This window comes from Amycolatopsis sp. NPDC049253, from assembly GCF_040678995.1.
Classification (GTDB): domain Bacteria; phylum Actinomycetota; class Actinomycetes; order Mycobacteriales; family Pseudonocardiaceae; genus Amycolatopsis.
The window spans coordinates 413,603-470,308 of record NZ_JBFAQX010000004.1 but is presented as its reverse complement, the minus strand read 5'-3'; the positions used below and the strand labels follow the sequence as shown (position 1 = coordinate 470,308).

The window sequence follows — 56,706 nt, the reverse complement described above, 5'->3', positions numbered from 1 at the left end:
ACCTGGCGCACGTCGGCGTCGACGGTGCTGCGCTCGAGGGCGGTCAGCGAGAACTCGGCGGCGACGGCGAGACCGGTGCCGATCGTGAGGAGGATGAAGACCAGCACGCCGGCCACGGAGAGCAGGACGTGGATCATGCCGCACCGTCCGGGACGGGGGACGGGGTGCGGGAGGCGGTGGAAGCTAGCGGGCAGCCGGGTTGTCGACCCGGCCCGGTACTGTCACCGGGCGATTGCGCGGCGCGCACGTATGGAGTCACTCCTAGCAAGGGAATCGGCTTGTACTGCGACGATGCCGACAATCTTAACGTGCTCCGGACGCCGGACGGGTGAGAGCCGGGTGAAGCGGCGCGGCTCAGCCCGGCTGCCGGCCCAGGAGCGCCACGAGCCGCGTCGCGTCGTCCGCCGAGCGCCCGACCGCGACCGGCGGCTCGAACAGGCCGATGCCCTGCCAGTCGTCGACCCACGGGCGCACGACCTCGAGCAGCCGGGCCGCCAGGTCCGCCGGGATGGGGTTCGGCTTGCCGAGCGCCATCGCGAGGTCCCAAGCGTGCACGGCGAAGTCGATGGACATCTGCCAGCCGTACTCCTCGGCCGGGATCAGCCCGAACGAGACGTGGACGGTGCGCTGCGGCACGCCGGGGACCAGCCACGCCTCGCGCGCCGTGGCGGCCGACGTCTCCCAGGCGGCGACGGGGTCGTCGCCGAGCCGGTCGCCGTCGAAGCGGTCGCCGACGTCGTCGAGGGTGGCGCCGTCGAGCAGCGGCGGAACCCACAGCTGTTCGACGACGAGGTGGTTCACGAGGTCGCGCACGGACCAGTCGGCACAGGGGGTGCCGCGCCCCCAGTCGCCGGGCCCGATTTCGTGCACGGCCCGGTCGAAGAGGGCGAGGGACTGTCCGTGCGCGTCGAGGATCTCCACGGCCACATTCAACACGAATGCGACCGCGGCGCAGTGTGAGCGGCTATCGGGTGGCCCCGGGCCGGTGGCGTCGCACGGTCTCCTCGACCAGGTCGAGCACGGGGCCCAGGTCGTCGCCGGGCAGGCCCATCGCGAGGTGGGAGACCAGGCCTTCGAGCACCAGCTCGAGGAACGCGGTGAGCACGTCCACGTCCACGTCGTCACGCAGGTTGCCGGCCTCGCGCTGGCGCATGAGCCGCTCGCGCGTCGCGGTGGTCAGCTGCTCGGAGCGCTCGGCCCAGCGGCCGCGGAACTCCGGGTCGGTGCGCAGCCGCCGCGACACCTCGAGCCGCGTGCCGAGCCAGTCGGCGGGGTGCTCGCTGTCGCCGGAGAGCAGCTCGCGCATGACCTGCACGAGGCCTTGTTCGGCGACGACGTCGGCCATCCGCACGGCGTCGTCTTCGGCCAGAGCGAGGAAAAGCGATTCCTTGTCGCGGAAGTGGTGGAAGATGGCTCCGCGGGACAGGCCTGTCGCCTCCTCGAGGCGGCGGACTGTGGCACCCTCGTAGCCGTACCGGGCGAAGCACACGCGCGAACCGTCGAGGATCTGGCGCCGGCGTGCGTCGAGGTGATCCTGGCTGACCCGTGGCATCCTGGAATCCTGACATCTGGGACGGGGTTCTCGCAATCCGTACGTACGTACTGTGACGTGGAGTCGCCGGAACCGCCACCCGCTTTTCTTCGTCTCACCTCGGCCGCGTTCTGCTGACACGGACGGGGCCGGTGACTACGCTGTGCGCCATCACGGTGAGTGAGACTGGGGAGAGGAACGGGCCTTGATCATCGGCGAAGCGGGCCGCGCGGCCCAAGCCGTCTTCGGCGACGTCTCCAGCCGCGGCCCGGTGTACGGCGGCGGGGGCGGGGGCGGTTCCTTCGAGATGGAGCCGGCCGAGCTCGACGCCGTGATCGGGCTGTGGGAAGACCAGTTGACGAAGATCACCGCGGACGGCGTGAAGATCCGGAGCATCGTCGACGCGCTCAAGGCGCCGGGCTCGGACGCGGCGAGCACCGGGTTCGTCTCCAGCGGCGTCGACTCGTTGTCGGCTCTGCAGGACCAGAACGCTTCGATGCGGCAGTACGTGCAGGGCTACGTCGAGAAGCTGAAGGCCGCCAAGGACGAGACAGTCGCCACCGATCAGGCGAACGCCGAGCTCGGTCAGGCGCGATGAGCCCGAAGCTCAGGGGCGCGGCGCTGCTGGCCGTGGCTGCTGTCGTGGTGACCGGGTGCTCGGCCACAACCGGTGGCCAGGCCCAGCCTGCCTCGAGTACCGCTTCCAACAGCGCGCCGGACGACACGGCCGGTGATCCGCGCGCGCCGAAGGTGGCCCAGCCGCTCGACCCGTCGGCCTACCTCGGCAAGCCGTGCTCGCTCGTGCCGCCGAGTGCGCTGGCGCCGTTGCACTACCAGGCCGCGGGCGAGGCGACGCCGGCCGGCTCCGGGCTCGACGCCGCCGGGCCCGGGTGCGCCTGGATGATCGGGGCCGAGGGGCTCAGCGTGCAGATCATCATCGGCACCGGCAACCGGGACCAGGGCATCGGCGGGCTCGCGGGCATCTACCGCGCGAAGGACTCGGGGCAGCTGCGCTTCGTGGCCCCGGCGCCTTCGGTCGACGGCTATCCGGCGGTGTTCGGTGACACGACGGACCGCCGTGCGAAGGGCGATTGCAACCTCTGGGTGGGTCTCGCGGACGACCTCGCCTTCGCCGCCGCGGCCCAGGGGTACCAGGGCGAGCAGGATTCGTGCCAGGTCGCGGAAACCGTGGCGGGCGCCGTCGTCGGCACACTCAAGGGGGCTTAGGTGGACGGCAAGCAGATCTACGAGAACTTCAGAAACGGCAACACCTCGGGGCTGCGGACCGCGGCCACACAGGTGCAGGAGCTGTCGTCGGCCTACCTGGAGCGGGCGCAGAGCATCAAGGACCTGCAGGACCGCATGGCGAAGTCGTGGACGGGCAACGGTGCCGACGCCGCCAACGCGGGTGCGGGGCCGCTGGAGAAGGCGTTCGCGGACACGGCGGACCCGCTCGACATGACCAACGCGTCGGTGGAGACGCAGGCGAGCAGTTTCGAGGACTCGAGCCACGCCGTGGTCGAGGTGCCGCCGAAGCCGGACAAGCCGAGCCCGTGGACGACGGGGCTGAAGGCGGCGATCCCGATCGCGGGGCCGTTCATGGCGGCCCACGACCAGAACTCGTACCAGGACAAGCTGAACAAGTACAACGCCGCCAACGACACCAACGTGCGCGTGATGGACCAGTACAACGGCGTCACCACGAGCACGAAGTCGGTGCTGCCGACGCAGTACGGCACGCTGCAGTCCGACGGCGCGGCGATCCGGCTGTCCACGCCGGCGCCGCCCGGGCACGTGCGCATCCCGGGGTCGCTCGGGAGCGCCCCGCCGGGCGGGACGACGGGGACCGGGTCCGCCGGGCACACCCCGGCCACCGGGTTCCACGGCACCGGCGAGCCGGTGACCACGGGCGGCCACACCGGCCCGGGGCACCCCGGCGGAAAGGGCGGCACCGGGGGAACGGGGGGAACCGGGGGAACGGGCGGCACCGGAGGTACGCACCACCCGACGGACACGACGACCACGCAGAGCAGCACCGGCGGGACGAACACCGTCGTCCCGCCGGCCACCTCGACCCTGCCGGACCCGGCCCCGGGCCGGGGCGGCCCGGCGTTCGTCCCGGACTATCCCGGCCCGGCCCCGACGTCCGGCCCGACGGGCCTGATCGGTGGCGACTCCGGAGGCACCCCGGGGCGGGGCGCGTCCGGCGGCCGGTTCGCGGGCGGCATCGGCGGCGAAGCCGGTGCGGCTGAAGGTCGCGCGGTGCGGTCCGGCGCCGGCGCGCGGTCCGGCGTCGGTGGTCTGAACGCCGTCGCGGCCGAAGAAGCCGCTGCCGCGCGAGGCGCCGCGGGGAACCGCGGGACGGCGACGGGACCCGCGGGTGCCGCCGGCCGCCGCGGGGAAGAGGAGGAGGACGCCGAGCACCGCCGTCCCGACTTCCTCGTCGAGCCCGACCCCGACGCCCTCTTCGGCACCGACCAGCGGACGATCCCGCCGGTCATCGGCGAGTGACGGCCGTGGCCGGACGGGTCGACGTGCCGCTGGAGGCACTCGCGGCGCTCGCCGAGCGCGAGCAGGTCGGCTCGTTGCACGTGACGCTGCGCCCCGAACCGGTGTGGCTGTCGGACCTCGAACGCGACGAGGCCGCCAAGCGGATCGACGACGCGCTCGCCGTGGCGGGCCTCGTCGACCGGCGCGGGCGCGCCACCGTCGACTTCCTCGACTGGCTGCCGCTGCTGGCGCGGCCGGTCGAGGAGTACTACGGCTGGGTCGCCACGGGCAGGCGCACCTACGGCGTGCTCGCCGCCGCGAGCGGCCTGCAGGCGGTGCTCGCCGTGTCCGACGGCGAGCACGTCGGCGTGCAGGAGATCGACCGCCGGCGATTGGTCGAGACCCTCGTGGAGCAGCTCCCCGCCGTCGGCGCCGGTGGCGGCGTCCCGCGTTCGGTCCGCGTGTCCGACCTCGCGGACGCCGCGCGCCGCGGCGAGGACGCGTACCCGCTCGAACCCGAGCTGGCCGACGTCGTCAGCCTCGTGCAGCGCCCGGTCCATGGCAGCGGTGAGCTGTACGTCGCGCGCCGCGACGAAGTCGGCCGCCGCCGGTGCGTGGACGAACCCCTGCACTACGCCGACACCGACTGGGGTCGCTACCTCAGCCACACCGCCGGCATCGGTGCCGACGCCGTGATCCACCTCGGCCCCGCCACGCCCGCCCAGCTGTGCCGCGCGCTGCGGGAGCTGGCCGCCGACCTGCTCTGACCCGCCGGAAGGCCCCGGCGGAAAGGACGTGCCGTGCCTGGACTGCACCCCGAGACCACCCCGTACCGCACCGGAACGCTCGACGTCGGCGACGGCCACGCCGTGTACTGGGAGGAGTGCGGCAACCCCGCCGGGAAGCCCGCCCTCGTCGTGCACGGCGGTCCCGGCGCCGGCTGCCGGCCGGCGCACCGGCGGTACTTCGATCCCGACCGCTACCGCGTGGTGCTGTTCGACCAGCGCGGCTGCGGGCGCAGCACGCCGCACGCGGGCGAGCCCGTCGCCGACCTGTCGGCCAACACCACGCCGCACCTGCTCGCGGACATGGAACTGCTGCGGACCACGCTCGGCATCGACACCTGGCTGCTGTTCGGCGGGTCCTGGGGATCGGCCCTTTCGCTGCTGTACGCCGAGCGCCACCCGGAATGCGTCAGCGAGCTCGTGCTCCTCGGCCTGGCCACCGACCGGCAGATCGAGCTGGACCTGCTCACGCGCGGGCTCGGCGCGGTGTTCCCGGCGGCGTTCGCGAGGTTCCGCGACGGCGTGCCGGAGGCCGAGCGAGACGGTGATCTCGCCCGGGCCTACCACCGGCTGCTGAGGGATCCCGACCCCGCCGTCCACGAGGCCGCCGCCCGGCGCTGGTGCGAGTGGGAAGACGCGATGCTCTCGATCGAACCGGCGTCCTCGCGGTTCACCGACCCGGTGTATCGGCTGGCGTTCGCACGGCTGGTCACGCACTACTTCGCCAACGGCTGCTTCAGCGAGGACGGCGCGATCCTGCGCGACGCCCACCGGCTCGCCGGGATCCCGGCGGCGCTGGTCCAGGGCGCGCTCGACCTCGGCAACCTGGTCGGCACGCCGTGGCTGCTGGAACGCGCGCTGCCGGGCGCGGAGCTCCTGCTCGTCGGCGACTCCGGGCACACGACGGCCACGGGCTCGATCAGCGAGGTCCTCGTCGGGGTGCTCGACCGGTTCGCCCGGTCCTGAACGCACGGAAGCTGTGAAGCGCCAGGAAGATCCGCGCGGTGCCCCACCCCGTCCCGGGGCACCGCGCGACCCCCGGTCTCGAGGGGCTGCGGCCGGCTACGGGATGAGAAGGGCAGGCGCACCCTCGTTCGCCTGCGCCTCCGCCGCCCGGGCGGCGCGGGTGGTCTCGGCCAGCCGCAGGCCGGTCACCCGCGGCGGCACGCGGTCGAGGTTCCACTCCGTGAGCAGCAGTGCCACCTTCGCCTGCATCTCCGTGCGCAGCCGCAGGAACGAGTCGGCCGGGTCGGCGCCCACCTCGCCGAGCAGCAGCCACCACGCCCACGCGGCGGCACCCGCGTTCGCGACGAAGTCCGGGATCACCGCGACACCCCGCGCGGACAGCGACGCCTCGGCCTCGGGTGTCGTCGCCGCGTTCGCGGCCTCCACCACGACCTTGGCCTTCACGAGATTCTCGTTGTCCACGCGCAGGGCGTAGGAGATCGCGGCCGGCACGAGGATGTCGGCGTCGGTCGCCACGACCGCCTCGCGCGGCAGCGTGCGCACGCCCTCGGGCAGGCGCGAGCGGTCCACCTCGCCGAAGCGGTCGCGCAGGTCGAGCAGCGCCGGCACGTCGAGACCCTCGGGGTCGTACAGCGTGCCCGCGGCGTCGGCCACGGCGACGACCTTCACGCCGGCTTCGTGCAGGTACCACGCGGCGCCCCCGCCCATGGTGCCGATGCCCTGGATCGCGACGGTCGTCTCGGCCGCCTCCCAGCCCCACGCCGAGGCGGCGCCCAGGCAGGCCTGCGCCACGCCGTAGCCGCCGATCACGTCGCCCAGCAGCAGCCCGCCGGGCACGGGCGCGTTGAGCCCGGCCTGCACGCGCCGCAGGGTGCGCTCGGGATCCGTCGAACGGTGGATCGCGGCGTGGTACGACTGCTCCAGCCCGAGCTTCTCGAACACGGAGTCGATGAGGTGCTGCGGCACGCCGAGGTCCTCGGCGGTCACCCAGCTGGCGTCGAGCCACGGCCGCAGGAACTCGCAGAACCGCGTGAGCACGCCGAAAGCCTGCGGGTCCTTGGGGTCGAAGTCGATGCCGCCCTTGGCACCGCCGACCGGGAGGTTGAACGTGGCCGTCTTGTTCGCCATCCCGCGGGCGAGGTCCTCGACCTCGCCCATGGTGCAGCCCGCCCGCATCCGCGTGCCGCCCGTGGCGACGCCGGACACCAGGCTGTGCACGACCAGGTAGCCGTGCGCGCCGGTGACGGGGTCGGTCCACGTCAGCCTCATCAACGGTTCGGCGTTCTGCGGAAGCATCGGGCCACTCACCTCCAGGAGTCGGGGGCGGCCCTCGCCGGCCGCCGCATTCGAGGGTGCGGTCGCGACCGCCTTCGCGTCCAGTTAACGAAGCTGCACGAAGTTGTTTAGGGTTCCTGTATGGAGCTTTCGTTGCACCGCCTGCGGATGCTCCGGGAGCTGCGGCGCCGGGGGACGGTGACCGCTGCCGCGGTGTCGCTGCACTACACGGCTTCGGCCGTGTCGCAGCAGCTCGCGCAGCTCGAACGGGACGTGGGCGCGAAGTTGTTCGAACGGCTGGGCCGGCGCGTGCAGCTGACCGAGCTGGGCGTGCTGCTGACCGAACACGCCGAGGAGATCCTCGGCTCGGTCGAGCGCGCGACCCTCGCCCTGGAGGAGGCGCAGGGCTCGATGTCGGCGCGCCTGGTCGCGGGCGTGTGGGCCTCGGTGGCCTCCGGGTTGCTGCCTTCGGCGCTGACCGCGCTCGCCGCCGAGTACCCGGGGATCCAGCTGAAGACGCGCGAGCTCGCACCCGAGGACACCGCCGATGCGGTGCGCGACGGCACGCTCGACCTGTCGTTCGTCATCGACTACTCCGACGCGCCGACGCAGTGGGACAACGGGCTGGAACGCGCGGTCGTGGCCGTCGAACGGCTGCACGCGGCGGTACCGGCCGGTGCGTTCCCCGCCGGTTCGGTGTCGCTCGACGAGCTGGCCGAGCACCCGTGGATCCTCGCGAGCCCGAAGTCGCACTTCGGCCGGGCGATGCGCATGGCGTGCCACCGGCACGGGTTCTCGCCGAAGATCAACCACGAGGTGGAGGAGCAGTCCACGGCCATGGCGATGGTGGGCGCCGGCCTCGGGGTCACGCTCGTGTCGGACCTCGGGCTGCGGCTGCTGCGGCCGCCGGGCATCGACGTGGTCACGCTGACGACGCCGCTGCTGCGCACGGTGTCGATCGCCTACCGGCGCACGGAGATCCGGCGCCCGGCGTTGCACCTCGTGATCGGGGCCGTGCAGTCGGCGGCCGCGGAGCTCGGTTTGGGCACCGAATCTGCCCTGCCGTGATCATCCGGACGGAGCAGCAAGGGGGAACTTCAGAACAAACACCCAGGTCAAGAGTCCTTACGAGAGTCTTGTGAATCTCGCGCGCGCTCGCGGGCACCTGATTTTGTCAGACCCTCCGTGTAGCGTCCGAAGGCGAGAGGTCCCACCCCGCGGACCTCCTTGACTCGGACGGCGAACGATGACTGCGGTGCACGATTTTCCGGAGAAGTCCGGAAGTGCGTCGAACCTCACCGCGCGGGTGCTTTCGGACCGCGCGGCCGGGGAGGCGTACGTCGCCTCGGTGTGTTTCAAGCACGGCCCACCGAGACTGCTGGGCGTGGAACTGGAGTTCACGGTGCACCACACCGAGGACCCGGCCCGCCCCCTCGATCCCGATGTCCTGGCCACGGCGCTCGGCCCGCACACCCCGCGGACACTGCGCCCCGACAGTCCGGCCACCCCGCTCCCGGCAGGCTCTCCCGTGAGTCTCGAACCCGGTTGCCAGGTGGAGATCTCCGCTCTTCCTCAGGCCTCGCTGCCCGATCTGCACGCAGCCGTCTCGGCCGACCTCTCCCATCTCGTCAGCCTGCTGGCCCGGCACGGACTCGTGCTCGGCGAGTCGGGCATCGACGCCCACCGCCCGCCCCGGCGCGCCCTGCGCACTCCTCGCTACGCCGCCATGGAGCGCCGGTTCGAGCCGATCGGCGAAGGCGGGATCACCATGATGTGCAGCACCGCCGGGCTGCAGATCTGCGTCGACACGGGAGAAGCCGACCAGGTCGCGGCGCGCTGGGAGGCGGCCCACGTGATGGGGCCGCCGCTGCTCGCCGCGTTCGCCAACTCCCGGGTGCACGCCGGTCGCGACACCGGCCTCGAGTCAGCGCGCTGGCTCGCGGTGCTCGAGACCGAACCGGTGCGGACCCGTTCGGCCGAACCTGGTCCGGACCCCGCCGCCGACTGGGGCCGGCGGATGATGGACACCCCGTTGATGGTGCTGCCCCGCGGCGAGCGGCCGTGGGACGCGCCGGACGGGCTCACGTTCGCCGACTGGATCGACGGCCGCGGCGCGGCCGGGGTGCTGCGCCGCCCGACGGCGGAGGACCTCGACTACCACCTCACCACGATGTTCACCCCGGTGCGGCCCCACGGGTACCTGGAGATCCGGTACCTCGACGCCCAGCCACCGGGCGAGTGGCTGGCCCCGGTCGCCCTCGTCTGGGCCCTGCTCGCCCGTCCGTCCACAGTGGACGAGGTGCGCCGCTTGTGCGCGCCGGTGGCGGGCCGCTGGGTCGAAGCCGCGACCCGGGGCCTCGCCGACGACGCCATCGCCGCCGTCGCGGGCAAGCTCGTGGAGCTCGGCGTCGCCGAGCTGCCCGCCACGGGCCTGCCGGCCGCAACCATCACGGAGATCACCGAGAGCGTGCGCACACGCGTGAACGGATCGAGGAGTCAGGAGCGATGACCGTTACCCCGGAGCACAACCCGCTGCTGGAGCTGAGCCCGCAGAACCTGCGGGCCCACGCGGCCGAGGCCCTCACCCGGGCCCGGGCGCGCAGCGTGGTCCTCACCGACGCCGTGGACGACGAGGACCTGGTCCGCCAGCACTCGAAGCTGATGTCGCCACTGGTCTGGGATCTCGCGCACATCGGCAGTCAGGAGGAGCTGTGGCTGGTCCGCGACGTCGGCGGGCGCGAGCCGCTGCGCCCGGACATCGACGACCTCTACGACGCGTTCCAGCACGCGCGCGCCGACCGGCCGGCCCTGCCGCTGCTCGGCCCGGCCGAGGCCCGCGCGTACGTGCGCGAGGTCCGCGAGAAGGCGTTCGACGTGCTGGAGACCGCGCCGCTGGAAGGCAGCCGGCTCACCGAGAGCGCGTTCGCGTTCGGCATGATCACCCAGCACGAGCAGCAGCACGACGAGACCATGCTGGCCACCCACCAGCTGCGCAAGGGCGAGCCGGTGCTGCACGCGCCGGAGCCGCCGCCCGCGCGGGCGGGCCGGCTGCCCGCCGAGGTCTTCGTGCCGGCCGGCCGCTTCACCATGGGCACCACGGCCGAGCCGTGGGCGCTGGACAACGAGCGTCCGGCCCACGAGATCGACGTGCCGGCGTACTTCCTCGACACCGGCGCGGTCACGTGCGGGGCCTACGTCGAGTTCCTCGAATCCGGCGGCTACGACGAGCGGCGGTTCTGGAGCGAGCCCGGCTGGGGGTATCGGCAGGAGCACGACATCACGGCGCCGCGCTTCTGGCACCGCGAGCCGAGCGGCTGGTGGCGCACGCGGTTCGGCGTCGAGGAGCCGGTGCCGGTGAACGAGCCCGTGGTGCACGTTTCGTACTACGAGGCCGAGGCGTACGCCGCGTGGGCGGGCAAGCGGCTGCCCACCGAGGCGGAGTGGGAGAAGGCCGCGCGGCACGACCCGGCGACGGGCCGTTCGCGCCGCTTTCCCTGGGGCGACGAGGAACCGACGGCCGAGCACGCCAACCTCGGGCAGCGCCACCTGCGCGCGGCCGAGGCCGGCGCGTACCCGGCCGGGGCGTCGCCGTTGGGCGTGCACCAGCTGATCGGCGACGTGTGGGAGTGGACCAGCACCGACTTCCACGGCTACCCGGGGTTCGCGTCCTTCCCGTACCGCGAGTACTCGGAGGTGTTCTTCGGCCCGGAGTACAAGGTGCTGCGCGGTGGTTCGTTCGGCACCGACTCGGCGGCGATCCGCGGCACCTTCCGCAACTGGGACTACCCGATCCGGCGGCAGATCTTCTCCGGCTTCCGCTGCGCCCGTGACCCCCGGCCCGGCGAGGTGAGCTGAACGGCATGTGCCGGCACCTCGCGTACCTCGGCGCGCCCGTCTCGCCCGCCGAGCTCGTCTTCGCGGCGCCCCACGCGCTGCTCGTGCAGTCCTACGCGCCGCAGGACATGCGCGGCGGCGGCTCGGTCAACGCCGACGGCTTCGGCCTCGGCTGGTACCCCGAGCCCGGTGGCGCGCCGCAGCGCTACCGGCGAGCCGCTCCACTGTGGACGGACCAGACGCTGCCCGCGCTGGCCGCCTCGGTCCGGGCGACGGCGTTCGTCGCCGCGGTCCGCAACGGCACCACCGGGATGCCGGTGACCGAGGCGGCCGCGGCGCCGTTCACCGACGGCCGGTGGCTGTTCAGCCACAACGGCGTGGTCCGCGGCTGGCCCGGTTCGATGGCGGGGCTGGCGAAGTCCCTCGACGTCACCGAGCTGCTCACGCTCGAGGCGCCGACCGATGCGGCGCTGCTGTGGGCGCTGCTGCGCGCCCGGCTTCGCGACGGAGCCGACCCGCTGGCCGCGGTCACCGACCTGATCACCGAGGTCGAGGCCGCCGCCCCGGGGTCACGGCTGAACTTCCTGCTGACCGACGGCACCACGCTGATCGGCACCACGTGGACGCACGCGCTGTCGGTGCGGTCCGTGGCCGGGGGAGTGGTGCTGGCGTCCGAGCCGTGCGACCCGGACCCGGCCTGGACCCCCGTTCCCGAGCACCACGCCGTGCGCGTCACCGAGGCCGGCGTCGAACTGCTTCCCCTGACCCTGGATCGGAGCACCACCTCATGACGGAAGTGGACCTCGAAAGCCATCGCCGCGACGTCGCGGGCGAGCTTCGCGCGGACGTGCGAACGGGCCTGACGGCGGAGCAGAAGTGGTTGCCGCCCAAGTGGTTCTACGACGCCGAGGGCAGCGAGCTGTTCGAGAAGATCACCGAGCTGCCCGAGTACTACCCGACCCGCAGCGAGCGGGAGGTGCTGGCCGCGCGAGCCGGTGACATCGCCCGGCTCACCGACGCGCACACGCTCGTCGAGCTGGGTTCCGGGTCGAGCGAGAAGACGCGGCTGCTGCTCGACGCGCTGACCGAGCACGGCACGCTCGAGGCGTTCGTGCCGCTGGACGTGTCGGAGTCGGCGCTGGCCGAAGCCGCCGAGGCGATCGCGGCGGACTACCCGAAGCTGGAGGTGCGCGGCGTCGTCGGCGACTTCACCCAGCACCTGAACCTGCTGCCGGGCACCTCGCCGCGTGTCGTGGCGTTCCTCGGCGGGACGATCGGCAACTTCCTGCCCGACGAGCGCGCCGTGTTCCTGCGCTCGGTGCGTGAGGTGCTCGACGAAGGCGAGTGGCTGCTGCTGGGCACCGACCTGGTCAAGGATCGCGAGACGCTGGAGCGCGCCTACGACGACGCGGCCGGGGTCACCGCCGCCTTCAACAGCAACGTGCTGCGGGTCATCAACTCCCGGCTGGGGGCGAACTTCGACCTCGACACCTTCGAGCACGTCTCGCACTGGAACGCCGAGGACGAGTGGATCGAGATGTGGCTGCGCGCCCGGCGCGAGGTCACCGTCGACATCCCGGGTGCCGATCTTCAGGTGCGCTTCGCGGCGGGCGAGCACATCCGCACGGAGATCTCCGCGAAGTTCCGCCGCACGGGCGTCGAAGCGGAACTGGCCGCCGCCGGGTTCGCCGTCGAGCGCTGGTGGACGGACTCCCAGGAGCGGTTCGGGGTGAGTTTGGCAAGATCTGTGCGTGCGTAACCCCCTCGAGCCCTTCGCTCGCAAGCTCGGCACCCGGCCCTTCGTGATGACGCTCTCGCGCGGCATCATCTGGACCGACCAGAAGCTGCACCGCTTCTTCGGCGGGCGGGTGAGCCTGGTCGGCATCGCGGGCCTGCCGTCGCTGCGGCTGACCACGACCGGGCGCAAGAGCGGGTTGCCGCGCAGCACGAACCTGCTGTACTTCCCGCACGGCGACGACTTCGTGCTCACGGGCTCGAACTGGGGCCGGCCGAACAACCCGGCCTGGACCTACAACCTGCGCGCGGATCCCAAAGCGACGGTCGGGATCCGCGCGCGGGTCGTCGAGGTCAAGGCCCGCGAGCTCGAAGGCGCGGAGTACGACCGGATGTGGTCCGAGCTGCTCGCGTTCTGGCCGGGCTACGAGATGGAACGCGTCGCGGCCGGACGTCCGTTGCCGGTGTTCGTGCTGTCGCGAAGGTGACGGCGTAGGACAGACCTCGCCCCAAAATCGGGCATAACGGGGCAGAGCTCTTGTCAGGTGTGTGCGGATACGTGAAAGTGTTCGCCAGAAGTTCACCTGAGGGGAGTTGCCGGTGCGGCGGTGGCGCTGGGCGGCGGTGGCCGGCCTGGTCGTGGTCGCCGCCGGCGTGGTCGTGGCCGTCGTCGACCGGGCCGGACCGGACGCCGAGGCCGGCCCGATCGTGGTGTCACGGTCCGGATGCGGCGCGGGCTGGGTGGCGCCGCCGCCGGGCCCGCAGACGCTGCAGGTGCGCAACACCGGCGTGGTGACGATGGAGGTCGAACTCGTCGACCCCGCCACCGGCACCGTGTTCGGCGAGCTGGAGGGCGTGGGGTCCGGCACCACGCGAGCTCTGCCGGTGAACTTGGCCGACGGCGCGTACGCGCTGCGGTGCGCGCCGGAAGACGGCACTCCGTTCGTCGGGCCGGCGGTCCGCGTCAGCGGCGGCGCGCAGCGGCCCGGGCCCGCGGTGGTGCCCGTGACCAACGCCGACCTGCTGGAACCGCTGAGGAAATACCACCAGTACGTGGCCGAAGGGCTGACCACGCTGGCCGGGCAGACGGCCGCGCTCGACGACGCCGTCCACAGTGGAGACCGCGAGGCGAGCGAGCGGGCCTGGCTCACCGCACACCTGACCTACGAACGTCTCGGCGGGGCCTACGACGCGTTCGGCGACGCCGACGGGGCCGTCAACGGCACCACGGCGGGCCTGGCCGGCGGCGCCGCGGATCCGGGGTTCACCGGGTTCCACCGGCTCGAGAACGGCTTGTGGCACAACGAGAACCCGGCCGAGCTGGAGCCGGTGGCCAGGCAGCTCGACACGGATGTCCGGCAGCTGCGCACGGCGTTCGGCGGTGCGCAGGTCGACCAGAACGACCTCGGCCTGCGCGCCCACGAGATCCTGGAGAACACCCTGCAGCTCGAGCTCACCGGCCGCACCGACTACGGCAGCGGGAGCACACTCGCGACGGCCCAGGCGAACATCGCCGGCACGCGCGCCGTGCTGGACGTGCTGCGGCCATTGCTCGTCACCCGCTTCCCGGGGCTCGCCGACCTCGACGCGTGGCTCGACCGCACCGAACGCGATCTGCGCGCGGCGCAGGGCACGTCCCTGGCGAACCTGGCTCAGGCCCGGCGGGAGAAGATCAACGCCGACGTCGCCGAGCTCACCGAGCGCCTCGCGCCGATCGCGGCGATCGCCGAACCGAGGAGGATCTCGTGACGCTCGGGCGGCGGGCGTTCCTGCGCGGGGCCGCGGCCGCCGGAGCCGGCGCGGGGCTCGCGGGCCTCGCCGGGAGTGCGTTGGCGACCGGGCCGGCGCCCGCGCCGTTCCACGGACCGCGCCAGGCCGCGGTGCTCGCCGAGCCGGCGCGGCATTCGATCGTCGCGGCGTTCGACGTGATGGCGGAGAACCGGCAGGAGCTGACCGGGCTGCTGCGCGAGCTGACCGATCGCGCCGCGTTCCTCACCGCGGGCGGCGCACCGGCCGCGCTCGGGATCACCGGCCCGCCCGCCGACTCCGGCGTGCTCGGGCCCGAGGTGCCGGCGGGGGAGCTGGCGGTGCTGGTGGGTGTGGGCTCGTCGCTGTTCGACGACCGCTACGGCCTCGCCGCCCGCAAGCCGGCGAAGCTCAAGCCGATGCCGGTGTTCCCCGACGACGCCCTCGACCCGCGGTGGTGCCACGGCGACCTGAGCCTGGTCCTCACCGCGGCCGAGCCCGACACCGTGCTGCACGCTCTGCGCGACCTCACCCGGGCCACGCGCGGCGGCATGCAGGTGCGCTGGAAGATCGACGGCTTCACCTCACCGCCGCGACCGTCCGGCACACCTCGTAACCTGCTGGGGTTCAAAGACGGCACCGCCAACCCGCAGCCGTCCGAACTGGACCGTCTGGTGTGGACCGACGAAGGCGGCAGTTACCAGGTCGTGCGGCTCATCCGGATGCTCGTGGAGTTCTGGGACCGGGTCTCGCTCTCGGAGCAGGAGAACATGATCGGCCGGCGCCGCGACACCGGTGCGCCGCTCGACGGCGCCGGCGAGCAGGACGTGCCGCGCTACGCGGAGGACCCGGTCGGCACCGTGATCCCGTTGACCAGCCACATCCGCCTCGCCAACCCGCGCACGCCGGGGACCGACGGCGAGCGGATCCTGCGGCGCGCGGTGAACTACGACCGCGGGGTGGACACCAACGGCAACCTGGACATGGGCCTGGTGTTCACCTGCTACCAGCGCGACCTCGAGAGCCAGTTCGAGGCGGTGCAGACGCGGCTCGAAGGCGAGCCGCTCACGGACTACGTCTCGCCGTTCGGGGGCGGGTACTTCTACCTGCTCCCCGGCGTGGCGGATCCGGCCGACCACTACGGCCGGGCGTTGCTGGGATGAGCGGGAAGGGGCAGGTCGTGGGCAGAAGCAGGAGGAAGACCGCGCTGGCGGCCGGGGCGCTGGGCACGGCCGTGCTGATGGCGGCGGCGTGCGCGAGCAGCTCGGCGTCGCCGGCGGTGCCGGACAAGGCGGTGGACGCGGCGAGTTTCCCCACCACGACACCGATCAAGCACGTCGTGGTGATCTTCGGCGAGAACATCTCGTTCGACCACTACTTCGGCACCTACCCGGACGCCACCGGCGAGAACGGCACCCCGTTCCACGCGGCGCCGCACACGCCGAAGGTCAACGGGCTGGACCACAAGCTGCTCACGGACAACCCCAACGCCTACAACCCGAAGCGGCTCGGCCCGGACCAGGCGCTGACGTGCGACCAGGCCCACGACTACAACAAGGAACAGGCCGCCTTCAACGGCGGGAAGATGGACAAGTTCGTCGAGAACACCGAGAAGGACAAGTGCACGGGCCAGCCCGTGCTGTTCGGGGAGCCCGGCCTGGTGATGGACTACTTCGACGGCAACACCGTCACCGCGATGTGGAACTACGCCCAGCACTACGCGCTCAACGACAACTCGTTCGACGCCGTCTTCGGCCCGTCCAGCCCCGGCGCGATCAACCTGATCTCCGGCCAGACCCACGGCCTGCAGCCGGTGGACTCGGTCTCGGGCGAGCCGAAGGTCGATCCGAACACCGCCGCCTCGCCCGACGAGCACGGCGTCGGCACGATGATCACCGACCCGGACCCGGCTTTCGACGACTGCTCCGACAAGAACCACACCGCGACCGACAACCTCGGTGCCTTCCAGGGCCGCAACGTCGGTGACCTGCTCAACGCCAAGCACGTCACGTGGGGCTGGTTCGAAGGCGGCTTCAAGCCCACCGGCGCGGCCGGCGGCTACGCGGTCTGCGGCACGCAGCACGCGAACGTCGGGGGCCAGGCGGTCGTCGACTACAGCCCGCACCACGAGCCGTTCCAGTACTACGAGTCGACCGCCAACGCGAAGCACCTGCCGCCGAGCTCGCTGCACGCCGTGGGCCAGACCGACCAGGCCAACCACCAGTACGACGTGAGCGACTTCGACGACGCGCTGCACGCCGGCACCATGCCCGCGGTGAGCTTCCTCAAGGCACCGTCCTACCAGGACGGTCACGCCGGCTACTCCGACCCGCTCGACGAGCAGGCGTTCGTGGTCTCGGAGATCAACCGCATCCAGGCCTCGCCGCACTGGCGCGACACCGCGATCGTGCTCGCCTACGACGACTCCGACGGCTGGTACGACCACGTGCCCTCGAAGATCGTGAACGGCTCGCACGACTCCGCGCAGGACTCGCCGGTGTGCACCTCGCACCCGGTGCGCCTGGGCGGCTACGCCGACCGCTGCGGCTACGGCCCGCGCCTGCCGCTGCTGGTGATCTCGCCCTACAGCCGGGCGAACCACGTCGACCACACCATGACCGACCAGACGTCGGTGCTGCGGTTCATCGAGGACAACTGGCGCCTCGGCCGCATCGGCGACGACTCGTTCGACGCCCTGGCCGCGCCTCTCACCGGGATGTTCGACTTCTCGCACCCGCGCGCGAAACCGCTGAAGCTCGACCCGAAGACGGGCGCGGTGGCGCCCTGACGCAGCTCCGGCGGAACGGTCGGTGACGAGGAAACGGCGAAGGCCGCCCCGGGCAGTCCCGGAGCGGCCTTCGCGTGTGTTCTGACCAGGTGGATCAGGCGTTGGTCATCTTGCGCAGCACGTACTGCAGGATGCCGCCGTTGCGGTAGTAGTCGGCCTCGCCCGGGGTGTCGATGCGGACGTCGGCGTCGAACTCCACCTTGGTGCCGTCTTCCTTGGTGGCGGTGACGTGCACCGTGCGCGGGGTCTCGCCGTCGTTGAGCTTGGTGATGCCGGAGATGTCGAAGGTCTCCGTGCCGTCCAGCTTCAGCGACGCGGCCGACTCGCCGGCCGGGAACTGCAGCGGGATGACGCCCATGCCGATGAGGTTCGAGCGGTGGATGCGCTCGAACGACTCGGTGATCACCGCGCGCACGCCCAGCAGCGAGGTGCCCTTGGCCGCCCAGTCACGCGACGAGCCCGAGCCGTACTCCTTGCCGCCCAGCACGACCAGCGGGGTGCCCTGCGCGGCGTAGTTCTGGGCCGCGTCGTAGATGAACGCCTGCGGGGCGCCGTCCTGGGTGAAGTCGCGGGTGTAGCCGCCCTGCACGTCGTCCAGCAGCTGGTTGCGCAGCCGGATGTTCGCGAAGGTGCCGCGGATCATGACCTCGTGGTTGCCGCGGCGCGAGCCGTAGGAGTTGAAGTCCTTGCGCTCGATGCCGTGCTCGCTGAGGTACTTGCCGGCCGGGGTGTCGGCCTTGATCGCGCCGGCGGGGGAGATGTGGTCGGTGGTGACCGAGTCGCCCAGCTTCGCCAGCACGCGCGCGCCGGAGATGTCGGTGACCGGCGCCGGCTCGGCCTGCATGCCCTCGAAGTACGGGGGCTTGCGGACGTAGGTGGACTCGGCGTCCCACTCGAAGGTCTTGCCCTCGGGCGTGGGCAGCGCCTTCCAGCGCTCGCCGCCGTCGAAGACGTCGGCGTAGTCCTTGGCGAACATCTCCTGCGTGATCGAGGAGTCGATGGTCTCCTGGATCTCCTGCGGCGTCGGCCAGATGTCCTTCAGGAACACGTCGTTGCCGTCGGTGTCCTGGCCCAGCGGCTGGTGCTCGAAGTCGAAGTCCATCGTGCCGGCCAGGGCGTAGGCGATGACCAGCGGCGGCGACGCGAGGTAGTTCATCTTCACGTCGGGGTTGATGCGGCCTTCGAAGTTCCGGTTGCCCGAGAGCACCGAGACGGCGGTGAGGTCGTTCTCCTGGATCGCGGCGGAGATCTCGTCCGACAGCGGGCCGGAGTTGCCGATGCAGGTGGTGCAGCCGTAGCCGACCAGGTGGTAGCCCAGCTTCTCCAGGTACGGCCACAGGCCGGCCTTGTTGTAGTAGTCGGTGACGACCTGCGAGCCCGGCGCCATCGACGTTTTGACCCACGGCTTGACCGCGAGGCCCTTGTCGACCGCGTTGCGGGCGAGCAGTGCGGCGCCCAGCATCACCGACGGGTTCGAGGTGTTGGTGCACGAGGTGATCGAGGCGATCACCACGGCACCGTGGTCGAGCACGAACTCGCCGCGCTCGGCGGACTTGACGGTGACCGGCTTCGACGGACGGCCCGACGCGCCGTTGGCGGCCGATTGCACCGGCACGGCGTCCTCGTCGGCGAACGAGAGCGAAGCCGGGTCGCTCGCGGGGAAGGTCTCCTCGATGGTCTCGTCGACCTTGGTGTGCGGCGCCGGGTACTGCTCCTCCACGTAGTCGTGCACCGACTTGCGGAACGAGTTCTTGGCGTCGGACAGCTCGATGCGGTCCTGCGGGCGCTTCGGGCCGGCGATCGACGGGACGACCGTCGACAGGTCCAGCTCGATGTACTCGGAGTAGACCGGCTCGTGGGACGCGTCGTGCCAGAGGCCCTGCTCCTTGGCGTAGGCCTCGACGAGCGCGACCTGCTCGGCCGAGCGGCCGGTGAGCTTGAGGTAGCGCATGGTCTCGTCGTCGATCGGGAAGATCGCCGCGGTGGAGCCGAACTCGGGGCTCATGTTGCCGATGGTGGCGCGGTTGGCCAGCGGCACCGAGGCGACGCCCTCGCCGTAGAACTCGACGAACTTGCTGACCACGCCGTGCTTGCGCAGCATCTCGGTGATCGTGAGCACCACGTCGGTGGCGGTCACGCCGGTCGGGATCTCGCCGGTCAGCTTGAAGCCGACCACGCGCGGGATGAGCATCGACACCGGCTGGCCCAGCATGGCGGCCTCGGCCTCGATGCCGCCGACGCCCCAGCCCAGCACGCCCAGGCCGTTGACCATCGTGGTGTGGGAGTCGGTGCCGACGCAGGAGTCGGGGTAGGCCTGGCCGCCCCGGGCCATGACCGTGCGCGCGAGGTGCTCGATGTTGACCTGGTGCACGATGCCGGTGCCCGGCGGCACGACCTTGAACTCGTCGAAGGCGCCCTGGCCCCAGCGCAGGAACTGGTAACGCTCGCGGTTGCGCTCGTACTCGATCTCGACGTTGCGCTCGAACGCGTCGGCGCGGCCGAACACGTCGATGATCACGGAGTGGTCGATGACCAGCTCGGCGGGGGCCAGCGGGTTCACCTTGTCGGGGTCGCCGCCGAGGTCGGTGACGGCCTCGCGCATGGTCGCGAGGTCCACGACGCAAGGAACGCCGGTGAAGTCCTGCATGATCACGCGCGCCGGCGTGAACTGGATCTCGATGGACGGGTCGGCGCTGGGGTCCCAGCTGCCGAGCGCGCGGATGTGGTCGGCGGTGATGTTCGCGCCGTCCTCGGTGCGCAGCAGGTTCTCGAGCAGGATCTTCAGGCTGTACGGCAGGCGCTCGGCGCCCTCGACCTTGTTCAGGCGGAAGACCTCGTACGAGTTGTCTCCGACCTTCAGCGTGTCTTTGGCGCCGAAGCTGTCCTTGCTGGCAGGTGCAGTCACGTCTAACTCCAGTGGCGGGGACCCGCGCCGTCGCGGGTGCGGGCCCCGGGTCAGTTCGGTGTGTGTTTCGCGGTCCTCGGGAAGACCACGACCGAGTCTTGCGCACCCCCACCGTAGGACCGGAATCGGGATGGCACCTCTCGTCCGTCGCCTCAAACAGTACGCGTGTCCTGTATTCACTTCAAGACGACACGCGGAGTGAGCTGGGCCATTCGGACACGCCGCACGTCGAGGGGTCCCCCGATGAGGGGAATTGGTGTCTACGGTGTGTGAGTTCCGCCTGAGGCTTGTGATAGTGGTGTGACTGCAGTGGCACGCGGTGTGATCACTGCTGGCAGGCGCTGGTGAGCGGGAGGTGGCTGGTCGTGGTGGTCCGGCGTGGACGGGGCGGCAGACCGGGCGTACGGCGTGGCGTCACCGTCGGCACCTTCGCCCTCGTGGTCCTGTTCGGAGCAACGGGCACGGGCCTGGCGGTACCGCCACCCCCGCCCAACCCGAGCGACTCCGAGCTGAACTCGTCGAAGGCCGCGGCCAACGAGAAGGCCGGCGAGGTCGGCAAGCTCACCAACCAGCTCGCGCAGGCCGAGCAGAGGCTCAGCTCACTGCAGGACGACGTCGAGCTGAAGCAGGAACAGGCCATGAAGGCCCTGGTCGACCTGCAGTCGGCGCAGGACGCCGCGAGCCAGGCCGAGGCCGCCGCGAAGTCCGCGCGCACGGAGGCCGATGCCGCGGCGGGCGCGATCGAGAAGGCGCGCGAGGACCTCAAGGAGTTCGCGGCCGCCAGCTTCGAGCAGGGCAGCACGGTCGGCTCCATCTCGGCGTACCTGACCTCCGACAGCCCCAAGGACCTGCTGGCCCGCGCGCAGATCCTCGACTCCATCGGCGGCTCTCGGCTCAACGCGCTCGACCGCCTGCAGCAGGCGCAGACGGACAAGTCCAACAAGGACGCCGCCGCGCGCAAGGCCCTCGACGTCGCGCAGCAGAAGCAGGAAGCCGCCCGCCAGGCGAAGAGCGGCGCCGACGCCGCCCAGGCCGACGCCGTGCAGGCGCAGCAGGCCCAGGCATCGCAGAACCAGCAGCTGCAGGCGAGCAAGAGCTCGGTGGAGCAGCAGCTCTACGCGGCGCAGTCGAAGGTCAACGGCCTGCAGGGCCAGCGCCAGCGCTACCAGGACTGGCTGGCGCAGAAGCAGCGCGAGGACGAGGAACGCGCCCGCCAGGCGGCGCTGGGCTCCTCGGGCGGCGGCCGTCCCTCGTCGGGCGGCGGCCGGCCTTCGCCCGCGGCGGGCTCGTCGATCGAGTCCGTGATCGCCCGGGCGCTGTCGCAGCTGGGCCGCCCGTACGCCTGGGGCGGCGGCAACGGCAGCGGCCCCACCCGCGGCATCCACGACGGCGGCGTCGCCGACATGTACGGCGACTACCGCAAGATCGGCTTCGACTGCTCCGGCCTGATGATCTACGCCTTCGCCGGCGTCCGTGCCCTCCCGCACTACAGCGGCTACCAGTACACCTCCGGCCGCCGCGTTCCCCTCTCCCAGATGCGCCGCGGCGACATGCTCTTCTGGGGCGGCCCGGGCGGCATCCACCACGTCGCCCTGTACCTGGGCGGCGGGCAGATGGTGGAGGCCCCGCAGTCCGGCTCGTACGTGCGGGTGACGGCGGTACGGTACGGCGGGATCATGCCGTATGCGACCCGGTTGATCGGCTGAGGTCGTACGCTCGTCCCTCGTGACGTGGGACGGAGTCCGCGACCGGCTGGCGCGGCTGGCGAAGCGGCGCGACGCGTGCTCGGTGTTCGGCGCGAGCGCACACGGGTTCCGGCTGGCTCCAGCCTTGAGCGAACGCGAGGTCGAGGGCATCGAGGAGCAGTTCGGCGCGCCGTTGCCCGAGCCGTACCGGAGCTTCCTCGTGGAGGTCGGCGCCGGCGGGGCGGGCCCGGGTTACGGGCTGCTGGGCTTCGGCCGGTCCGGCCGGAGCTGGGAGTTCGCCGCCGGCGACCGGCGTGGCGACTCCGTGGACCTGCGGGCGGAGTTCCCGCACCGAGAGCTCTTCCACCACGCCGAATGGCCGGACTTAACGAAGCTCCCGCAGGAGCGATGGTCCGAGGTGTCCCGCTCGCTCGATGCCCGCGACGACGCCGACACCTACGGCACCCTGCCGCTCTGCCACCAGGGCTGCGGCCACTACGACCTCCTCGTGGTGACCGGCCCCGACCGCGGCGCGCTGTGGTTCGACGGTGAGGCCTCCGACGGCGGAATCGGCCCGCAGGCCGACAGCCGCGGCCGGATGACCTTCGACCGCTGGTACCTCGGCTGGCTCGCGGAGGTCGAGGCCGCGGTGGGCCGGGCTAGGCCGGGGTCCAGACGTACGGCGTGGTCGTGGTCACGGGGGTGAAGCCGAGGCGCTGGAGGATCGGGCGGCTCGGTGGGAGGGCGTCGACCTGGAGGTAGCGGGCGCCGCGGGTGCGGGCGGTGGCGGCGCGGTGCGCGACGAGCGCGCGGTAGAGGCCGCGGCCCCGGAAGTCGGGCAGGGTGGCGCCGCCCCAGAGGCCGGCGAAGGTGGTGCCGGCGAGGAGTTCCAGGCGGGCCGCGGAGACGACGCGGCCGGCGGATTCGGCGACGACGTGGACCGTCGTGCCGTGGTCTTCGCGGGCGCGGGCGAGCAGGTCGCGGGCGACGGCGGCCTCGTCGCTGCCGAAGACGGTGGCGCTGAGGTGCGCGATGCGGCGCAGGTCGGCCTCGCCGGTGGCTTCGCGGATGGTGACGTCGGCCGGGGGCGGCGCCGAGGAGGAAATCGCATCCAGCGGGGCGATGAGGACCGTTTCCGTTTCCTCCGGTGCGAAACCGGCGGCGATCAGCCGGCCGGGCAGATCGGCGGGGCGGTCGTAGGCGCGGGTTTTCCATTCGAACGCTTCGCCGCGTGAGGCGAAGAAGCGGACCTGGCGGCGGATGAGGGCGTCGAGCGCAGGGCCGGTCACCCCGAGGTCCGGCGGGCCCACCACGAAACCGCGCCGGGCGCCGAGGATGCGGGTGACGGGGGTGTCGCGGTCCAGGGTCGTGCCCGGTTCCGCGGTGGTCAGCTCGGCGGTGCGGACTTCGGCGTCGTAGGCGGCCAGGAGGGGGTCGGTCATGGGGCGACGCTAGCGTGGGCGGGCGATCCGGGGATCGTGTTCGCCGGTGGTGCCGCTCGGCCGGCGTCCGGTGTCCGGTGTGGACAGACCGCGGGTGGTGGACGCCGCTGGGACCCGCCCGTCGCTGAAGAGTCCACTGTGGACCGCCTGGCCGCGCACGTCGACGCGGCCAGGGGAGAGGCTGCGGGGTGCACCGGACCGCCGGTCGAACCGGGCAAAAGCGACGATCTCGGCACGCTGGGCGACCTGCGCCGACGCCGCTGACACCGTCTTCACAGCTGTCACACCGCTGATGCGCTTGGCTACTCTGACGGGCCAGCGTGCCGCGCGGACTACGACCACGGGGAAGCAGTACGGTCGCGGGCGAGCCCGGAGAACGCAGAACCACAGGAGGCAGAGTGACCGAGCCCGGCTACGCCGAGGGCGGGAACGGGCAGCAGCCCGGCACGCCGGCGCGGGACGCCCAGTTGCTGGAACGCACCGTGTTCGAGGTCAAGCGCATCATCGTCGGCCAGGACCGGCTGGTGGAGCGCATGCTCGTCGGGTTGCTGGCCAAGGGGCACCTGCTGCTGGAAGGCGTGCCCGGTGTCGCGAAGACGCTGGCCGTGGAGACCTTCGCGCGGGTGGTCGGCGGGTCGTTCTCCCGGGTGCAGTTCACGCCCGACCTCGTGCCGGCCGACATCCTCGGCACGCGCATCTACCGCCAGGGCGCCGAGCGCTTCGACGTGGAGCTCGGCCCGGTCGTGGCCAACTTCGTCCTCGCCGACGAGATCAACCGCGCGCCCGCGAAGGTGCAGTCGGCGATGCTGGAGGTGATGGCCGAGCGGCACGTGTCGATCGGCGGCCAGACCTTCCCGATGCCCGACCCGTTCCTCGTGCTCGCCACGCAGAACCCGATCGAGAACGAGGGCGTGTACCCGCTGCCCGAGGCGCAGCGCGACCGCTTCCTGTTCAAGATCGTGGTCGAGTACCCCACGGCCGAGGAAGAGCGCGAGATCATCTACCGGATGGGCGTCACGCCGCCGGTGCCCCACGAGGTCCTCAGCCCCAGCGAGCTGGTGCGCCTGCAGGGCGTCGCGTCGCAGGTGTTCGTGCACCACGCGCTGGTCGACTACGTGGTGCGCCTGGTGCTCACCACCCGCACGCCCAACGACCACGGCCTCGCCGACGTCGCGGGCTGGGTCTCCTACGGTGCGTCGCCGCGCGCGAGTCTCGGCATCATCGCCGCCGCCCGCGCGCTCGCGCTGGTGCGCGGCCGCGACTACGTGCTGCCGCAGGACGTCGTCGACGTGGTGCCCGACGTGCTGCGGCACCGCCTCGTCCTGTCCTACGACGCGCTGGCCGACGGCGTGCCCGTGGACCACATCATCACCCGCGTGCTGCAGACGGTGCCCCTGCCGCAGGTCTCGGCCCGGCCGCAGGGCGGGACCGGGCCGGTGCCGGCGGGCGCGCCCGTCAGGTAGTCGGCGTGGCAGGGAAGGCGCAGAAGGACCAGCGTCCCGGGTGGGCGCCCCCGGTGCTGCGCGGCGACCGCCTGGAGGCGGGGCTGCGCACGCTGGAGCTCGACGTCCGCCGCCGGCTCGACGGCCTGCTGCAGGGCAACCACCTCGGCCTCGTGCCGGGTCCCGGCTCCGAGCCGGGCGAGGCCCGGCCGTACCAGCCGGGCGACGACGTGCGGCGGATGGACTGGGCCGTCACGGCCCGCACGACCACGCCGCACATCCGCGAGACGGTGGCCGACCGCGAGCTGGAAACGTGGGTGGTCGCCGACATGTCCGCGAGCCTCGACTTCGGCACCGCGCTGTGCGAGAAGCGCGATCTGGTGGTGTGCGCGACGGCCGCCGTCGCCCACCTCACCGGCGGGGGCGGCAACCGCATCGGCGCGCTGGTGTCCAACGGCCAGGGCGTGAACCGCATCCCCGCGCGCGGCGGGCTGGCCCACGCGCGCGGCCTGATCCGGCGGCTCGCCGAGACCCCCCGGGCACCCGAAGGCGTCCGGGGCGATCTCGCCGACGCCTTGGAGCAGCTTCGCCGTCCGCCCCGTCGGCGCGGCCTGGGTGTGGTGATCTCGGACTTCCTGGGCCCCACCGACTGGCAGCGGCCGCTGCGCGCGCTCGGCGGGCACCACGAGCTCATCGCCATCGAAGTCCTCGACCCGCGCGACGTGGACCTGCCCGACGTGGGCACCGTCGTCCTGGCCGACCCGGAGACAGGGAAACAGCGCGAAGTGCACGCTTCCGCCTTGCTGCGCAAGGAGTTCGGCGCCGCGGCGCACGCCCATCGGCAGGACGTCGCGGCCGGGCTGCGCCGGGCGGGTGCGGCGCACCTGGTGCTGCGCACCGACTCCGACTGGATCGCCGACATGGTGCGGTTCGTGGTCGCGCGCAAGCGCCGCTGGTCGGGCGGTGTCGCATGAGCCTGACGGGTTTCACCTCGCCGTGGTGGTTCCTGCTGCTGATCCTGGTGGCGGCCGTGGCCGTCGCCTACGTGCTCGCCCAGCGGGCGCGGCGCAAGCGGGTGATGCGGTTCGCGAACCTGGAGCTGCTGGACAAGGTCGCACCGAAGACGCAGGGCTGGATCCGGCACCTGCCCGCGGTGCTGATCGTGTTCTCGCTGCTGGTGCTCACGGTGGCGCTGGCCGGGCCGACGGCCGAGCAGAAGGTGCCGCGCAACCGGGCCACCGTCGTGCTGGTGATCGACGTGTCGCTCTCGATGGAGGCCACCGACGTCGCGCCCAACCGGCTGAAGGCGGCGCAGGACGCGGCCAAGCAGTTCGCCGAGAACATGACCCCGGGCGTGAACCTGGGGCTGATCTCCTTCGCCGGCACCGCGACCGTGCTGGTCAACCCGACCACCGATCGCGCCGGGGTGGTGAAGGCGATCGACAACCTGAAGCTCGCCCAGTCCACCGCGACCGGTGAAGGCATTTTCGCGGCCATGCAGTCGATCGAGAGCTTCTCGGCCGTGGTCGGCGGCGCCGACGGGCCGCCGCCCGCGCGCATCGTGCTGATGAGCGACGGCAAGCAGACCGTGCCGGAGGATCTCTACGCCCCGCGCGGCGCGTACACCGCGGCGCAGGCGGCGAAGCAGGCGCAGATGCCGATCTCGTCGATCTCGTTCGGCACCACGCACGGTTCGGTCGACATCGAGGGTAAACCGCAGGACGTGCGGGTCGACGACGACTCCCTGAAGGAGATCGCGCGGCTGTCCGGCGGCGACTTCTACAAAGCCGCCAGCGCCGACGAGCTGAAGAAGGTCTACGCCGACCTCGGCGAGCAGATCGGCTACGAGCTCAAGAACGCCGACGCGAGCAAACCGTGGGTCGTGATCGGCACCCTGGTGCTGATGATCGGGGCGGCGGCCGCGTTGCTGATCGGCCAGAGACTCCCGTAGCACGCTTCAGCCTGGCGGCAGACCGAAACCGTTCTGCCGCCAGGCTTCGTAGATCGTGATGGCCGCGGTGTTGGCCAGGTTGAGCGAGCGGCTCGTGGGCAGCATCGGCAGCCGCACCCGGTCGGTGATCTCGGCCGCGTGCTGCACGGCGTCGGGCAGGCCGGCGGACTCGGGGCCGAACATCAGCACGTCGCCGGGTTCGTAGGCCACGTCGGTGTAGAGGCGCGTGGCCTTGGCGCTGAACGCGTAGACCTTGGCCGGCAACAGCGCTCGCCACGCGGCGGCGAGATCGGCGTGCACGCGGACGCGCGCGAGGTCGTGGTAGTCGAGCCCGGCGCGGCGCAGCTGCTTGTCCTCGAGCGTGAACCCCAGCGGCTCGACCAGGTGCAGCTCGCAGCCGGTGTTGGCGGCGAGGCGGATCGCGTTGCCGGTGTTCGGCGGGATCTCGGGGTGGTAGAAGAGCACGCGGAACACGGCGGACCTCGGGAACGTCAGGGAGCGGTGGGGACGGGCAGGTGGGCCGCGTAGACGTCGCGCACCGCGGCGGGGATCGCCTGCTTGCGCAGAGTCTCGGGATCGACGAGCACGTAGCGGACCTTCGCCTCGGTGGTGAGCTTGCCGCCGCGGCGGATTTCCGACTCGTAGACGATCGACGTGGTCCCGAGGTGCGCGAGGAACACCGCCACGACGAGGTCGTCGTCGTAGCGGCACGGGGCGCGGTAGCGGAGGTTGGCCTCGGCGACCACCATGTCGGTGCCCGTGGCCAGGAACGCGTCGTACGAGCCGAACAGCGCCTTCACCACCTCGAACGAGGCCATGTCGACGTAGGACTGGTAGTGGGCGTTGAAGACGATCCCCTGGCCGTCGCACTCGTGGTAGCGCACGCGCAAGGGCATCTCGACGAGCGGTCGACGCGATGGGGTCACGCGACCAATCTAGCGAGCGCCGCTCAGCCGTGGAGCGCCCGGTAGGTGTCGGCCGCGCCGGGGTGCAGCGGCACGGGCTGGGTGCCGATGAGAGTGCGCACGTCGAGGAACTGCGTCCCGACGGCCTGCGCCGGCACCAGATCGGCCGCGCGCCCGGCCAGCACCCGCACCACCGCCGCGGCGACGTCCGAGGGCAGCCGCGGGGCGCAGACGAGCAGGTTCGCCACGCCGATCGTCGCGGGCGCCCCGACTCCCGCGTACGCGCCGGCGGGCACCTGGACCTGTTCGTAGACCGGGCCGTGCCGCGCGCGCAACGCGGGGATCACGGCCGCGAGCGGCAGCAGGGCCAGCGGTGTCGTGCGGTTGAGCTCGGCGAGCGCGGGGGTGGGGAGGCCGCCCGACCACAGGAGCGCGTCGATGCGGTGGCTCGCCAGCGCGGCGATGGCGTCCGCCAGCGGCAGGTGCTGAGCCACCACGGACACCCCGGCCGCGGCGAACACGCGCTCGCCCAGCTGCGCGGCGCCCGACCCGCCCGCGCCGACGGACACCGGACGTCCGGCCAGGTCGCGCAGCTGTGCGAGACCGTCGTCCGCGCGCACGACCAGCTGCAGGTAGTTCTCGTACACCCGGCCCAGTGCCCGCAACGGGACCGGCGCGGGGAACGGCGCCCGGCCCGCGAGCGCCGACTGCGCGACGTCCGCGAGCACCAGCCCCAGATCGGCCGTTCCGTCGCGCACCCGCTCGACGTTCACGACACTCGCCTCGGTCGCCACGGCCACGCAGTGCAGCCGCGGCTCCGCCCGGCTCACCTCGGCGGCGAGCACCTCCGCGAACGCCAGGTAGAACCCGCCCTGCTCCCCGGCGGCGATCGTGACGGACCGCTCGGGGCCGCGGTACGCGGGCGAGCACCCGGCGAGGGCGAGACCGAGGCCGCCGAGCAACGCGGTGCGGCGGGTGATCGTCACGGCGTCACCGCCGGCAGCGTGACGCGGACCTGCAGCCCGTGCGGCGCGTTGGCCCGCAGTTCGAGCGTGCCGCCGCGGGCCCGGGTCTGCTCGCGCGCGATGGCGAGACCGAGACCCGTACCGCGGGGTGCGCCGTCGCCGCCGGCGCGCCAGAAGCGGTCCGTCGCGCGGGCGAGGTCGGCGGCAGGCAGACCGGGGCCGTCGTCGGTGACGACGAGGGTGGCGGCGCCCGGCGCGGCTTCCCACGCGGCCGAGATGGTGGCGCCGCGGCCGGCGTGGTGGACGGCGTTGTCGAGGAGCACGTCGAGGATCTGCGCGAGCTCGCCCTCGGGGGTGTACACGAGCACGGGTTCGTCGTGCCCGGGACAGGGGAGCAGGGTGGCACCGGCGTCGTCGGCGGCGGGCCGCCAGGCGTCGACGCGCTCGGCGATCACGGCGGCGAGGTCGGCGGGTTCGTCGTCCGTGCCGGCGGCGATGCGGGTGGCGGCGGACTCCGCGGTGGCGAGCGCGAGCAGGCCGTCGAGGATGCGTTCGAGGCGTTCGACCTCCGCGACGATCGCCCGGTACGCCGGCTCGTTCGCCTCGGCCGACGCGAGCGAGTCGACGCGCAGCCGCAGCGCGGCCATCGGGTTGCGCAGCTGGTGGGAGGTGTCCGCGACGAGCCGGTGCTGCTGGTCCGCGGCCTCGGCCACGGCGTCGGACATGCGGTTCACCGAAGCCGCCAGCGACCGCAGCTCGCGCGGCCCGGAGCTCTCCGGCACCTGCGCGCGGTGGCCGCCCGCGACGGCCAGCACGCCCGTCTCCAGCTCCAGCAGCGGCCGCACCATCCACCGGGCCAGCAGCACCGCCAGCAGCACGAACACGGCGGCCACGAGCAGCGCCCCGGCCGCGATCGCGCTCCAGCGGGCGGCGACGTCGGCCGCCGCCGCGGCCACGGAAGCGCGCAGCACCACCACCCCGGCCACCCGCGTGCCCGATCCCACCGGGCGTGCGAACAGCATCGGCCCGGCCGACCACGGGCTCAGCCGCTCGGCGCGCGGCGCCGGCTCGTTGCGCATGGTCGCCTCCACGAGCGCGCGGACCGCCGGTGCCGCTGCCGTGAGCCCGCCCGTCTGCACCAGCGGGGCGCGCTGCGCGTCGACGACCACCACGGCCTCGCCGTAGAGCGCCGAGTACCGCTCGGCCTCGGCGTCGAGCGCCGCCGGGTCGTGCGCGTCGACCGCCTGCTGCGCCAGCACGCCGAACCGGTCGACGTCGCTGCTGCGGGAGATCACCAGCTGCTGCGTGCGCTGCTCGGCCGTGCTCGCCAGCAGCGGCACGGCGAACGCGGCCACCACGAGCAGCGCGAGCGCGACCAGCACGACGAGCAGGCGGGTGCGCACCGCTCAGCCCCGGCCCAGCCGGTAGCCGAAGCCGCGGATCGTGATGAGCAGGCCAGGGCGGTCGAGCTTGGCGCGCAGCTGTGTCATGTGGACGTCGAGCGATCGGGAGATCGCCAGGTACGCGTCGCCCCACACCTCGTCCATCAGCTGCTGGCGGCTCACGGCGGTGCCGGGCCGCGCGGCGAGCACGGCCAGCACCGCGAACTCCTTCGTCGTCAGCCCGATGTCCCGGCCCGCCACCAGGACGCGGCGCGCACCGAGGTCGATCTCGACGTCTTCGAGCCGCACCACGGCGTCGTCGGCCGGGGTGTCGCGCACGCCCGCCCGGCGCACGACGGCGTCCATCCGCGCGAGCAGTTCGGCCAGGCGCACGGGTTTCGTGAGGTAGTCGTCGGCACCCAGGCGCAGCCCGCGGACGATGGACCGCTCGTCGCCGCGGGCGGTCAGCACGATCACGGGCACGGCGGAGACCTGGCGGATCTTGCGCAGCACGTCGAGCCCGTCGAGGTCCGGCAGGCCGAGGTCGAGCAGCAGCAGATCGGCCTCACGGTGCCGGTGCAGCGCGTCGGCACCGCGGCCGACGCTGGTCACGGTGTGGCCGCGCGCGTGCAGCGTCTCGGCGAGCGCACCGGCGACCCCGGTGTCGTCCTCCACGAGCAGCACGCGCACGGCCGTCCTCCCGCTCAGTCTTCGTCCTGCTCCAGTGCGGACGAACGCGACGTTTCGCGCATTGTCCCGTACACGACGAGCGAGACGAGGATGCAGCCCGCGACGTACCAGAAGAACAGGGACTCGTGCCCCGCCTTCTTCAGCGCCTGGGCGATGAGCTCCGCCGTGCCGCCGAAGATCGCGACCGTCAGCGCGTACGGCAGACCGACGCCGAGCGCGCGGATCCGGGTGGGGAACAGCTCGGCCTTCACGATCGCGTTGATGGACGTGTAGCCCGTGACGATCACGAGCGCGCCGAGCAGCAGCAGGAACGCGAGCACGGGCTGTTTCGTGTGCGCCATGGTGGTCATGATCGGGACGGTGAGCACGGTGCCCGCGATGCCGAAGAACATCAGCAGCTTGCGCCGGCCGATCCGGTCCGACAGCCGCCCGGCCACCGGCTGCAGCAGCGCGAACACCAGCAGCGCGATGAAGAGGATCCACGTCACCGTTCGGCGCGGGATGTCGGCGGTGTTCTCGAGGAACTTCTGCGTGTAGGTCGCGTAGGTGTAGAACGCGACCGTGCCGCCGAGCGTGAGGCCGACGACGAGCGCGATCTCCTTGGGGTACTTCACGAGCGTGCGCAGCGTGCCGCGTTCGCCGGCCTGCTTGCCGGATCCCGATTCCGCGGCCACGCGCTCGTAGCTCGCCGACTCGTCCATGGTGCGCCGCAACGCCATCACGACCACGGCCGCGACGGCGCCGACCACGAACGCGATCCGCCAGCCCCAGTCGCCCATCTGCGCCTCGGTGAGAAGGCTCTGCAGGATCAGCTGCAGCCCGAGCGCGAGCAGCTGCCCGCCGACGAGGGTCACGTACTGGAAGCTGGAGTAGAAACCGCGCTTGCCGGGAGTGGCCACTTCGGACAGATACGTCGCCGACGTCGAGTACTCGCCGCCCACCGAAAGACCCTGCAGCAGCCGTGCGAGCACGAGCAGGATCGGCGCCGCGACGCCGATGGCCGCGTAACCCGGCGTCGCCGCGATGAGCAGCGAGCCGAACGCCATCATGGAAACCGAGAGCACGAGCGCGCTGCGGCGCCCGAACCGGTCGGCGAAGCGCCCGAGCAGCCAGCCGCCCAGCGGGCGCATCAGGAACCCCACGGCGAACACGGCCGCGGTGTTGAGGAACTGGGCCGTCGCGTCGCCGCCGGGGAAGAACGCTTTGGCGAAATAGATCGTGAACGCCGAGTAGGCGTACCAGTCGTACCACTCGACGAGGTTGCCGATGGAGCCGCGCAGCACGTTGCCGACGACTCGGCGCTCGACCTCGCGGGTCACCGGGGTGGGGATCCGGGTAGTCATCCTTGACCTCCTGTGTCGCGACTCACGGTGACCACCGGGGTACGCGCGCGGCAAGGTCGCGGCGCCGTTCCTTACCTGTCCTTAGGCGAGTTCCGGCCGTCTTGCGGGGCCGGGGGACCGGCGATCCTGATCACGTTTTGTGCGGATCGCACGCCCGGCCTTCCCCCGGTTTGTAGGAACCCTCTGGTCTGCGCAAACGGACCGGCGCGCCGCGCCCTAACCTCCGCTCTGGACTTCCGCGCCCGGCCCGGACGCGGAGGTGGCGCCGGGTGCGGCGACGCCGCGCGCGGCCGATAGCCTCGTCCCCACGCGTTCGCGACAGGGACACCGAGCAGAGGGAGACGTGCAGTGGGACGGTCGGTCTTGGTCACCGGCGGCAACCGGGGTATCGGTCTGGCGATCGCCCGGGACCTCGCCGAGCAGGGCCACCAGGTGGCCGTCACCCACCGCGGCTCCGGCGCGCCGGAAGGGCTCTTCGGGGTCGAAGCGGACGTCACGGACGCCGAGCAGATCGACGCCGCGTTCAAGCTGGTCGAGGAGCACCAAGGCCCCGTCGAGGTGCTCGTGTCCAACGCCGGGCTCACCGACGACACGCTCCTGATGCGCATGAGCGAGGAGCAGTTCGAGCGTGTGGTGAACGCGAACCTCACCGGCGCGTTCCGGGTCGCCAAGCGCGCGTCGCGCGGCATGCTGCGCGCCCGCTGGGGCCGGTTCATCTTCATCTCGTCGGTCGTCGGCCTCTCGGGCTCGGCGGGCCAGGCGAACTACGCCGCGTCGAAGGCCGGGCTCGTGGGCTTCTCGCGCTCGCTCGCGCGGGAGCTCGGCTCGCGCAACATCACGTCCAACGTGATCGCGCCCGGCTTCGTGCGCACCGACATGACCGACGCGCTCGGCGAGGACCGCAAGAAGGAGATCCTCGCCAACGTGCCCACCGGCCGTTACGCCGAGCCGGCCGAGATCGCCGCGGCCGTGCGCTACCTCGCCTCCGACGACGCCGCCTACGTCAACGGCGCGGTGCTGCCGGTCGACGGCGGCCTCGGCCTCGGCCACTGACCTTCCCGACCACCGCGACCACCACAAGCGACATCACCCAAGACTGGAGGAACCCTTGCCCGGACTGCTCGAAGGCAAGCGGCTGCTGATCACCGGCGTCATCACCGACGCCTCGCTCGCGTTCCACGCGGCCAAGATCGCGCAGCAGGAGGGCGCTGAGGTCGTGCTCACCGGCTTCGGCCGGCTCTCGCTGGTGAAGACGATCGCCAAGCGCCTCCCGAAGCCGGCGCCGGTGCTCGAGCTCGACGTGACCAACCAGGAGCACCTCGACACGCTCGCCGACCGCGTGCGTGAGCACGTCGACGGCCTCGACGGGGTGCTGCACTCGATCGGCTTCGCCCCGCAGACCTGCCTGGGCGCGCCGTTCCTGGACGCGCCGAGCGACGACGTGAAGATCGCCGTGGACGTGTCGGCGTTCTCGTTCAAGTCGCTGGCCGTGGCGACGCTGCCGCTGCTCTCGCGCGGCTCGTCGATCGTCGGCATGGACTTCGACGCGCGCGTGGCCTGGCCCGCCTACAACTGGATGGGCGTCGCGAAGGCGGCCCTGGAGTCGGTGAACCGCTACCTCGCGCGGGACCTCGGTCCGCGCGGCATCCGCGTGAACCTGGTCAGCGCCGGCCCGATGAAGACGATGGCCGCGAAGTCGATCCCGGGCTTCAACGAGCTCGAAGACGGCTGGAACGACCGCGCCCCGCTCGGCTGGGACAGCTCCGACCCGGACCCGACGGCCAAGACGGTCTGCGTCGCGCTGTCGGACTGGCTGCCCGCCACCACCGGCTCGATGATCATGGTCGACGGCGGCGTGCACGCGCTCGGCATCTGAGTTCTTTCCCTTACGGCGAACGGCTCCCGCGAAGTTGTCGCGGGAGCCGTTCGCCGTTTCACGGTGCGACCGGTTGGACCACCGGCTCTTCGGGGGAGCGAGCCGGGCGGCGGGCGTCGTCGGAACGCTGCAGACGCAGGGCGAACGTGAGGGCGGCCAGCGCGAGCCCGCCGAGCCCGACGCTCACCCACGCGACGCTCGGGAAGCCGAGACCCGCGTTGATCGCGACGCCGCCGGCCCACGGACCCGCGGTGTTGCCGACGTTGAAGCCCGACGTGGTGCTCGCGCCGACCAATGTGGACGATCCGCCCGCGACCGAGTACGCGCGGACGTTGAGGGCCGGGTTGGCCGCGAACGCCGCGGCGCCGAGCACCAGGACCGCGACGACGGCGACCACGGCGTCCGAGGTGACCGCGAGCGCGATCAGCGCGGCGACGGCCAGCCCCAGGCTGCCGTAGAGCGTCGAGAACGGGTGGGCGTCGGCGAGCTTGCCGCCCGCGAGGATGCCGATCACCGCGCCGACGCCGAAGAGCACCAAGACGAGCGGGACCGCCGAGGACGGCAGGCCGTCGGCCGACGTGAGCAACGGAGCGAGGTAGCTGAACGTCGCGAAGACCATGGCCTGCGTCAGCGCGATCACGCCCAGCGCCAGCCAGACGCGTCCGTTGCGGAAGACCCGCAGTTCGGTCCGCACCCGCAGGGCGGAGGAGTCGGAGACCGTGCGCGGCACGAACGCGAGGACGCCGGCGACGGCCACCACGGTCAGCGCGGCGACCGCCCAGAACGCGGTGCGCCAGCCGGCGTGCTGGCCGAGGACGGTGCCGGCGGGGACGCCCGCGATGTTCGCCAGCGTCAGGCCGCCGACGAGCACGGCGAGCGCACGGCCGCGGCGGGCCACGGGGACGAGTGAAACGGTGGTCGCCGCGGCGACGGCCCAGAACCCCGCGCAGGCCAGGGCGCTCACGATGCGGGTCGCGAAGAGCACGCCGTAACCCGGGGCGAGCGCGCCGATGACGTGCGAGCCGGCGAACACCACCAGCAGCGCGAGCAGGGTCGTGCGGCGGGGCAGCTTGAGCGTGCCGACGGCCAGCAGCGGCGCGCCGACCACCATCCCGACCGCGAACGCCGAGATGAGCAGGCCGGCGTCGGGGATGCTGACGCCGAGGTCGGCCGCCATCCCGGGCAGCAGCCCGGTGATCATGAACTCCGAGGTGCCGAGGGCGAAGATGCTGAGCCCGAGCACGAAGACGGCCAAGGGCACGGTTCGTCTCTCCTTTTGGAGTGATTGGTACAAAACTGGTTCGTGCTGCCTCGGCACTGATGCCGGGGTGGGCGGCGGGTTGCGGTGGGCGGGGTCAGCGGCGGGCGAGTGCGGCGACGGCGATGTCGGCCACTGCCGTCATGGCCGGGAGTTCCGCGCCGCGGCGCGACATCAGCCGAAGTCCGCTCACCGTGCTGTGCACGAACTCCGCGATGTCGCGCGGCTCCCGGTCGCGGGTGATGCTGCCGTCGGCCTGGCCGAGGCGGGCGCACTCGGCGAGGGACGCGAGGTGTGCGGCGGTGTCGGCCTCCACGCGCGCCGTGATCTCGGGGTCGGCGGTGCCGAACTCGGCGACGGTGTTCACCACCAGGCAGCCGCGGCGGCCGTGGGTGAGCTCGTCGTCGATCACCGATGTCAGCAGCCGGTGGATCGCGTCGAGGCCGTCGTCGGCCTCTTCCAGCACGGCGGCCCGGTTGCGGACGCCGAGCCGGATGTAGTGCTCGAGCGCGCGCCGGAACAGGATTTCCTTGCTGGTGAAGGTGTTGTACACGCTGCTGCGGCCGAGTCCGGTGGCGGCGCAGAGGTCCTGCGTCGAGGTCGCCTCGTAGCCGCGGGCCCAGAAGGCGTTCATGGCGCCTTCGAGGGCTTCGGTCTCGTCGAACTCGCGTGGCCTGGGCATGACGACACCGTGCCAGGTTTTGGATAGGTCAGTACACAATGAGCCCGCTCCGTCGTGGGCGCCGCCACAGGGGCAAGATGGACACCGTGGGTTACGACGCGTTGTTATGGCTTTCGTTCGGCGGCCCGGAGGGGCCCGACGAGGTGATGCCGTTCCTGGAGAACGTCACCCGGGGCCGCGGGGTGCCGCGCGAGCGGCTGCTCGAGGTCGCCGAGCACTACCAGCACTTCGGCGGGGTGTCGCCGATCAACCGGCTCAACCGCGCGGCCATCGCGGCAGTCGGGAAGCGGCTCGCGGCCGAGGGGATCGACCTGCCGGTGTACTTCGGCAACCGCAACTGGCAGCCCATGGTGGAGGACACCGTGGCGCGGATGAAGGCCGATGGCGTGCAGCGCGTGCTCGCGTTCCCCACCAGCGCCTACGGCGGTTACTCCGCGTGCCGGCAGTACGACGAGGACATCCTGCGCGCCCGTGAAGCCGTGGGCCCCGAGGCGCCGGAGATCGTGAAGCTGCGCCAGTTCTTCGACCACCCGCTGTTCGTCTCCGCGATCGCCGACGCGGTGCGCGCCGCTCACACGCGCCTCGGCGACCGGGCCGGCACGCGCACGGTTTTCACCGCGCACTCCGTGCCGCTGAGCGCCGACGCCGCCTCCGGCCCGCCCGCCGAAGGGGGCCGGCGCTACTCCCGCCAGATCGCCGAAGCCGCGCGGCTCGTGGCCGCCGAGGCGGGCATCGCGGAGTACGACGTGGTCTGGCAGTCGCGGTCGGGGCCGCCGCAGGTGCCGTGGCTGGAGCCGGACATCGTCGACCACCTCGACGCGCTGCACGAGCAGGGCGTCGAGTCCGTGGTGGTCAGCCCGATCGGCTTCGTCTCGGATCACCTCGAGGTGATCTGGGACCTCGACAACGAAGCCGCCGAGCGCGCCGCCGAACACGGCATGGCCTTCGCCCGAGCCGCGACGCCCGACGTGGACCCGCGGTTCGCCGAGCTGGTGGTGGAACTGGTGCGGGAGCACGTTTCCGGCGCCCCGGCCCGCAAGCTCTCGCCCTTCCCGACGGACGGCTGCTCGGTCAACGGCGCGCCCTGCTCGGTCGGGTGCTGCGAGCCCGCCAAGCGTCCCGCCCGCTGAACCGAGAAGAGCCCGCGTCGTCCGGGAAACCGGGCAACGCGGGCAAAAGTGCCCTGTTCGCTCTCGGCTGAGGCCGACGCGGGCGTGTTCGCCGTCAGCTGAGCGCCGAGAAGCTCACGGCTGCCGGTCGGCCTGCTCCGCGAACACTCGCACCGTTTCGTTGACCGACGCGGTCCGAGCCGTGCGCACCGCATCCGACAACGGCCGCAACGCTTCGGCCCGCCGGCTCGCCGCCGAGGCGGACAGCGCGCCACCCGGGTCGTCGGTGCGCGCGATGGCCAGGATCGCCGAAATCTCCTCCGCGCGCTGCAGCACGCGCAGCGCCCGCGCGGGCGTGCCGGCCGGCCAGTCGACCTGCGGCCGGGACCGCAGGTGAGCTGAGAGCTCGGCGCGCACGCCGGGGCGGTCGCTCGCCACGTCCAGCGCCTGCAACGCACCCGCGCTGGCGCGGATCGCGTCCGTGAGGCCGTGTTCGGCGTCGGGCAGCGACTGGTACTCCAGCGGAACCGGGGTGGGCACCGAGTAGACCGTCCAGCGCATCAGGCCTTCCGCGATCGGCTCCGGCACGAGGCCGAAGCCGAGCTCGGTCAGCACCACCGCGTCACCGCACCGCAATGCCGCTTCGGCGAACGGGCCGCCTCCGCCGAGACCGCGGACGTCGCCGGGCACGGGGAGCACGAGCTGGGCCATCTTCACGCCCTGCGCGCGCAGCGCCATGAGGAGCTGGACCGGAGTGGCGGCGCGGTGGAACGCCAGCGGGAGCTCGAAGGCTTCGGCGGCGGGGGCGTCGGCCGCGACGACATCGTGCGCTTCGCCCCAGGCAGCGAGGGCGTCGAGCACATCGTCGGAAGCCGCGGCTCCGTTGAGCCACGCGGAGGACCAGACGGCGAGGGTCGCACTGGGACGGCACACGACGCCCTATTTTACCGGTAGCCCGCACTTCGTGGACGATCGCCCACGCTGGAGTCGCTCCACGTCGACGTAGGCCGAAACGGTAAGTAGCGTCGATGCGGTGACCGTTGTCCCAGACTCACTTCCCCGTACCGCGGGCGAGCTCCGCGCCGCCGCGTACACCCCGCGCCCCATCGCGCAGGAGATCCACGACAACCTGCTGACCGCGCTCCGTGAAGGCCGCGACGCGTGGCCCGGCATCGTCGGTTTCTCCCGCACTGTCCTGCCGCAGCTCGAGCGCGCGCTGCTCGCCGGCCACGACGTCGTCCTGCTCGGCGAACGAGGCCAGGGCAAGACCCGCCTGCTGCGCACCCTCGCCGGCCTGCTCGACGAGTGGACCCCCGTCATCGAGGGCTCCGAGCTCGGTGAGCACCCCCTCGACCCCATCACCCCCGCCTCGATCCGCCGCGCGGCGGAGCTCGGCGACGACCTGCCCGTGGCGTGGCGCCACCGCAGCGAGCGCTACACCGAGAAGCTCGCGACGCCGGACACGTCCGTCGGTGACCTCATCGGCGACGTCGACCCGGTGAAGGTGGCCGAGGGCCGCAGCCTCGGTGACCCGGAGACGATCCACTTCGGGCTCGTCCCGCGCGCCCACCGCGGCATCGTGGCGATCAACGAGCTGCCCGACCTCGCCGAGCGCATCCAGGTCGCGCTGCTCAACGTGATGGAGGAGCGCGACATCCAGGTCCGCGGCTACACGTTGCGGCTGCCGCTGGACGTGCTGCTCGTCGCCACCGCGAACCCGGAGGACTACACCAACCGCGGCCGCATCATCACGCCGCTGAAGGACCGCTTCGGCGCGGAGATCCGCACGCACTACCCGCTCGACGTCGACGCCGAAGTCGCCGTGGTGCGCCAGGAGGCGCACCTCGTGGCCGAGGTCGGCGAGCCGCTGCTGGAGGTGCTGGCCCGGTTCGTGCGCAACCTGCGCGAGTCGCCGGTGATCGACCAGCGGTCCGGCGTGTCGGCCCGCTTCGCCGTGGCCGCCGCCGAAACCGTCGCCGCCGCGGCGCTGCGCCGTTCGGCGCTCACGGGGGAGGACCCGGCCGTCGCGCGGCCGGTCGACCTCGAAGCGGTGCCCGCCGTGCTGCGCGGCAAGATCGAGTTCGAACCGGGCGAGGAGGGCCGCGAGGTCGAGCACCTCGTGCACCTGATGCGCCGGGCCGTGGCCGAAACCGCGCGGGAGCGCTTCGCCGGGCTGGACCTGCGTCCGCTGTCCGACGCCGTCGCCGACGGCCACCTCGTGGCCACCGGCGAGCGCGTGCCGGCCCGGGACGTGCTCGCCGCCCTGCCGGAGCTGCCGGTGCTGCACGAGGTCGCCCAGCGTGCCGGGGTGTCCTCCGACGAGCCGGCCGGTCGCATCGCGGCCGCGGTGGAGCTGGCACTGGAGTCGCTGTTCCTCGCCAGGCGGCTGGCGAAGGACTCCGACGAGAACACCACGGTGTACGGCCAGTAATGCCGCTCATTCCGGAGGGGTACTCCTACGGCCCGTGGCACGACGGGCCGGATCCGCTGGCGCCGCCGGCGGACCTGCGCGACGCGCTCGACGAGATCGGCCGCGACGTGATGGCCGGCGCGTCGCCGCGCTCGGCGCTGGAGGAGCTGCTGCGCCGCGGCACCGAGCGCACGTCGGGGCTCGACGAGCTCACGCGGCGGCTGTGGCAGCGCCGTTCGGAGATCCAGCGCCGCCACCGGCTCGACGGCACGCTGCAGGAGGTGCAGCAGCTGCTGAGCGAGGCGCTGACCGCCGAGCGCCGCGAGCTGTTCCCGGACCCGGACGACGAGGCGCGCTTCCGCGAGGCGCAGCTCGACGCCCTCCCGCCGGGCACCGCCGCGGCCGTGCGCGAGCTGAGCGAGTACGACTGGCGCTCGTCCGAAGGACGGCAGAAGTACGAGCAGATCCGCGACCTGCTCGGCCGCGAGGCGCTCGACGCGCGGTTCCAGGGCATGAAGCAGGCGCTGCAGAACGCCGGGCCGGAGGACGTCGAGCAGGTCAACCAGATGCTGTCCGACCTCAATGCGCTGCTGCAGGCCCACGCGCAAGGCGCCGACGACATCGACGAGCGGTTCGCGGAGTTCATGAACCGCCACGGCGAGTTCTTCCCGGAGAACCCGCGCAACGTCGAGGAGCTGATCGACGCGCTGGCCTCGCGCGCGGCCGCCGCGCAGCGGATGCTGAACTCGATGTCGGCCGAGCAGCGTGCCGAGCTGGCGGAGCTGTCGCAGCAGGCCTTCGGCGACCCGCGCATCGCGCAGCAGCTGTCCGCTTTGGACGCGGCGCTGCAGGCGCTGCGGCCGGGTGAGGACTGGGCGGGCTCGGAGCGCTTCCGCGGCCAGGACCCGCTGGGCCTCGGCGAGGGCGCGCAGGCGATGCAGGACCTCGCGGAGCTCGACGGGCTGGCCGAGCAGCTGGGCCAGGCCTACCCGGGCGCGCGGCTCGAGGACATCGACATGGACGCGCTGCAGCGCCAGCTGGGGCCCGATGCCGGTGTCGACGCGCGGCGACTGTCCGAACTGGAGCGTGAGCTGCGCCGGCAGGGCCTGTTCGAACGCGCGGCCGACGGCACGCTCCGCCTGTCGCCCAAGGCGTTGCGGCGCCTGGGCGAGACGGCACTGTCCGATGTGGTCAATTCGCTGCGTGGCAAGACCGGTGAGCGGGAGACCGAGTCCGCCGGTGCCGCGGGTGAGCCCACGGGCTCGAGCCGCCCGTGGCGGTTCGGGGACATGCAGCCGTGGGACGTGCCGCGCACGGTCCGCAACGCGGTGCTGCGCTCGACGTCGCTCGGCTCGCGCGCGGTGACGCTCGACGTCGAGGACGTGGAGGTCATCGAGACCGAACACCGCTCGCGCGCGGCCGTGGCGCTGCTGGTGGACACGTCGTGGTCGATGGTGCAGGAGGACCGCTGGCTGCCGATGAAGCGCACCGCGCTCGCGCTGCACCAGCTGATCAGCACCCGCTTCCGCAACGACGCGCTGCAGCTGATCACCTTCGGCCGCTACGCGATGAAGGTGGACCTGCCGGAGCTGGTGGGCCTGGAGGGCACGTGGGAGCAGGGCACCAACGCCCACCACGCGCTGCTGCTGGCCGGCCAGCACCTGCGCCGCCACCCCGACGCGCAGCCCGTGGTGCTGATGGTCACCGACGGCGAGCCGACCGCCCACCTCGAACCCGACGGTGAAGCGGTGTTCGACTACCCGCCGGACCCGCGCACTATCTACAAGACACTGTCCGAAGTGGACCGGATCGCCAAGATGGGCGCCTCGGTCACGGTCTTCCGCCTCGGGGAGGACCCACGGCTCGAAGCGTTCGTGGACACCATCGCTCGCCGCTCCGGCGGCCGCGTGGTGGCCCCTGACCTGGACGGCCTCGGCGCCGCCGTGGTCGGCGACTACCTGCGCAACCGAAGGGATTGACCTGGCTCTGGCTCCGCTGGAAGCACACCACACGAGATCGCGCCGGCGGAGCTGGACCAAGGTCACAACGTTCGATTTCTCACCGGGTGGGAAAGCGGACGTCTGTCCCGTTTACAGTCGAGGTATGCAGACTTGGTCCTCCGTCGACGTGCCCCGGTTGCCGGGCACGCCCCGCCCGCTTCGGCTCCACGACACGTCGACCGGGCAGATCCGCCCGACGGCTCCGGGTCCCACCGCCCGGATGTACGTCTGCGGCATCACGCCCTACGACGCCACGCACCTCGGCCACGCGGCGACGTACCTGGCGTTCGACCTGGTCAACCGCATCTGGCGGGACAACGGACACGAGGTCCACTACGTGCAGAACGTGACCGACATCGACGACCCGCTGCTGGAGCGCGCCGAGCGTGACTCCGACGACTGGGTGGTGCTCGCGATGCGCGAGACGGCGCTGTTCCGCGAGGACATGGAGGCGCTGCGCGTGCTGCCGCCGCGGCAGTTCGTGAGCGTGGTGGAGGCGATCCCGGAGATCGTGGAGGTCGTGGCGAAGCTGCTGGCCAACGGCAGCGCCTACCGGGCGGACGACCCGGAGTACCCGGACGTGTACTTCGACCACGCGGCGAGCGGCCGGTTCGGCTACGAGTCGCGCTACGACGAAGAGACGATGGCGAAGTTCTTCGCCGAGCGTGGGGGCGACCCCGACCGCGTGGGCAAGCGGCACCCGCTCGACGCGCTGCTGTGGCGGGTCGCGCGGGAGGGCGAGCCGTCGTGGGAGTCGGAGCTGGGCGCCGGGCGGCCGGGCTGGCACATCGAGTGCAGCGCGATCTCGGTGAACCGGCTCGGGTTCGGGTTCGACCTGCAGGGCGGTGGTTCGGACCTGCGGTTCCCGCACCACGAGTACAGCGCGGCGCACGCCGAGGCCGTGGCGGGGGAGCACCCGTTCGCGCGCCACTACGTGCACGCCGGGATGATCGGCCTCGACGGCGAGAAGATGTCCAAGTCGCGCGGGAACCTGGTGTTCGTCTCCCGGCTGCGCGCCGACGGCGTGGACCCCTCTGCCATCCGGCTCGCCCTGTTCGCCGGCCACTACCGCGACGACCGGCCCTGGACCGACGCGCTGCTGACCGAGGCGCAGGAACGCCTGGCCCGCTGGCGCGAAGCCGTGGCGCTCCCCGCGGGCCCCGACGCGACGGACACCCTCGCCCGCCTGCGCGACCGTCTCTCCGACGACCTCGACACCCCCCAGGCCCTGACCGCCATCGACGCTTGGGCCGAGGCCGCCCTGCGCCGCGACGGGACGCACTCGACCTCGCCGGGCCTCGTCCGCTCCGCGGTCGATGCCCTGCTCGGTCTCGAGCTGTAATTCGGCCCCGGCTTCGCCGGGGCGTGCGAGATCGCCGGGGAGCCGGCGTCTCGCCCAAGCGGTCTGATCGGCCGGGGCCGATCGCACCGCTCGGGCGAGACGCCGGCGCGATCTCGCGCCGTGGTCGCCGGAGGAGGGGTCGCTTGGCCCTCGAGCGTGCGGGTCGGGGTGGGCGGTGGCTGTATAACGTCCTATACGGTGGCGGGTTGGGTCGCCGTCAGGGCGAGGTGGTCACCGTGCCAATGGCGGCGCAGCCAGCGATCATGAGAGGCAATGACGACGGCGCCCGGGGCGTCGTCCAGTGCGGCGAAGAGCTCCTCGGCGAGGGTCAGCGAGGTGTGGTTGGTCGGCTCGTCGAGGAGCAGCACGTCCGGCGGATCCGCCAGCAGGACGGCGAGCGCGAGGCGCCGGCGCTGGCCGACCGACAGTTCGCCGACGGGCCGGCCGAGGTCCCGCGAGGACAGCAAGCCCAAGCGGGACAGCGGCGGCGCGTCGTCCCCGAGCGCGGCGCGGTAGACCTCGTGGGCCACGCGCTCCGGATCGGGGAACTCCACGTCCTGCTCCAGCAACCCCACCCGCAGCCCGGGTCCGAAGTGGACGGATCCGCCCGCGGGGGCGAGCCGGCCGGCCAGCACCGACAGGAGCGTGGACTTGCCCGCGCCGTTGCCACCGGTCACGAGCAGCCGCGCCGTGCCGCTCACGTCGAGCCGGTCGAGGGTCAGCCGGCCCGGCACGTCCAGGCCCCGCACCGAGATCGCCGGTCCTTCGCCTGACGCCGCGGCCGTGAGGCGCGCGCGGAACCGCAGCGGCGCCGGGGGTTTGCGAACCTGGTCGTGTTCGAGCTCGTCGAGCCGCAGCTGCGCGTTGCGGACCCGGCGGGACACCTGCTTCTGCACCCGCCCTCCCTTGAAGTTGTAGAGGTTCTTGTCGCCGTCGGGCTGCGCGCGGTTGTGCGCGACCCGCCGCGCCGTGACCGTGACCGAGTCCCGCAGCTCCTTCAGCTCGTCCTGCTCCTCGGCGTAGCGCTGCTCCCAGCGCGCGCGTTCGGCCCGCTTCTGGTCGAGGTAGTCGCTGTAGGTGCCGCCGTAGCGCGTCGCCCCGCCCACGAGCCGGTCGGCCGGCGCCGGGTCGAGGTCGACGATGTCGGTGCACACAGCGTCGAGAAACACGCGATCGTGCGAGGACAGCACGACGATGCCGGACAGCTCCGCGAGGTGGTGCTCCAGGAACTCCATCGCGGCGTCGTCGAGGTGGTTGGTCGGCTCGTCGAGCAGCATCGTGGCGGGACGGCGGATCAGCAGTGCCGCCAGCCCGAGCCGGGACCGCTGCCCGCCCGACATCTCGCCGAGACGCCGGTCGCGCCCGAGCGCGCCGAGACCCAGCCCGTCGCACACCAGCTCGGCGCGGCGGTCGGCGTCCCAGAGGTCGTGGGCCTGGGCCCACTCCAGGAGCTTCCCGTACTCGTCGAGCACGCCCGCGTCGTCGGGCCGGTCGGTCATCGCGACGGTGAGCGTGTCGAGCCGCGCGGCCGCCGAACGGATGTCGGCCAGCGCGTGGTCGAGGACGTCGCCGAAGGCCGCCGACGCCGGGAACGGCAGCTCCTGCAGCAGGAAACCGACGTCGCCGCCGCGGACGATCTCGCCCGAGCGTGGCTGTTCGAGGCCCGCGAGCAGGCGCAGCAGCGTGGACTTGCCGGTGCCGTTCTCGCCGACGAGCCCGAGTCGGCGCCCGGCCGACGCGGTGAGGGAGACGCCGTCGAGGACGGTCCTGGCGCCGTAGCCGAACACGACGTCGGTGGCTTTGAGGGACAAAGACATGGGGGATCACCGGCCCTGGTGGGAAAGCGGGTTCCCCGACGGGACTCGTGGCTCGCGGGAGCGGTGCTCGACCGGGAGCTGCCTCGGTGCGGGAAAGGGCTGGGCTCAGCTGTCCATGATGGGAAGAGGTTAACGCAACACCAGTAGGATTAGTCAACCCCGAATTTCGCGGGGCTGCCGCGCGGCCTCGTCGACCTGCTGGGTGGCCAGGTCGGCGGCCGTCTCGCCGTCGGTCAGGAACGACACCAGGGCGGTGAGCTGACGGCGGTCGAACGCGGCCAGGCGCTCGCCGAAACGCTGGGCGAGCGGGGCGTAGAGCTCGGTCAGCTCCGCCATGCGATCGGGCAGCGCCCGCACGCGCAGCCGCCGGCGGTCGGCGGGGTCGGGTGCGCGTTCCACGAGCCGGGCGCGCTCCATCCGGTCGAGCATCCGCGTGAACGCGCCGGTGGTCATGCCGAGCAGCCGCGCCAGCTCCGTGGGCGAGTCGGTGGCGCCGCTGTGCACGAGCTGCAGGCAGTGCAGCTCGGCCGGGGTCACGCCGAGCCGGTCGGCGACCGCGGTGTGGAAGCGGACCGTGGCGCTGACGAACCGGGGGAGCGCCAGTGCGGCGGCGGTGGCGAGTTCTCGCTGGTGGGGCAACAGACCGTCCTCGGCGCGGGAGTGGCTGGCGGAGACAACGACTGCACGGAGCAGTAACTGTCCGTGATGGTAGCGAAGCCCGTTGACAGCAGGTCGGGCGGCTGCAACTCTGAAAGGACAATTTCGAAAGAAACCTTTCAGATATCCGGAGGACCGATGGCCGAGCTGCCGCCGCGCAAACGCGTCGACGACGCCGAGCTGCTGCGGGCGCTGGCGCACCCGCTGCGGTCGGCGCTGCTGCACCACCTGATGGCCGTCGGGCCCCGCACGGCCAGCGAATGCGCCGAAGCCGTCGGCTCCACCGCGTCCAACTGCAGCTGGCACCTGCGCCGGCTCGCGCAGCACGGGCTGGTGGAACGCGCCGACGCCACCGACGGGCGCGAGCGGCCGTGGCGCGCCCTGCAGGTCGGCCTCGACCTCGGCGACCTGGGGGAGGACCCGGCGCTCAACCGGGCGCAGCTGGCCGTGGTGGGCACGCAGCTCGCGGAGGAACAGGACCTCACGCGCCGCTACCTGGACTCCCTCGAAAGGCTCGACCCGGCCTGGCGCGCGGTCGGTGGCTTCAGCTCGTACACGCTGCAGGTCACGCCGGCGGAGCTCGACCGGCTGCTGCAGGCGGTCGACGCGCTGGTCCGCCCGTACGTCGGTGCCATCCGCGAAGACGCGCCGGAAGACGCGCTGCCGGTGCACGTCGGCCTGCGGGCGTTCCTGCGGCTCGGGCCGGACGGGGAGCCGGTGTCGTGAGACAGCTGCTGGGCGTGCCCGCGTTCGTGCGGCTCTGGCTGGCCGCGTTCTTCGGCGAGTCCGCCGAGTGGATGCTGCAGGTCGCGCTGCCGGTGTTCCTCTTCGCGACCACCGGCTCGGCCGCGACGACGGCGCTGAGCGTGGTGCTCGGCCTGCTGCCGGCGGTGCTGCTGAGCCCGGTCGCCGGGGTCGTCGCGGACCGGTGGGACCGCCGGGTCGTGCTCGCCGTGGTGTGCGTCGGCCAGGCGGCGGTCGCGTTGCCGCTGCTCGCCGGCGACGGCATCCCCGTCGCGCTCGTGTACCTGGTGATGGCCGCCCAGGCCGGGCTGGCGTCGGTCTTCGAACCGGCGCGCAACGCGCTGGTGCCGGAGCTGGTCGGCGTCGCCGAGGTGACCGGGGCCAACGGCCTGATGAGTGTCAACGGCAGCGTCGCCCGGCTCGCGGGCGGCTGGGCCGGCGGAGCGCTGCTCGGCTGGGGCGGGCTGGACCGCGTGGTGCTCGGCTACCTCGGGGCGCTGGCCTTCGCGGCGGTGCTGCTCGCGCGCCCGTTCCCGGGGCCGGTGGCATCGCGCGTCCGTCAGCCTCGCCGGGAGCCCGTCGTCGCCGCGTGGCTGGCCGGGCTGCGGGAGCTCACGCGGGACCCGCGGCTGCGGGCCACGGGGATCGCGATGGTGCTCGTGTCCGTGGCCCAGGGGATGTTCCTGGTGCTGTTCGTGGTCTTCGTGCTGGACGTGCTCGGCGGCAGCGAGGCCGACGCGGGCCTGCTGCGCGGCGTGCAGGCGATCGGCGGGCTGGCGGCGGGCTTCGCCGTGGCGACGCTCGCGCGGCGCGTGGCGGGTGCTTCGCTGCTCGCGTGGGGCTCGCTGGCGACCGGGCTGGTGTCGGCGCTGATCTGGAACGCGGCGGCCTTCACGACGGCGCTCGGGCTCTACGTGGGCCTGTTCGCGGCGGCCGGCGGCCCCGCGGTGCTCACCGGTGCCGGACTCCTGGCGCACGTCCAGAGCGTCGCGGCTCCGGAGCGTGCTGGCCGGGTGCTGAGCACGGTCTTCGCCGTGGTCGCGGCGGCCCAGGCCGCCGGGTCGCTGCTCGCCGGGGCGCTGGTGGCCGTGACCGGCCCGGCGCTGCTGCTCGACGTGCAGGCGGGCGTCTACGTCGTGGCCGGGCTGGTGCTGCTGGGGTGGCGTAAGGGGCGGTTCTGGCGATCTGCCGGTCGGGAACTGGCTACGGTGGAGGAGTGCCGTCTCTCTTCGCCACCAGCGACCTCCACGTGACCCACGAGGGCAACGGGCCGATCCTCGACCGCGTCGTGCCGGATTCGCCGGAAGACTGGCTGCTCGTGGTCGGTGACGTCGCCGAACGCTCGTCCGTCATCCGCGACACGCTGGCCACCCTGCGCGAACGGTTCGCCAAGGTCGTGTGGGTGCCGGGCAACCACGAGCTGTGGACCACGCCGAAGGACGAGTCGCAGCTGCGCGGCCAGGCCCGCTACGAGTTCCTCGTGGAGCAGTGCCGCGAGATCGACGTGCTGACCCCCGAGGACGAGTTCCCCGTGTGGGAGCACGGCGCCGAGCCGCTGACGATCGCGCCGCTGTTCGTGCTCTACGACTACAGCTGGCGCACCCCGGCCGCCGAGGGCAAGACGATCGAGGAGGCGCTCGCGCAGGCACGCGAGGCGGGCGTGGTCTGCACGGACGAGTACTTCCTGCACCCCGACCCGTTCCCGAGCCGCCAGGCCTGGTGCGCCGAGCGCCTGAAGGTCAGCACCGACCGTCTCGACGCCGTCCCGGCGGAGCACGGCACGATCCTCGTGTCGCACTGGCCGCTGCACCGCCACCCGACCGCGCCGCTGCACTACCCGGACTTCGCGCTGTGGTGCGGCACCACGGAGACCGAGGACTGGCACCTGCGCTACCGCGCCGAGCTCGCCGTGTACGGCCACCTGCACATCCCGCGCACGACGTCGGCCGACGGCGTGCGGTTCGAGGAAGTCTCGCTCGGCTACCCGCGTGAGTGGAGCCGGCGCGCCCGCGGGGCCGTGCCGCTGCGGAAGCTGCTGACCGCGTGACCGGGGAACCCCGGGTCCGCACCGTCCTCGGCGACGTCACGCCCTCGTCGCTCGAGGTGTGCGACGCCCACGACCACCTGTTCTTCGCCTCCCGGCAGCTCGCCGGGCAGGAGCTCGACGACGCGGCGGCCGCCGAGGCCGAGCTGCGCGCGTTCGCGGCCGCGGGCGGGCGCACGGTCGTGCAGTGGACGCCGTTCGGCCTGAACCGCCGCGCGGCCGACCTCGCCGCGCTGTCGCAGGCGACCGGCGTGCACGTCGTCGCCGCGACGGGCTTCCACCGCGCCGAGCACTACCCGGCCGAGGTCCTCGACCGCGTCTCCGACCGGCTGGCCGAGATCTTCGTGGCCGACCTGCTCGCCGGCATCCCGGCCGGCGACGACCCGGACGCCGAGCGCACCGGCCCTCGCGCGGGCCTGATCAAGGTCGCGGGCGCGTTCCATGTCGTCGACCGGCACGCCCGCTGGACGATGGTCGCCGCCGCGCAGGCCCACCAGGAGACGGGCGCGCCGATCGCCGTGCACCTGGAGCTGGGCACTGCGGCCCGGGAGGTCGCCGACCTGCTGTGCGGCGAGCTGGCCGTGCCGCCCTCGCGCGTGATCCTGGGCCACCTCAACCGCAACCCCGACCTTCGGGTGCTGCGCGAGGTCGCCGACACCGGTGTCTTCCTGGGCTTCGACGGCCCGTCGCGCGCCAACCACGCCACCGACTGGCGCCTCACCGACCTGCTGTACGAGCTCGCGACCTCCGGGCACACCGGCCAGCTGCTCCTCGGCGGCGACACGACCACCGCCGCGGCCCGGCTGTCCTCCGGCGGCGGCCCGGGCATCCCGTACCTGCTCACGACGCTGCGGCCCCGGCTCGTCCACGCGCTGGGCGAGGACGTGGTGGAGGCGATGCTGGTCTCGAACCCGGCCCGCGCGTTCGCCGCCCGCTGGCGCCGCTGAGCCGAGCCCGGAGACGGGAAAGGCCCCCGCCGCGAGTGCGGCAGGGGCCCGTCCGGCTGGTCAGCGCGTCAGCGGAGGCCGAAGCCGCCACCCTCCTGGCCCGGCCGGCGCCGGCGCAGGTAACGCTCGAACTCGGCCGCGATCTTGTCGCCGGAGACCTCCTCCATGGTGAAGTCGGTTTCCGCGTCGCCGCGTTCCTCGAGGCTGCGGACGTACTCGCTGATCTCCTCGTCCTCGTCGGCCATCTCGCTGACGGTCCGCTGCCACTCCTCGGACTGCTCGGGCAGCGCGCCCAGCGGGATCTCGACGTCGAGCACGTCCTCGAGCTTGTGCAGCAGCGCCAGGGTCGCCTTCGGGGACGGCGGGTGCGACACGTAGTGCGGCACGGCCGCCCAGATCGACACGGCGGGGATGCCGGCCTGCACGCAGTAGTCCTGCAGCACGCCCACGATCCCGGTCGGCCCTTGGTAGTTGTTCAGCTCGAGGCGGAACCGGCTGGCGGTGTCCTTGTCGTAAGCGGTTCCGGTGACCGGGACCGGTCGCGTGTGCGCCGTGTCGGCCAGCAGCGCCCCGAGCGCGACGACGGTGTCCACGTCGAGCTGCATGATGTGCTCCAGCAGCTCCGCGCAGAACGCGCGCCAGCGCATGTTCGGCTCGGGACCCTGCACCAGCACCACGTCGCGGTCGAGCCCCTCGGGACGGCAGATGGACAGGCGCGTGGTCGGCCACTCCACCTGCCGGGTCACGCCGTCGACCATGCTGATGGTCGGCCTGCTGACCTGGAAGTCGTAGTAGTCGTCCGGCTCCAGCTCCGCCAGCGGGGTGGCGTCCCAGTTGAGCTGCAGATGCTCGATCGCGCGGCTGGCCGCGTCACCAGCGTCGTTCCAGCCTTCGAAGGCCACGACCATCAGCGGGCGCTTCGATTCCGGGCGGGCGCGATCCGGGTCTCCGGGTCGCTGGGTCTCGTCGACTGGCTCACTCACCTTCCCAGCCTACGACCCTTCGCCCGTAACCTGTGCAGCATGTCCGACCGCGCGCCGTCACCACTGCCGCCCGCGTGCGGCGGACGGGTCCCGGTGTGCGGGACACCCCGGGGAGCCGCAGCTCAGAGCCGTGTGGGCGGCGCGCGCCGCCCGCGCCCGGCGGCGCGATGAGGATGGGATACTGGAGACGATCCGGCCCGCCGTCGTGCCCGGTCCCCCCCGGTGGACGGTCCCGGGCCGCCGCCGGCGCGACGCAAGGCCACTCTTTCGGGGCGGATTCGTGCGCGTGCGCCGCGGCCGTCCGTCCCGCCACCCGCCGACGCACCGACAAGGAGAAAACCGTGACTGCACCGTCCTCTTCGGACGGACTGGGCGCCGTCCTGTGGGACATGGACGGCACGCTCGTCGATTCCGAGAAGCTCTGGGACGTCGCGCTGTACGAGTGCGCGGAAGCGCTCGGCGGCACGCTGTCGGAGGAGCAGCGGATGACGCTCGTGGGGTCCAACATGGACGCCACGGCCACCTACCTGCTGGAGGTGACCGCGCGGGAGGTCACGCCGGAGTCGGTCGCGGAGACCGGCGCGTGGATCCGCCGGCGCACGGCGGGCCTGTTCGACGACGCGCTGCCGTGGCGCCCGGGCGCGCGCGAGGCACTGGCCGCGGTGAAGTCCGCCGGCATCCCGTCGGCGCTGGTCACGTCGACCGAGCGCGCGCTGACGGAGCTGGCGCTCCAGACGATCGGCCGAGAGTTCTTCGACGTCACGGTGTGCGGGGACGAGGTCGACGGGCTCAACAAGCCCCACCCGCGGCCCTACCTGAAGGCCGCCGAGCTGCTCGGCGTGCCGCCGCAGCGGTGCGTCGCGGTGGAGGACTCGCCGCCGGGCGCGGAGTCGGCCGAGCGTGCCGGCTGCTCGGTGTTCGTGATCCCGAACGACGTGGCGGTCCCGGCCGGGCCGCGGCGGGTGTTCCGCGAGTCGCTCGCCGGGGTCGACGTGGCCGCGCTGGCCGCGTTGCTGCCGCGAGTGTGACCCCTGCGGCATCGAGGTCACCCGGGGCAGCGCCCGCCCGTGCGGGATGGAAGGATCTGCAGACCGTGAAGACCTTCGATGAGCTGTTCGCGGAGCTTGCCGAGCGCGCCCGCACCCGTCCCGACGGGTCCGGCACCGTCGTCGCCCTCGACGACGGGGTGCACGCACAGGGCAAGAAGGTGCTCGAGGAAGCAGGCGAGGTGTGGATCGCCGCCGAGCACGAGTCCGACGACCGCCTCGCGGAGGAGATCTCGCAACTGCTGTACCGGGTCCAGGTGCTCATGCTCGGCCGGGGGATCTCGACCGAGGACGTGTACCGCTACCTGTGACGCGTTCGCGCACCGGAGATCGAGGAGAGAGCGAAATGCTGCGTGTTGCCGTGCCTAACAAGGGAGCCCTCGCCGCGGCGGCGGCCGAGATGCTTTCCGAGGCGGGCTACCGCAAGCGACATGACTCGAAGGACCTGACCGTGCTCGACCCGGTCAACGAGGTCGAGTTCTTCTTCCTGCGGCCCAAGGACATCGCGATCTACGTCGGCTCCGGCGAGCTGGACCTCGGCATCACCGGCCGCGACCTCGCGCTCGACTCGGGCGCGCCGGTCGAGGAGATGCTCGCGCTCGGCTTCGGCGGGTCCACGTTCCGCTACGCCGCCCCGGCGGGCCAGGACTGGAAGCCGGCCGACCTGCAGGGCAAGCGCCTCGCGACCTCGTACCCGCGGCTCGTGCGCGAGGACCTGGCCCGCCACGGCGTCGAGGCCGAGGTGATCCGCCTCGACGGCGCCGTCGAGATCTCGATCCAGCTCGGCGTCGCCGACGCGATCGCCGACGTGGTCGAGTCCGGCCGCTCGCTGCGCCAGCACAACCTGGTGGCCTTCGGCGACCCGATCTGCGTGTCGGAAGCCGTGCTGCTGCAGCGCGCGGGCAGCGACTCGGCGAAGACGAAGAGCCAGCTGGCGGCGCGGCTGCGCGGGGTCGTGTTCGCGCAGCAGTACATGATGCTCGACTACGACTGCCCGCGCACGCTGCTGGAGCAGGCCATCGCCATCACCCCGGGCCTGGAGTCGCCGACGGTCGCCCCGCTGGCCGACGAGGACTGGGTCGCCGTGCGGGCGATGGTGCCCCGCAAGAAGGTCAACCAGATCATGGACGAACTGGCCGAGGTCGGCGCCAAGGCGATCCTCGCCTCGGACATCCGTTCCTGCCGGCTCTAGATCCCCGTTCTCTGCCCGCTCTGGCTCCGCCAGGGCGGGCAGAGTGGTCTGAACCGGCTTCCGCGCAGTGCCCACAGCCCGCGGAGTTCCTGACAGCACGAGTGATTGTCGCGGGCCAGGGTGCCCTAGAGTCACCGCATGCGGCGACGGACAGGGTGGGCGTTGGCCGGGGTGGTTGCCCTGGGCTGGGGAGAATGGCTGAACGGGCGTTGGTCGCGAGCCCTCGTGGGGCCCGGCGGCGGCGGTTCCGAGGCGGTGGTCGTGCTGGGATACCGGAATCCCCAAGCGACGGCGAACTTCGTCAACCGCTGGCGAGTGCGTGCCGGCCTTCGCTCCGTCGCCGACAGCAACGTGCGGGACACGCGCGTGATCTTCAGCGGCGGCACGACCGGCACCGGCGCTGCAGAGGCACGGTTGATGGCGGACTACGCGAAGTCCGTGCTCGGGTTCGACGGCACTGTGGTCCTCGAAGACCAGAGCGGAACGACATGGGAGAACGTCACGAACGTGATCCCGCTGCTCGAGGGCGCCGACCGCATCAAGATCGCCTCCCAGCCGGCTCACGCGCTCAAGGCCCGCGCGTACTTGCGGCGGCAGCGCCCTGATCTCGCCGAACGGCTCGTGCGCTCGGCTGACTACCGTCCCGGCGAATGGCTGATCGGCAAACCGCTGCTGGCTCTGTACGGGCTGTGGACGCTTCGCGGCCTCACCGGCGAGGAGCGGAGGATCCCGCGCCAGCCGGCCGCTGTCGCGCCGTCTCGGCGAAGCCGCGACCTCAGCGAGGACGCGTCGGGCGTTTCGGCATGAGGTCGTAGAGCTTCTTGCGGGCGCCGTTGTCGTTGGCGTTGCGGGTCATCGCGACTTCGGAGATGAAGTCCTCGAAGACGAACTCGTCGTCGGCCGGGACCTCGGTGGGGCCCGGGTTCTGGGCCAGGTAGCCGTCGAGGGTTTCGGCGATTTCGCGGAACGACAGGGCCTGCAGGGTTTCCGGCGCGTACGTGGTGACGGGCACGCCGTTGGCCGCGGCCTCGTTCATCACCACGCCGAGCGGCACGTGGGAAAGCATCGGCACGCCGAAGTTGTACATCTCCTGCAGCGCCGCGGCCGCGTAGTGGGAGATCGGGCGGCGGTAGAGCCCGGGCACGATCCCGTACCACGCGATCGGCGCGCGGCCGGTGGTCTGTTCCACGTAGCGCACCTGGTCGGCGAGCAGCCGCAGCGCGCGGATGCTCGTTTTGTCCGGCTGCACCGGCACCAGGATCCCGTGGGACGCCGCGAGTGCGTTGTTGGTGAGCACGTCGAGCGCGGGCGGGCAGTCGATGACCACGTGGTCGTAGTTCGCGAACTGGACCACGCGCGCGAGCTGCCAGCCCGGCACCCGGAACGAGTCCAGCCGGCGGATCAGGTCGAACATGCCCGGCGACGTCGGGATCACGTCGAATGCGCCGCCGCGGCCGAGGTTGCTGCGCGGGTGTGGCACCGCGAGCTCCTCGATCGGGCCCTTCCAGAGCTTCGTGAGCGCCTTCGCGAGCGTGGGTGCGTCACCGGACACCTCGGCCAGGCCGAGCATCTCGGTGGTGGCGTGCCCCTGCGGGTCGAGGTCGATCAGCAGCACACGCCGGCCGCGTTCGGCCAGCGCCGCGGCCGCGCCCACGCTGAGTGAGGTCTTGCCGACCCCGCCTTTCTGGTTGACCACCGAGGTGATCTGCATGCCGGAGCGCTCCCTTGTCGGTCGTTCCGCGAAGGTTATTGGATCCCGGGCGCGGGCGCGCGGTTATCCGCCCCCGGCCTGTCGCGGCCGGACGAGCAGAGCCTGGGCACCGACGCCGACCGGACCGGAGCCGTCGTGCAGGGTACTCGTGGCGGTGCCGACGCCGTGCGGCCCGACCAGGGTCACGGCGTCGAGCCCGATCCACTCGCCCTCCGGCGCCCGGCGCAGGTGGACCGTGAGCTCCGAGTTGATGAACCACCAGTCGTCGCTGGGCAGGAAGTGGGACACGCCGTTGGCCGAGTCCGCGACCGCGAACAGCCGCTGCAGCGCGGTGGGCTCCTCGCCGTCGACGAGCGGGATCCGCTGCCGGCCCCACACCGCGGCCGGGCCCGGCGCCGTGATGCTGCCCCGCACGGCCCGCCACTCGACGGCGTTGAGGTAACCGCCGCGCCAGTCGGCGGGGAACGTCGTCTCAGTGCCGGCCTCCGCCGGCGGCAGCAGGGGACCGGCGTCGGTCGCGACGCCCGTGGTCTCGGTGGTCGCGATCCGCCACGCGCTGGCCCGCGCGATCAGCCTGCCGCCCGCGGACAGCTCCGACTGCAGCAGCTCGACCGACCGGCCCGGCCGCTCGATCCACGACCGCTGGTCCAGCTCCGCGACGGGCGCCGGCCCGAGGATCTCGACGGTGACGCGCGCGATCAGCGCCGGGTGCGGCGCTTCGAGCCGTTCCAGCCCGCGCGCGAGCAACGCCGACGGCGGCCCGAAATGTTGCGCGCCGGGGGCCCAGGGGCCGCTGGTGTGCTCGGTCGCGGCGTACCGCTCCCCGCCGAGCGGGACGTAGAACGCGTCGGCCATCAGTCGGCCCGGTCCAGTGCGGTCTCTTCGCCCGCGTCGGGTTCCGGCCAGCCGGGGTACTCCGGCGGGGTGCCGCCGAACTCCGGGCAGTGCGCCTGGTGGTCGCACCACGAGCAGAGCTTGCCGGGGTTGGGCCGAAAGTCGCCGGTCTTGCCCGCCTTGAGGATCGCCTGCCAGATGGCTTCGAGCGTGCGCTCGAAGCGGACCAGTTCGGCCTCGTCGGGCGTGTAGGCGAGCGACTGGCCGTCGGTGAGGTACATCAGCTTCAGCTGCCGCGGCACGATGCCGCGCAGCCGCCACAGCACCACGGCGTAGAACTTCATCTGGAACATCGCCTTGGCCTCGCCGATCTCCCGCGGCGCGGCACCGGTCTTGTAGTCCACCACGCGGATCTCGCCCGTGGGCGCCACGTCCACACGGTCGATGTACCCGCGCAGCAGCACCCCCGAGCCCAGCTCGATCTCCACGTGCAGCTCACACGCCTCCGGCTCCAGCCGGCGCGGATCTTCCAGCTCGAAGTACGCGTCGAGCAGCTTCTCCGCCGACGCCAGCCACTTGTCGGTTTCGCCCGCCTCCGCGTCCGTGAACAGCTCCGTCCACTCCGGACTCGCGGCCGACAGCTCCGCCCACGTGGGCGCCAGCAGATCCTTCGCCCGCGGCGCCACGCGCTCACCCGCGGGCAGGCCGAACAGCCGTTCCAGCACGGCGTGCACGAGCGTCCCGCGCACCTGGGCCTTCGTGGGCACCTCGGGCAGCCGGTCGACCGCCCGGAATCGGTAGAGGAGCGGACACTGTTTGAAATCGCTGGCACGCGACGGCGACAGCGCCGGCCGCCTGCGGACGGGCGCGTCACCGGATCCCGGCGGGTTGGTGACCGTAGCGGTGTCGGGCATGGCCAGAGCGTAACGCCGGGCACCGACAGAATCTTTGGCCCCGGCTTCGCCGGGGCGGCGAGATCGCCTGGGAGCCGGCGTGTGGACGAAGCGGTCGGATCGGCCGGGGCCGATCGCACCGCTCCATCCACACGCCGGCGCGATCTCGCGGCTGGGTCGCCTTTGCCTGGGTGAGGACGGGTGGGGAGGGTGCGGCCGCGAGGTGGTCGCCGAGGTCGAGGTGGCTAGGAGTGATCGGGTCGGTTGTGTCCGCGGCCCCGCGACCGAGTCCGACACGCCGGGCCTCACGCCCGACGTGCGCTACGTGGGGCTACAGGGCCAAGTTCGACACGCCCGACTGCTATCAAGTCCGCTGTGCGAGCGCAGGGGCCAGGTCCGACGCGCCCGGCGCCGCGAGCACGTCCGCCGTGCGGGCGCAGGGGGCAAGGTCCGACACGCCTGGTGCCGCGAGCAAGTCCACCGCGCGGGCGCAAGGGGCCAGATCCGACACGCCCGGCTCCGCGCCCGACGCGGGGCTACAGGGCCAAGTTCGCCACGCCCGGCCCCCTATCAAGTCCGCTGTGCGAGCGGAGGGGGGCCAGGTCCGACACGCCTGGCCTCGCGCCTGAGCGCGATACGCGGGGCTACAGGGCCAAGTTCGACACGCCCGGCCCCCTATCAAGTCCGCTGTGCGAGCGCAGACGCCAGGTCCGACACGCCTGGCCCTGCGCCTGAGTGCGCTACGCGGGCCAGAGGGTGAAGTCCGCCGGCCCGGTCCCACGAGCAAGTCCGCCGTGCGAGCGCAGGGGCCAGGTCCGACATGCCTGGCCTCGCGCCTGAGTGCGCCACGCGGGACCAGAGGCCCAAATTCGACACGCCCGGCCCCGCACCCGACGTGCGCTACTCGGGGCAACCCGACCAAGTCTGTTGCGCCCGGCTCCGCTACCAAATGCGCCACGCGGAGCACAGAACGAGTTCGCTGTGGCCGGCCCCGAGACCGAGTCAGCCGCCCGGACCACCGGGCGAGGTCCGACACGCCCGGCGCCGCGAGCAAAGTCCGACACGTCCGGTGTCGCCGCCGAGCCGGCGCTCCCGGCCCCAGACCAATCGCGCATTCTCACCCAACTCACCCCGCGGCGGCGACCCACCAGCGAGATCGTGCCGGCTGCCGGACGGATCGGTGTGATCGGCCGCCGGGCCGGTCCGACCGTCCCCGTCCGGAAGCCGGCTCGAAGGCGATCTCGCACGCCACGCCGAAGGCGGGGCAAAAGATCCAGATCACCCGCTTCCCACACCCCGGCC

At 72.5% G+C, this 56,706-nt stretch carries 54 protein-coding genes (1 of these 54 running past the window's edge); 33 read left to right on the top strand and 21 right to left on the bottom strand.

Going from position 1 to position 56,706, the window contains the following annotated elements:
- The 3 genes from AB0K15_RS12760 to AB0K15_RS12750 all read right to left on the bottom strand — a co-directional run.
- Positions 1-137, bottom strand: the beginning of a protein-coding gene (locus AB0K15_RS12760; protein ID WP_364048841.1) for a hemolysin family protein. Its footprint begins 1,249 nt before the window's first position; only the first 137 of its 1,386 coding nucleotides appear in the window; it begins with the start codon at positions 135-137; its stop codon lies beyond the left edge, outside the window.
- A gap of 217 nt (positions 138-354) precedes the next feature.
- Positions 355-921 carry a TIGR03086 family metal-binding protein gene (locus AB0K15_RS12755; protein ID WP_364048839.1) on the bottom strand — a complete coding sequence of 189 codons (567 nt, stop codon included), beginning with the start codon at positions 919-921 and terminating at the stop codon, positions 355-357.
- A 43-nt stretch (positions 922-964) separates the two neighbouring features.
- Positions 965-1,552, bottom strand: coding sequence for a TetR/AcrR family transcriptional regulator (locus AB0K15_RS12750; RefSeq protein WP_220240866.1), 588 nt, complete (start codon positions 1,550-1,552; stop codon positions 965-967).
- Between the two features lie 184 nt (positions 1,553-1,736).
- On the opposite strand from AB0K15_RS12750, the gene AB0K15_RS12745 reads away from it, so the two are divergent.
- Genes AB0K15_RS12745 through pip form a run of 5 tightly spaced genes read left to right on the top strand, consistent with a single transcriptional unit; the run spans position 1,737 to position 5,772 of the window.
- Positions 1,737-2,129: a hypothetical protein gene (locus AB0K15_RS12745; protein ID WP_364048837.1), complete on the top strand. Its 393-nt coding sequence runs from the start codon at positions 1,737-1,739 to the stop codon at positions 2,127-2,129.
- Complete coding sequence (locus AB0K15_RS12740) at positions 2,126-2,758, top strand: DUF3558 domain-containing protein (protein ID WP_364048835.1); 633 nt, start codon at positions 2,126-2,128, stop codon at positions 2,756-2,758. The genes AB0K15_RS12745 and AB0K15_RS12740 overlap by 4 nt, the downstream gene beginning before the upstream one ends.
- The gene (locus tag AB0K15_RS12735; RefSeq protein ID WP_364048833.1) at positions 2,759-4,042 is read left to right on the top strand and encodes a hypothetical protein; all 1,284 of its coding nucleotides are present in this window, start codon (positions 2,759-2,761) and stop codon (positions 4,040-4,042) included.
- Entirely contained in the window at positions 4,039-4,788 is a 750-nt protein-coding gene (locus tag AB0K15_RS12730; RefSeq protein ID WP_364048831.1) for an ESX secretion-associated protein EspG, read from the top strand. The genes AB0K15_RS12735 and AB0K15_RS12730 overlap by 4 nt, the downstream gene beginning before the upstream one ends.
- 33 nt (positions 4,789-4,821) lie before the next feature.
- Positions 4,822-5,772: a prolyl aminopeptidase gene (gene pip / locus AB0K15_RS12725; protein WP_364048829.1), complete on the top strand. Its 951-nt coding sequence runs from the start codon at positions 4,822-4,824 to the stop codon at positions 5,770-5,772.
- A gap of 96 nt (positions 5,773-5,868) precedes the next feature.
- On the opposite strand, the gene AB0K15_RS12720 is transcribed toward pip, so the two are convergent.
- On the bottom strand, positions 5,869-7,068 hold the full coding sequence (locus AB0K15_RS12720; RefSeq protein ID WP_364048827.1) for a Glu/Leu/Phe/Val dehydrogenase dimerization domain-containing protein: 1,200 nt from the start codon (positions 7,066-7,068) through the stop codon (positions 5,869-5,871).
- Between the two features lie 120 nt (positions 7,069-7,188).
- On the opposite strand from AB0K15_RS12720, the gene AB0K15_RS12715 reads away from it, so the two are divergent.
- The 9 genes from AB0K15_RS12715 (at position 7,189) to AB0K15_RS12675 (ending at position 17,149) form a co-directional block, all read left to right on the top strand.
- On the top strand, positions 7,189-8,115 hold the full coding sequence (locus AB0K15_RS12715; RefSeq protein ID WP_364048825.1) for a LysR family transcriptional regulator: 927 nt from the start codon (positions 7,189-7,191) through the stop codon (positions 8,113-8,115).
- Between the two features lie 178 nt (positions 8,116-8,293).
- The gene (locus AB0K15_RS12710) at positions 8,294-9,556 is read left to right on the top strand and encodes a glutamate-cysteine ligase family protein (protein ID WP_364048823.1); all 1,263 of its coding nucleotides are present in this window, start codon (positions 8,294-8,296) and stop codon (positions 9,554-9,556) included.
- Positions 9,553-10,902 (top strand): ergothioneine biosynthesis protein EgtB, encoded by a 1,350-nt coding sequence (gene egtB / locus AB0K15_RS12705; protein WP_364048821.1) that lies wholly within the window; start codon positions 9,553-9,555, stop codon positions 10,900-10,902. Before AB0K15_RS12710 ends, egtB begins: the two co-directional genes overlap by 4 nt.
- Before the next feature lie 5 nt (positions 10,903-10,907).
- Positions 10,908-11,672 (top strand): ergothioneine biosynthesis protein EgtC, encoded by a 765-nt coding sequence (gene egtC, locus AB0K15_RS12700; RefSeq protein ID WP_364048819.1) that lies wholly within the window; start codon positions 10,908-10,910, stop codon positions 11,670-11,672.
- Positions 11,669-12,640 (top strand): L-histidine N(alpha)-methyltransferase, encoded by a 972-nt coding sequence (gene egtD / locus AB0K15_RS12695; protein WP_364048817.1) that lies wholly within the window; start codon positions 11,669-11,671, stop codon positions 12,638-12,640. Before egtC ends, egtD begins: the two co-directional genes overlap by 4 nt.
- Positions 12,633-13,103, top strand: a complete 471-nt coding sequence (locus AB0K15_RS12690) for a nitroreductase family deazaflavin-dependent oxidoreductase (RefSeq protein ID WP_364048815.1) — start codon at positions 12,633-12,635, stop codon at positions 13,101-13,103. The genes egtD and AB0K15_RS12690 overlap by 8 nt, the downstream gene beginning before the upstream one ends.
- Positions 13,104-13,215: 112 nt before the next feature.
- Complete coding sequence (locus tag AB0K15_RS12685; RefSeq protein ID WP_364048813.1) at positions 13,216-14,364, top strand: EfeM/EfeO family lipoprotein; 1,149 nt, start codon at positions 13,216-13,218, stop codon at positions 14,362-14,364.
- A complete protein-coding gene (locus AB0K15_RS12680) occupies positions 14,361-15,524 on the top strand; it encodes a Dyp-type peroxidase (RefSeq protein WP_364048811.1) in 1,164 nt (387 codons plus the stop codon). Before AB0K15_RS12685 ends, AB0K15_RS12680 begins: the two co-directional genes overlap by 4 nt.
- A gap of 77 nt (positions 15,525-15,601) precedes the next feature.
- Positions 15,602-17,149, top strand: a complete 1,548-nt coding sequence (locus AB0K15_RS12675) for an alkaline phosphatase family protein (RefSeq protein WP_364049005.1) — start codon at positions 15,602-15,604, stop codon at positions 17,147-17,149.
- Positions 17,150-17,243: 94 nt separating this feature from the next.
- Here the strand turns inward: AB0K15_RS12675 and acnA are convergent, their stop codons facing one another.
- On the bottom strand, positions 17,244-20,054 hold the full coding sequence (gene acnA / locus AB0K15_RS12670; protein ID WP_364048809.1) for an aconitate hydratase AcnA: 2,811 nt from the start codon (positions 20,052-20,054) through the stop codon (positions 17,244-17,246).
- 437 nt (positions 20,055-20,491) lie between these two features.
- On the opposite strand from acnA, the gene AB0K15_RS12665 reads away from it, so the two are divergent.
- Complete coding sequence (locus AB0K15_RS12665) at positions 20,492-21,760, top strand: NlpC/P60 family protein (protein ID WP_364048807.1); 1,269 nt, start codon at positions 20,492-20,494, stop codon at positions 21,758-21,760.
- 19 nt (positions 21,761-21,779) lie between these two features.
- Positions 21,780-22,445, top strand: coding sequence for an SMI1/KNR4 family protein (locus tag AB0K15_RS12660; RefSeq protein WP_364048805.1), 666 nt, complete (start codon positions 21,780-21,782; stop codon positions 22,443-22,445).
- Here the strand turns inward: AB0K15_RS12660 and AB0K15_RS12655 are convergent.
- Positions 22,399-23,181 carry a GNAT family N-acetyltransferase gene (locus AB0K15_RS12655; protein ID WP_364048803.1) on the bottom strand — a complete coding sequence of 261 codons (783 nt, stop codon included), beginning with the start codon at positions 23,179-23,181 and terminating at the stop codon, positions 22,399-22,401. The two genes, AB0K15_RS12660 and AB0K15_RS12655, sit on opposite strands and share 47 nt — an antisense overlap.
- Before the next feature lie 398 nt (positions 23,182-23,579).
- Between AB0K15_RS12655 and AB0K15_RS12650 the strand changes: the two genes are divergently transcribed.
- From AB0K15_RS12650 to AB0K15_RS12640, 3 genes are read left to right on the top strand one after another with little or no spacing between them, the layout of a single operon-like run.
- Positions 23,580-24,644, top strand: coding sequence for a MoxR family ATPase (locus tag AB0K15_RS12650; protein WP_360601617.1), 1,065 nt, complete (start codon positions 23,580-23,582; stop codon positions 24,642-24,644).
- Positions 24,645-24,649: 5 nt separating this feature from the next.
- Positions 24,650-25,597: a DUF58 domain-containing protein gene (locus AB0K15_RS12645; RefSeq protein ID WP_354884708.1), complete on the top strand. Its 948-nt coding sequence runs from the start codon at positions 24,650-24,652 to the stop codon at positions 25,595-25,597.
- Positions 25,594-26,574: a VWA domain-containing protein gene (locus tag AB0K15_RS12640; protein WP_360601613.1), complete on the top strand. Its 981-nt coding sequence runs from the start codon at positions 25,594-25,596 to the stop codon at positions 26,572-26,574. Before AB0K15_RS12645 ends, AB0K15_RS12640 begins: the two co-directional genes overlap by 4 nt.
- Before the next feature lie 6 nt (positions 26,575-26,580).
- Here AB0K15_RS12640 and AB0K15_RS12635 read toward each other — a convergent pair whose 3' ends face one another.
- Genes AB0K15_RS12635 through AB0K15_RS12610 form a run of 6 tightly spaced genes read right to left on the bottom strand, consistent with a single transcriptional unit; the run spans position 26,581 to position 31,859 of the window.
- Entirely contained in the window at positions 26,581-27,048 is a 468-nt protein-coding gene (locus AB0K15_RS12635; protein WP_364048800.1) for a tRNA (cytidine(34)-2'-O)-methyltransferase, read from the bottom strand.
- 17 nt (positions 27,049-27,065) lie between these two features.
- A complete protein-coding gene (locus tag AB0K15_RS12630; protein ID WP_364048798.1) occupies positions 27,066-27,500 on the bottom strand; it encodes a thioesterase family protein in 435 nt (144 codons plus the stop codon).
- 23 nt (positions 27,501-27,523) lie between these two features.
- Positions 27,524-28,465, bottom strand: a complete 942-nt coding sequence (locus AB0K15_RS12625; RefSeq protein WP_364048796.1) for a TAXI family TRAP transporter solute-binding subunit — start codon at positions 28,463-28,465, stop codon at positions 27,524-27,526.
- On the bottom strand, positions 28,462-29,847 hold the full coding sequence (locus AB0K15_RS12620; protein ID WP_364048794.1) for a HAMP domain-containing sensor histidine kinase: 1,386 nt from the start codon (positions 29,845-29,847) through the stop codon (positions 28,462-28,464). Before AB0K15_RS12620 ends, AB0K15_RS12625 begins: the two co-directional genes overlap by 4 nt.
- 3 nt (positions 29,848-29,850) lie before the next feature.
- Positions 29,851-30,516: a response regulator transcription factor gene (locus AB0K15_RS12615; RefSeq protein WP_364048792.1), complete on the bottom strand. Its 666-nt coding sequence runs from the start codon at positions 30,514-30,516 to the stop codon at positions 29,851-29,853.
- A gap of 14 nt (positions 30,517-30,530) precedes the next feature.
- Positions 30,531-31,859 carry an MFS transporter gene (locus AB0K15_RS12610; RefSeq protein WP_364048790.1) on the bottom strand — a complete coding sequence of 443 codons (1,329 nt, stop codon included), beginning with the start codon at positions 31,857-31,859 and terminating at the stop codon, positions 30,531-30,533.
- A 348-nt stretch (positions 31,860-32,207) separates the two neighbouring features.
- Between AB0K15_RS12610 and AB0K15_RS12605 the strand changes: the two genes are divergently transcribed.
- Together AB0K15_RS12605 and fabI are read left to right on the top strand one after the other, a co-directional pair.
- Positions 32,208-32,912, top strand: a complete 705-nt coding sequence (locus tag AB0K15_RS12605; RefSeq protein WP_285966883.1) for a beta-ketoacyl-ACP reductase — start codon at positions 32,208-32,210, stop codon at positions 32,910-32,912.
- 55 nt (positions 32,913-32,967) lie between these two features.
- Positions 32,968-33,735, top strand: coding sequence for an enoyl-ACP reductase FabI (fabI, locus tag AB0K15_RS12600; RefSeq protein ID WP_364048788.1), 768 nt, complete (start codon positions 32,968-32,970; stop codon positions 33,733-33,735).
- Positions 33,736-33,793: 58 nt separating this feature from the next.
- Here the strand turns inward: fabI and AB0K15_RS12595 are convergent, their stop codons facing one another.
- Together AB0K15_RS12595 and AB0K15_RS12590 are read right to left on the bottom strand one after the other, a co-directional pair.
- Positions 33,794-34,996 (bottom strand): Cmx/CmrA family chloramphenicol efflux MFS transporter, encoded by a 1,203-nt coding sequence (locus tag AB0K15_RS12595; RefSeq protein ID WP_364048786.1) that lies wholly within the window; start codon positions 34,994-34,996, stop codon positions 33,794-33,796.
- Between the two features lie 94 nt (positions 34,997-35,090).
- The gene (locus AB0K15_RS12590; RefSeq protein ID WP_364048784.1) at positions 35,091-35,675 is read right to left on the bottom strand and encodes a TetR family transcriptional regulator; all 585 of its coding nucleotides are present in this window, start codon (positions 35,673-35,675) and stop codon (positions 35,091-35,093) included.
- An 86-nt stretch (positions 35,676-35,761) separates the two neighbouring features.
- Here AB0K15_RS12590 and AB0K15_RS12585 point away from each other — a divergent pair, with 86 nt between their 5' ends.
- Positions 35,762-36,805, top strand: coding sequence for a ferrochelatase (locus tag AB0K15_RS12585; RefSeq protein WP_364049003.1), 1,044 nt, complete (start codon positions 35,762-35,764; stop codon positions 36,803-36,805).
- Positions 36,806-36,919: 114 nt separating this feature from the next.
- On the opposite strand, the gene AB0K15_RS12580 is transcribed toward AB0K15_RS12585, so the two are convergent.
- Entirely contained in the window at positions 36,920-37,717 is a 798-nt protein-coding gene (locus AB0K15_RS12580) for a hypothetical protein (RefSeq protein ID WP_364048782.1), read from the bottom strand.
- A 100-nt stretch (positions 37,718-37,817) separates the two neighbouring features.
- On the opposite strand from AB0K15_RS12580, the gene AB0K15_RS12575 reads away from it, so the two are divergent.
- The 3 genes from AB0K15_RS12575 (at position 37,818) to mshC (ending at position 42,536) form a co-directional block, all read left to right on the top strand.
- Positions 37,818-39,215 (top strand): ATP-binding protein, encoded by a 1,398-nt coding sequence (locus tag AB0K15_RS12575; protein WP_364048780.1) that lies wholly within the window; start codon positions 37,818-37,820, stop codon positions 39,213-39,215.
- Positions 39,215-41,173, top strand: a complete 1,959-nt coding sequence (locus tag AB0K15_RS12570; RefSeq protein ID WP_364048778.1) for a VWA domain-containing protein — start codon at positions 39,215-39,217, stop codon at positions 41,171-41,173. The genes AB0K15_RS12575 and AB0K15_RS12570 overlap by 1 nt, the downstream gene beginning before the upstream one ends.
- A 124-nt stretch (positions 41,174-41,297) precedes the next feature.
- On the top strand, positions 41,298-42,536 hold the full coding sequence (mshC, locus tag AB0K15_RS12565; RefSeq protein WP_364048776.1) for a cysteine--1-D-myo-inosityl 2-amino-2-deoxy-alpha-D-glucopyranoside ligase: 1,239 nt from the start codon (positions 41,298-41,300) through the stop codon (positions 42,534-42,536).
- Between the two features lie 191 nt (positions 42,537-42,727).
- On the opposite strand, the gene AB0K15_RS12560 is transcribed toward mshC, so the two are convergent.
- Together AB0K15_RS12560 and AB0K15_RS12555 are read right to left on the bottom strand one after the other, a co-directional pair.
- Positions 42,728-44,353, bottom strand: coding sequence for an ABC-F family ATP-binding cassette domain-containing protein (locus AB0K15_RS12560; protein ID WP_364048774.1), 1,626 nt, complete (start codon positions 44,351-44,353; stop codon positions 42,728-42,730).
- A gap of 153 nt (positions 44,354-44,506) precedes the next feature.
- Positions 44,507-44,992 carry a MarR family transcriptional regulator gene (locus tag AB0K15_RS12555; RefSeq protein ID WP_364048772.1) on the bottom strand — a complete coding sequence of 162 codons (486 nt, stop codon included), beginning with the start codon at positions 44,990-44,992 and terminating at the stop codon, positions 44,507-44,509.
- A 156-nt stretch (positions 44,993-45,148) separates the two neighbouring features.
- On the opposite strand from AB0K15_RS12555, the gene AB0K15_RS12550 reads away from it, so the two are divergent.
- The 4 genes from AB0K15_RS12550 to AB0K15_RS12535 are packed head-to-tail and all read left to right on the top strand — an operon-like array spanning position 45,149 to position 48,745.
- Complete coding sequence (locus tag AB0K15_RS12550) at positions 45,149-45,736, top strand: helix-turn-helix domain-containing protein (protein ID WP_364048770.1); 588 nt, start codon at positions 45,149-45,151, stop codon at positions 45,734-45,736.
- On the top strand, positions 45,733-47,007 hold the full coding sequence (locus AB0K15_RS12545; protein ID WP_364048768.1) for an MFS transporter: 1,275 nt from the start codon (positions 45,733-45,735) through the stop codon (positions 47,005-47,007). The genes AB0K15_RS12550 and AB0K15_RS12545 overlap by 4 nt, the downstream gene beginning before the upstream one ends.
- Positions 46,971-47,801 carry a metallophosphoesterase gene (locus AB0K15_RS12540; protein WP_364048766.1) on the top strand — a complete coding sequence of 277 codons (831 nt, stop codon included), beginning with the start codon at positions 46,971-46,973 and terminating at the stop codon, positions 47,799-47,801. The genes AB0K15_RS12545 and AB0K15_RS12540 overlap by 37 nt, the downstream gene beginning before the upstream one ends.
- Positions 47,798-48,745 (top strand): phosphotriesterase, encoded by a 948-nt coding sequence (locus tag AB0K15_RS12535; RefSeq protein ID WP_364048764.1) that lies wholly within the window; start codon positions 47,798-47,800, stop codon positions 48,743-48,745. Before AB0K15_RS12540 ends, AB0K15_RS12535 begins: the two co-directional genes overlap by 4 nt.
- 68 nt (positions 48,746-48,813) lie before the next feature.
- Here AB0K15_RS12535 and AB0K15_RS12530 read toward each other — a convergent pair whose 3' ends face one another.
- Positions 48,814-49,728 carry a PAC2 family protein gene (locus AB0K15_RS12530; RefSeq protein ID WP_220240795.1) on the bottom strand — a complete coding sequence of 305 codons (915 nt, stop codon included), beginning with the start codon at positions 49,726-49,728 and terminating at the stop codon, positions 48,814-48,816.
- Between the two features lie 341 nt (positions 49,729-50,069).
- Between AB0K15_RS12530 and AB0K15_RS12525 the strand changes: the two genes are divergently transcribed.
- The 4 genes from AB0K15_RS12525 (at position 50,070) to AB0K15_RS12510 (ending at position 52,773) form a co-directional block, all read left to right on the top strand.
- Positions 50,070-50,756, top strand: a complete 687-nt coding sequence (locus AB0K15_RS12525) for an HAD family phosphatase (protein WP_364048762.1) — start codon at positions 50,070-50,072, stop codon at positions 50,754-50,756.
- 65 nt (positions 50,757-50,821) lie between these two features.
- The gene (locus tag AB0K15_RS12520; protein ID WP_184778231.1) at positions 50,822-51,085 is read left to right on the top strand and encodes a phosphoribosyl-ATP diphosphatase; all 264 of its coding nucleotides are present in this window, start codon (positions 50,822-50,824) and stop codon (positions 51,083-51,085) included.
- A gap of 35 nt (positions 51,086-51,120) precedes the next feature.
- Positions 51,121-51,966 carry an ATP phosphoribosyltransferase gene (gene hisG / locus AB0K15_RS12515; RefSeq protein WP_364048760.1) on the top strand — a complete coding sequence of 282 codons (846 nt, stop codon included), beginning with the start codon at positions 51,121-51,123 and terminating at the stop codon, positions 51,964-51,966.
- Positions 51,967-52,104: 138 nt separating this feature from the next.
- Entirely contained in the window at positions 52,105-52,773 is a 669-nt protein-coding gene (locus AB0K15_RS12510) for a YdcF family protein (RefSeq protein ID WP_364048758.1), read from the top strand.
- Here the strand turns inward: AB0K15_RS12510 and AB0K15_RS12505 are convergent.
- The 3 genes from AB0K15_RS12505 to AB0K15_RS12495 form a co-directional block, all read right to left on the bottom strand.
- Positions 52,742-53,677, bottom strand: coding sequence for a ParA family protein (locus AB0K15_RS12505; protein ID WP_364048756.1), 936 nt, complete (start codon positions 53,675-53,677; stop codon positions 52,742-52,744). The genes AB0K15_RS12510 and AB0K15_RS12505 overlap by 32 nt on opposite strands.
- A gap of 63 nt (positions 53,678-53,740) precedes the next feature.
- Positions 53,741-54,532, bottom strand: coding sequence for a thioesterase family protein (locus AB0K15_RS12500; RefSeq protein WP_364048754.1), 792 nt, complete (start codon positions 54,530-54,532; stop codon positions 53,741-53,743).
- A complete protein-coding gene (locus AB0K15_RS12495; protein WP_364048752.1) occupies positions 54,532-55,425 on the bottom strand; it encodes a RecB family exonuclease in 894 nt (297 codons plus the stop codon). Before AB0K15_RS12495 ends, AB0K15_RS12500 begins: the two co-directional genes overlap by 1 nt.
- Positions 55,426-56,706 lie beyond the last annotated feature (1,281 nt).

What these genes read in the sequence shown, in the direction of transcription:
- AB0K15_RS12550 (WP_364048770.1), top strand. Translation starts at nt 45,149, where the DNA reads ATGGCCGAGCTGCCGCCGCGCAAACGCGTCGACGACGCCGAGCTGCTG.
- AB0K15_RS12590 (WP_364048784.1), bottom strand. Translation starts at nt 35,675, where the DNA reads ATGCCCAGGCCACGCGAGTTCGACGAGACCGAAGCCCTCGAAGGCGCC.
- hisG (WP_364048760.1), top strand. Translation starts at nt 51,121, where the DNA reads ATGCTGCGTGTTGCCGTGCCTAACAAGGGAGCCCTCGCCGCGGCGGCG.
- AB0K15_RS12570 (WP_364048778.1), top strand. Translation starts at nt 39,215, where the DNA reads ATGCCGCTCATTCCGGAGGGGTACTCCTACGGCCCGTGGCACGACGGG.
- AB0K15_RS12560 (WP_364048774.1), bottom strand. Translation starts at nt 44,353, where the DNA reads ATGTCTTTGTCCCTCAAAGCCACCGACGTCGTGTTCGGCTACGGCGCC.
- AB0K15_RS12715 (WP_364048825.1), top strand. Translation starts at nt 7,189, where the DNA reads ATGGAGCTTTCGTTGCACCGCCTGCGGATGCTCCGGGAGCTGCGGCGC.
- AB0K15_RS12510 (WP_364048758.1), top strand. Translation starts at nt 52,105, where the DNA reads ATGCGGCGACGGACAGGGTGGGCGTTGGCCGGGGTGGTTGCCCTGGGC.
- egtD (WP_364048817.1), top strand. Translation starts at nt 11,669, where the DNA reads ATGACGGAAGTGGACCTCGAAAGCCATCGCCGCGACGTCGCGGGCGAG.
- mshC (WP_364048776.1), top strand. Translation starts at nt 41,298, where the DNA reads ATGCAGACTTGGTCCTCCGTCGACGTGCCCCGGTTGCCGGGCACGCCC.
- AB0K15_RS12640 (WP_360601613.1), top strand. Translation starts at nt 25,594, where the DNA reads ATGAGCCTGACGGGTTTCACCTCGCCGTGGTGGTTCCTGCTGCTGATC.
- AB0K15_RS12740 (WP_364048835.1), top strand. Translation starts at nt 2,126, where the DNA reads ATGAGCCCGAAGCTCAGGGGCGCGGCGCTGCTGGCCGTGGCTGCTGTC.
- AB0K15_RS12495 (WP_364048752.1), bottom strand. Translation starts at nt 55,425, where the DNA reads ATGCCCGACACCGCTACGGTCACCAACCCGCCGGGATCCGGTGACGCG.
- AB0K15_RS12720 (WP_364048827.1), bottom strand. Translation starts at nt 7,068, where the DNA reads ATGCTTCCGCAGAACGCCGAACCGTTGATGAGGCTGACGTGGACCGAC.
- AB0K15_RS12655 (WP_364048803.1), bottom strand. Translation starts at nt 23,181, where the DNA reads ATGACCGACCCCCTCCTGGCCGCCTACGACGCCGAAGTCCGCACCGCC.
- AB0K15_RS12505 (WP_364048756.1), bottom strand. Translation starts at nt 53,677, where the DNA reads ATGCAGATCACCTCGGTGGTCAACCAGAAAGGCGGGGTCGGCAAGACC.
- AB0K15_RS12710 (WP_364048823.1), top strand. Translation starts at nt 8,294, where the DNA reads ATGACTGCGGTGCACGATTTTCCGGAGAAGTCCGGAAGTGCGTCGAAC.
- egtC (WP_364048819.1), top strand. Translation starts at nt 10,908, where the DNA reads ATGTGCCGGCACCTCGCGTACCTCGGCGCGCCCGTCTCGCCCGCCGAG.
- AB0K15_RS12610 (WP_364048790.1), bottom strand. Translation starts at nt 31,859, where the DNA reads ATGACTACCCGGATCCCCACCCCGGTGACCCGCGAGGTCGAGCGCCGA.
- AB0K15_RS12500 (WP_364048754.1), bottom strand. Translation starts at nt 54,532, where the DNA reads ATGGCCGACGCGTTCTACGTCCCGCTCGGCGGGGAGCGGTACGCCGCG.
- AB0K15_RS12675 (WP_364049005.1), top strand. Translation starts at nt 15,602, where the DNA reads ATGGCGGCGGCGTGCGCGAGCAGCTCGGCGTCGCCGGCGGTGCCGGAC.
- AB0K15_RS12750 (WP_220240866.1), bottom strand. Translation starts at nt 1,552, where the DNA reads ATGCCACGGGTCAGCCAGGATCACCTCGACGCACGCCGGCGCCAGATC.
- egtB (WP_364048821.1), top strand. Translation starts at nt 9,553, where the DNA reads ATGACCGTTACCCCGGAGCACAACCCGCTGCTGGAGCTGAGCCCGCAG.